Source organism: Pseudomonas sp. AFG_SD02_1510_Pfu_092 (assembly GCF_003331055.1).
Lineage (GTDB): Bacteria > Pseudomonadota > Gammaproteobacteria > Pseudomonadales > Pseudomonadaceae > Aquipseudomonas.
Window position 1 is genome coordinate 1 of the sequence record NZ_PUQD01000027.1, and the last position, 56,660, is coordinate 56,660.

General features: G+C 61.8%; 45 protein-coding genes and 4 tRNA genes (1 of these 49 running past the window's edge). 23 read left to right on the top strand and 26 right to left on the bottom strand.

Features of this window, described 5'->3' with window-relative positions:
- Positions 1 to 106: 106 nt before the first annotated feature.
- Positions 107 to 907 (bottom strand): c-type cytochrome, encoded by an 801-nt coding sequence (locus C6A77_RS13425; protein WP_114169900.1) that lies wholly within the window; start codon positions 905 to 907, stop codon positions 107 to 109.
- A gap of 527 nt (positions 908 to 1,434) precedes the next feature.
- On the opposite strand from C6A77_RS13425, the gene C6A77_RS13430 reads away from it, so the two are divergent.
- Positions 1,435 to 2,166, top strand: coding sequence for an amidotransferase (locus C6A77_RS13430; protein WP_114169901.1), 732 nt, complete (start codon positions 1,435 to 1,437; stop codon positions 2,164 to 2,166).
- 107 nt (positions 2,167 to 2,273) lie between these two features.
- Here C6A77_RS13430 and C6A77_RS13435 read toward each other — a convergent pair whose 3' ends face one another.
- The 3 genes from C6A77_RS13435 to C6A77_RS13445 all read right to left on the bottom strand — a co-directional run bounded on the left by C6A77_RS13435 (position 2,274) and on the right by C6A77_RS13445 (position 4,881).
- Positions 2,274 to 3,245 (bottom strand): magnesium and cobalt transport protein CorA, encoded by a 972-nt coding sequence (locus C6A77_RS13435; protein ID WP_114169902.1) that lies wholly within the window; start codon positions 3,243 to 3,245, stop codon positions 2,274 to 2,276.
- Positions 3,246 to 3,309: 64 nt separating this feature from the next.
- Positions 3,310 to 4,029 (bottom strand): lysophospholipid acyltransferase family protein, encoded by a 720-nt coding sequence (locus C6A77_RS13440; RefSeq protein WP_114169903.1) that lies wholly within the window; start codon positions 4,027 to 4,029, stop codon positions 3,310 to 3,312.
- Positions 4,030 to 4,191: 162 nt separating this feature from the next.
- Complete coding sequence (locus C6A77_RS13445; RefSeq protein ID WP_114169904.1) at positions 4,192 to 4,881, bottom strand: crotonase/enoyl-CoA hydratase family protein; 690 nt, start codon at positions 4,879 to 4,881, stop codon at positions 4,192 to 4,194.
- Positions 4,882 to 5,079: 198 nt separating this feature from the next.
- Here C6A77_RS13445 and C6A77_RS13450 point away from each other — a divergent pair.
- Positions 5,080 to 5,169 (top strand) — tRNA-Ser (locus C6A77_RS13450).
- A gap of 114 nt (positions 5,170 to 5,283) precedes the next feature.
- Here C6A77_RS13450 and C6A77_RS13455 read toward each other — a convergent pair.
- From C6A77_RS13455 to C6A77_RS13475, 4 genes are all read right to left on the bottom strand, one after another.
- Positions 5,284 to 7,416, bottom strand: coding sequence for a TonB-dependent siderophore receptor (locus tag C6A77_RS13455; protein WP_114169905.1), 2,133 nt, complete (start codon positions 7,414 to 7,416; stop codon positions 5,284 to 5,286).
- Positions 7,417 to 7,618: 202 nt separating this feature from the next.
- Positions 7,619 to 7,999, bottom strand: a complete 381-nt coding sequence (locus tag C6A77_RS13460; RefSeq protein WP_114169906.1) for a hypothetical protein — start codon at positions 7,997 to 7,999, stop codon at positions 7,619 to 7,621.
- Positions 8,000 to 8,144: 145 nt separating this feature from the next.
- Positions 8,145 to 9,332, bottom strand: coding sequence for an MFS transporter (locus tag C6A77_RS13470; RefSeq protein WP_114169908.1), 1,188 nt, complete (start codon positions 9,330 to 9,332; stop codon positions 8,145 to 8,147).
- A gap of 134 nt (positions 9,333 to 9,466) precedes the next feature.
- Entirely contained in the window at positions 9,467 to 10,216 is a 750-nt protein-coding gene (locus C6A77_RS13475) for a 3-oxoacyl-ACP reductase family protein (RefSeq protein WP_114169909.1), read from the bottom strand.
- 118 nt (positions 10,217 to 10,334) lie between these two features.
- Here C6A77_RS13475 and C6A77_RS13480 point away from each other — a divergent pair, with 118 nt between their 5' ends.
- A complete protein-coding gene (locus tag C6A77_RS13480; protein ID WP_114169910.1) occupies positions 10,335 to 11,273 on the top strand; it encodes a LysR family transcriptional regulator in 939 nt (312 codons plus the stop codon).
- Between the two features lie 99 nt (positions 11,274 to 11,372).
- Here C6A77_RS13480 and C6A77_RS13485 read toward each other — a convergent pair whose 3' ends face one another.
- Both C6A77_RS13485 and C6A77_RS13490 read right to left on the bottom strand, forming a co-directional pair.
- Complete coding sequence (locus C6A77_RS13485; protein WP_114169948.1) at positions 11,373 to 11,843, bottom strand: GreA/GreB family elongation factor; 471 nt, start codon at positions 11,841 to 11,843, stop codon at positions 11,373 to 11,375.
- A 2-nt stretch (positions 11,844 to 11,845) separates the two neighbouring features.
- Positions 11,846 to 12,244, bottom strand: a complete 399-nt coding sequence (locus C6A77_RS13490; protein ID WP_114169911.1) for a hypothetical protein — start codon at positions 12,242 to 12,244, stop codon at positions 11,846 to 11,848.
- Between the two features lie 130 nt (positions 12,245 to 12,374).
- Between C6A77_RS13490 and earP the strand changes: the two genes are divergently transcribed.
- Together earP and efp are read left to right on the top strand one after the other, a co-directional pair.
- On the top strand, positions 12,375 to 13,508 hold the full coding sequence (gene earP / locus C6A77_RS13495; protein ID WP_114169912.1) for an elongation factor P maturation arginine rhamnosyltransferase EarP: 1,134 nt from the start codon (positions 12,375 to 12,377) through the stop codon (positions 13,506 to 13,508).
- Between the two features lie 48 nt (positions 13,509 to 13,556).
- Positions 13,557 to 14,126, top strand: a complete 570-nt coding sequence (gene efp, locus C6A77_RS13500) for an elongation factor P (protein ID WP_013971530.1) — start codon at positions 13,557 to 13,559, stop codon at positions 14,124 to 14,126.
- Between the two features lie 166 nt (positions 14,127 to 14,292).
- Here efp and C6A77_RS13505 read toward each other — a convergent pair whose 3' ends face one another.
- From C6A77_RS13505 to C6A77_RS13515, 3 genes are all read right to left on the bottom strand, one after another.
- Positions 14,293 to 14,721, bottom strand: a complete 429-nt coding sequence (locus C6A77_RS13505) for an organic hydroperoxide resistance protein (RefSeq protein WP_114169913.1) — start codon at positions 14,719 to 14,721, stop codon at positions 14,293 to 14,295.
- 141 nt (positions 14,722 to 14,862) lie between these two features.
- Positions 14,863 to 15,318, bottom strand: a complete 456-nt coding sequence (locus C6A77_RS13510) for a MarR family transcriptional regulator (protein ID WP_114169914.1) — start codon at positions 15,316 to 15,318, stop codon at positions 14,863 to 14,865.
- A gap of 58 nt (positions 15,319 to 15,376) precedes the next feature.
- Positions 15,377 to 16,330: a LysR family transcriptional regulator gene (locus C6A77_RS13515; RefSeq protein WP_114169915.1), complete on the bottom strand. Its 954-nt coding sequence runs from the start codon at positions 16,328 to 16,330 to the stop codon at positions 15,377 to 15,379.
- A 113-nt stretch (positions 16,331 to 16,443) separates the two neighbouring features.
- Between C6A77_RS13515 and C6A77_RS13520 the strand changes: the two genes are divergently transcribed.
- On the top strand, positions 16,444 to 17,193 hold the full coding sequence (locus C6A77_RS13520) for a sulfite exporter TauE/SafE family protein (RefSeq protein ID WP_114169949.1): 750 nt from the start codon (positions 16,444 to 16,446) through the stop codon (positions 17,191 to 17,193).
- A gap of 318 nt (positions 17,194 to 17,511) precedes the next feature.
- Here C6A77_RS13520 and C6A77_RS13530 read toward each other — a convergent pair whose 3' ends face one another.
- Positions 17,512 to 18,363: a LysR substrate-binding domain-containing protein gene (locus tag C6A77_RS13530; RefSeq protein WP_114169950.1), complete on the bottom strand. Its 852-nt coding sequence runs from the start codon at positions 18,361 to 18,363 to the stop codon at positions 17,512 to 17,514.
- 96 nt (positions 18,364 to 18,459) lie between these two features.
- Here C6A77_RS13530 and C6A77_RS13535 point away from each other — a divergent pair, with 96 nt between their 5' ends.
- On the top strand, positions 18,460 to 18,678 hold the full coding sequence (locus C6A77_RS13535; RefSeq protein WP_114169917.1) for a DUF1127 domain-containing protein: 219 nt from the start codon (positions 18,460 to 18,462) through the stop codon (positions 18,676 to 18,678).
- A 110-nt stretch (positions 18,679 to 18,788) separates the two neighbouring features.
- Here C6A77_RS13535 and C6A77_RS13540 read toward each other — a convergent pair whose 3' ends face one another.
- A complete protein-coding gene (locus C6A77_RS13540) occupies positions 18,789 to 20,135 on the bottom strand; it encodes a 3-deoxy-7-phosphoheptulonate synthase class II (protein ID WP_114169918.1) in 1,347 nt (448 codons plus the stop codon).
- Between the two features lie 117 nt (positions 20,136 to 20,252).
- On the opposite strand from C6A77_RS13540, the gene C6A77_RS13545 reads away from it, so the two are divergent.
- On the top strand, positions 20,253 to 21,008 hold the full coding sequence (locus tag C6A77_RS13545; RefSeq protein ID WP_114169919.1) for a spermidine synthase: 756 nt from the start codon (positions 20,253 to 20,255) through the stop codon (positions 21,006 to 21,008).
- A 430-nt stretch (positions 21,009 to 21,438) separates the two neighbouring features.
- Positions 21,439 to 23,118 carry a DEAD/DEAH box helicase gene (locus C6A77_RS13550; RefSeq protein WP_114169920.1) on the top strand — a complete coding sequence of 560 codons (1,680 nt, stop codon included), beginning with the start codon at positions 21,439 to 21,441 and terminating at the stop codon, positions 23,116 to 23,118.
- A gap of 130 nt (positions 23,119 to 23,248) precedes the next feature.
- On the opposite strand, the gene C6A77_RS13555 is transcribed toward C6A77_RS13550, so the two are convergent.
- Complete coding sequence (locus C6A77_RS13555) at positions 23,249 to 24,016, bottom strand: class III extradiol ring-cleavage dioxygenase (RefSeq protein WP_114169921.1); 768 nt, start codon at positions 24,014 to 24,016, stop codon at positions 23,249 to 23,251.
- 101 nt (positions 24,017 to 24,117) lie between these two features.
- On the opposite strand from C6A77_RS13555, the gene C6A77_RS13560 reads away from it, so the two are divergent.
- Positions 24,118 to 24,768, top strand: a complete 651-nt coding sequence (locus C6A77_RS13560) for a thiopurine S-methyltransferase (RefSeq protein WP_114169922.1) — start codon at positions 24,118 to 24,120, stop codon at positions 24,766 to 24,768.
- Between the two features lie 139 nt (positions 24,769 to 24,907).
- Here C6A77_RS13560 and htpX read toward each other — a convergent pair whose 3' ends face one another.
- Both htpX and C6A77_RS13575 read right to left on the bottom strand, forming a co-directional pair.
- On the bottom strand, positions 24,908 to 25,795 hold the full coding sequence (gene htpX, locus C6A77_RS13565) for a protease HtpX (protein WP_003259721.1): 888 nt from the start codon (positions 25,793 to 25,795) through the stop codon (positions 24,908 to 24,910).
- A 627-nt stretch (positions 25,796 to 26,422) separates the two neighbouring features.
- Positions 26,423 to 27,634: a pyridoxal phosphate-dependent aminotransferase gene (locus C6A77_RS13575; protein WP_114169923.1), complete on the bottom strand. Its 1,212-nt coding sequence runs from the start codon at positions 27,632 to 27,634 to the stop codon at positions 26,423 to 26,425.
- Positions 27,635 to 27,801: 167 nt separating this feature from the next.
- Between C6A77_RS13575 and msrB the strand changes: the two genes are divergently transcribed.
- Positions 27,802 to 28,197: a peptide-methionine (R)-S-oxide reductase MsrB gene (msrB, locus tag C6A77_RS13580; RefSeq protein ID WP_025338187.1), complete on the top strand. Its 396-nt coding sequence runs from the start codon at positions 27,802 to 27,804 to the stop codon at positions 28,195 to 28,197.
- A gap of 13 nt (positions 28,198 to 28,210) precedes the next feature.
- Positions 28,211 to 28,699 (top strand): glutathione peroxidase, encoded by a 489-nt coding sequence (locus C6A77_RS13585; protein WP_114169924.1) that lies wholly within the window; start codon positions 28,211 to 28,213, stop codon positions 28,697 to 28,699.
- On the opposite strand, the gene C6A77_RS13590 is transcribed toward C6A77_RS13585, so the two are convergent.
- Positions 28,689 to 31,046, bottom strand: coding sequence for a response regulator (locus C6A77_RS13590; RefSeq protein ID WP_114169925.1), 2,358 nt, complete (start codon positions 31,044 to 31,046; stop codon positions 28,689 to 28,691). The two genes, C6A77_RS13585 and C6A77_RS13590, sit on opposite strands and share 11 nt — an antisense overlap.
- Positions 31,047 to 31,250: 204 nt before the next feature.
- Here C6A77_RS13590 and C6A77_RS13595 point away from each other — a divergent pair, with 204 nt between their 5' ends.
- Together C6A77_RS13595 and C6A77_RS13600 are read left to right on the top strand one after the other, a co-directional pair.
- Positions 31,251 to 32,141, top strand: coding sequence for an ATP-binding protein (locus C6A77_RS13595; RefSeq protein WP_114169926.1), 891 nt, complete (start codon positions 31,251 to 31,253; stop codon positions 32,139 to 32,141).
- Entirely contained in the window at positions 32,138 to 32,620 is a 483-nt protein-coding gene (locus C6A77_RS13600) for a GAF domain-containing protein (protein ID WP_114169927.1), read from the top strand. Before C6A77_RS13595 ends, C6A77_RS13600 begins: the two co-directional genes overlap by 4 nt.
- Before the next feature lie 129 nt (positions 32,621 to 32,749).
- Here the strand turns inward: C6A77_RS13600 and C6A77_RS13605 are convergent, their stop codons facing one another.
- Positions 32,750 to 33,517, bottom strand: a complete 768-nt coding sequence (locus C6A77_RS13605) for a hypothetical protein (protein ID WP_114169928.1) — start codon at positions 33,515 to 33,517, stop codon at positions 32,750 to 32,752.
- Positions 33,518 to 33,896: 379 nt separating this feature from the next.
- Here C6A77_RS13605 and C6A77_RS13610 point away from each other — a divergent pair.
- The 3 genes from C6A77_RS13610 to C6A77_RS13620 all read left to right on the top strand — a co-directional run bounded on the left by C6A77_RS13610 (position 33,897) and on the right by C6A77_RS13620 (position 34,212).
- Positions 33,897 to 33,972 (top strand) — tRNA-Glu (locus tag C6A77_RS13610).
- Between the two features lie 3 nt (positions 33,973 to 33,975).
- A tRNA-Gly gene (locus C6A77_RS13615) sits at positions 33,976 to 34,051 on the top strand.
- Positions 34,052 to 34,136: 85 nt separating this feature from the next.
- Positions 34,137 to 34,212: transfer RNA gene (locus tag C6A77_RS13620), tRNA-Gly, on the top strand.
- 102 nt (positions 34,213 to 34,314) lie between these two features.
- Here the strand turns inward: C6A77_RS13620 and C6A77_RS13625 are convergent.
- The 3 genes from C6A77_RS13625 to C6A77_RS13635 all read right to left on the bottom strand — a co-directional run bounded on the left by C6A77_RS13625 (position 34,315) and on the right by C6A77_RS13635 (position 42,371).
- Entirely contained in the window at positions 34,315 to 35,385 is a 1,071-nt protein-coding gene (locus C6A77_RS13625) for a fimbrial protein (RefSeq protein WP_114169929.1), read from the bottom strand.
- Positions 35,382 to 37,937 carry a fimbria/pilus outer membrane usher protein gene (locus tag C6A77_RS13630; protein WP_114169930.1) on the bottom strand — a complete coding sequence of 852 codons (2,556 nt, stop codon included), beginning with the start codon at positions 37,935 to 37,937 and terminating at the stop codon, positions 35,382 to 35,384. The genes C6A77_RS13625 and C6A77_RS13630 overlap by 4 nt, the downstream gene beginning before the upstream one ends.
- 282 nt (positions 37,938 to 38,219) lie before the next feature.
- A complete protein-coding gene (locus tag C6A77_RS13635) occupies positions 38,220 to 42,371 on the bottom strand; it encodes an RHS repeat-associated core domain-containing protein (protein ID WP_114169931.1) in 4,152 nt (1,383 codons plus the stop codon).
- A gap of 83 nt (positions 42,372 to 42,454) precedes the next feature.
- Between C6A77_RS13635 and C6A77_RS13640 the strand changes: the two genes are divergently transcribed.
- From C6A77_RS13640 to C6A77_RS13670, 6 genes are all read left to right on the top strand, one after another.
- Positions 42,455 to 43,402, top strand: coding sequence for a hypothetical protein (locus tag C6A77_RS13640; protein ID WP_114169932.1), 948 nt, complete (start codon positions 42,455 to 42,457; stop codon positions 43,400 to 43,402).
- A 90-nt stretch (positions 43,403 to 43,492) separates the two neighbouring features.
- Positions 43,493 to 45,934 carry a hypothetical protein gene (locus C6A77_RS13645; protein ID WP_114169933.1) on the top strand — a complete coding sequence of 814 codons (2,442 nt, stop codon included), beginning with the start codon at positions 43,493 to 43,495 and terminating at the stop codon, positions 45,932 to 45,934.
- Positions 45,931 to 48,750 carry a hypothetical protein gene (locus C6A77_RS13650; RefSeq protein WP_114169934.1) on the top strand — a complete coding sequence of 940 codons (2,820 nt, stop codon included), beginning with the start codon at positions 45,931 to 45,933 and terminating at the stop codon, positions 48,748 to 48,750. Before C6A77_RS13645 ends, C6A77_RS13650 begins: the two co-directional genes overlap by 4 nt.
- Positions 48,751 to 49,014: 264 nt before the next feature.
- On the top strand, positions 49,015 to 51,033 hold the full coding sequence (locus C6A77_RS13655) for a hypothetical protein (RefSeq protein WP_133295886.1): 2,019 nt from the start codon (positions 49,015 to 49,017) through the stop codon (positions 51,031 to 51,033).
- Between the two features lie 189 nt (positions 51,034 to 51,222).
- Positions 51,223 to 53,412, top strand: coding sequence for an autotransporter outer membrane beta-barrel domain-containing protein (locus C6A77_RS13660; protein ID WP_114169936.1), 2,190 nt, complete (start codon positions 51,223 to 51,225; stop codon positions 53,410 to 53,412).
- 50 nt (positions 53,413 to 53,462) lie between these two features.
- Entirely contained in the window at positions 53,463 to 54,923 is a 1,461-nt protein-coding gene (locus C6A77_RS13670; protein WP_133295887.1) for a hypothetical protein, read from the top strand.
- 2 nt (positions 54,924 to 54,925) lie between these two features.
- Here the strand turns inward: C6A77_RS13670 and C6A77_RS13675 are convergent, their stop codons facing one another.
- From C6A77_RS13675 to C6A77_RS13685, 3 genes are all read right to left on the bottom strand, one after another.
- On the bottom strand, positions 54,926 to 55,654 hold the full coding sequence (locus C6A77_RS13675) for a molecular chaperone (protein ID WP_114169939.1): 729 nt from the start codon (positions 55,652 to 55,654) through the stop codon (positions 54,926 to 54,928).
- Between the two features lie 63 nt (positions 55,655 to 55,717).
- Positions 55,718 to 56,257, bottom strand: coding sequence for a fimbrial protein (locus C6A77_RS13680; RefSeq protein ID WP_114169940.1), 540 nt, complete (start codon positions 56,255 to 56,257; stop codon positions 55,718 to 55,720).
- A gap of 169 nt (positions 56,258 to 56,426) precedes the next feature.
- Positions 56,427 to 56,660 carry the 3' portion of a PA2817 family protein gene (locus C6A77_RS13685; RefSeq protein ID WP_114169941.1) on the bottom strand. It continues 171 nt past the right edge of the window, so 234 of the gene's 405 nt are visible here — the last part of the coding sequence; the start codon falls outside the window, past its right edge; the stop codon is at positions 56,427 to 56,429.

Sequence of the window (56,660 nt, forward strand, 5' to 3'; positions counted from 1 at the left end):
CCCCCCCCCCCCCCCCCCCCCCCCCCCCAACCCCCCCCCCCCCCCCCCCCCCCCCGTGGCCCCCCGGGGGGGGGGGCCCCCCCCCGCGAAGATGCACACCTGGTCCTCAAGGCCTGCGCCCCGCCATATGCCCCAGATAAGCCAGTAACGCATCCAGCTCCTGCTCACTCAACACACTTTGCGCAAACCCCGGCATCTTCGCCTGCGGCCACTGCCGCAGGCTCTGCGGGTCACGTATCAGCTTGCGCAGATACGCCGGTTGAAAGTACTCGGTCGGGTTATGCGGCATGTTCAGGTCCGGCCCCACTTGCGCATCCCCCGCGCCATTCAGCCGATGGCAGGCCAGGCAGTTCTGCTGAAACAAGGCAAAGCCCTGGCGTACCGGGCTGTCGGCCGGCAGCTGCGGGTCGGGCAGCAGCGCCGGAAAACGCGCCTCGACGGCGGCCAGCTTGCGAATCGTGGAAATCTGGAACGGCCACTGCTCCGGGCGAATGCCGCCGGCCTGCGCGGCGGTCCACACCAGGTAGAACGGCCCGGCACTCGGTTTGTCCTGGCCCAGTGCCGGCCAGGGTTTGCCCGGGTCTTCCACCGCCAGCCAGGCCTGTGCCGGGCCATGCTGCAGCAGCGCTGCGGCGGGCATTTCGGCGGCGAAGCCGTCCAGCGCCACCGCTTGCAGGTGGTCACTGGCGGTTACGCCTTGCAGCAAAACGGCCAGCGGCACTGCCCGATAGTGCATGGGCCGTTTGTAGGACACGTCCTGGTCGATGCGGATGTCGCGGGCCTGCGGGTGGTCGAGCAGTTCGGCACTGCTCCACTGGCGCGTCGTGGCGCCCAGGTCCAGGTGCAGTTGCGCCGCCGACAGCGGCAGGCTCAGGAGCAACACTAACAGGGCAAGGCAGTGGCGCATGGGTAGTCTCCGACCATCATGGCCAGCAGATTACCTGTGCGTTGCCTGTTGGCGCCACAGCGGCCGTCAGCCGAACAAACGTGTCAGGTTCGGCAGGATCAGCAGCAAAGTCGTGGCGAAGAGAATGAGCCCAGCTTGGCGAATTTTCGATTGTCTGAACATGGCGGACCGCCTTCTTGTTGTTATTCCTGAATACCCGTTGGCTTCCCTGTCGCGCTTCGGGTCGATCGCAGTGGCGTTGCGTGACGCCTGAACTGCTTGCCTCTTGAAAGTGGATATACAACCAACAGTAGGGTGTGTGTCATCCATGTTTGAGAACCCTTTGTTCTAATTGACTGGTCCGCTGATTTCTTCCGGCTATGAGGCCATGTGCCATCTGGCTGGCATCCTCTCGCTAGACGGTGGCGCAAGTGCTGGCCGGGCCCCGACGAAATGTGACCGTTCGTCAGTGTGGCCTACTTGCTTGTACGTGCCTTTCGCGGCAGTCTCTATAGCTGATTTCAACCATGTCGTTCAGGACTATCCCTATGTCGTTACGCATCTGCATCCTTGAAACCGATGTCCTGCGACCGGAGTTGACGGCGCAATACCAGGGCTACGGCAGGATGTTCGAGCAGCTGTTCTCGCGGCAGCCGATTGCCGCCGAATTTCGCGTGTACAACGTGATGAACGGCGATTACCCCGCCGACACCGAAGTGTTCGATGCCTATCTGGTGACCGGCAGCAAGGCCGACTCGTTCGGAACCGACCCGTGGATCCAGACCCTCAAGGCCTACCTGCTGAAGCTGTACGAGCGTGGCGAGAAGCTGCTGGGCGTGTGTTTCGGTCACCAGTTGCTGGCGTTGACCCTGGGTGGCAAGGCCGAGCGTGCCGAGCAGGGCTGGGGCGTCGGTATCCATCGCTATACGCTGGCTGCCCATGCCCCGTGGATGGACCCGGAAGTGGCGGAGCTGACGCTGCTGATCAGCCACCAGGACCAGGTGACCGCGTTGCCAGAAGGCGCCACGGTGATCGCCTCCAGCGATTTCTGCCCGAACGCGGCGTACCACATTGGTGACCAGGTGTTGTGTTTCCAGGGCCACCCGGAGTTCGTCCACGACTATTCCCGCGCGCTGCTGGATGCGCGTCAGCAATACCTGGGGGATGAGGTGTACCACAAGGCCGTGGCCAGCCTGGCCAGCGAGCATCAGGGCGACCTGGTGGGGGAATGGATGTTGCGCTTCATCCAGCACCCGATCAGCAAGCACGACGCGGCGTGATGGCCGGGGGCTGCTTTGCAGCCCAATCACCGGCAAGCTGGAGGTCGATGCGCTTGGTGTGGGAGCTGGCTTGCCGGCGAAAGGGCCGCAAAGCGGCCCCAAAGAACTCAAAGCCAGCCAGACTTCTTGAAGCTGGCATACAACCCGCTGCAACCCAGCCCGATCACCCCCAGCACCGCAAAGTACCCATAGTGCCAGCCCAGCTCCGGCATGTTCTGGAAGTTCATCCCGTAAATCCCGGCAATCGCCGTGGGGAACGCCAGGATCGCCGCCCAGGCGGCGAACTTGCGTTGCACGATGCTCTGCCGTGACGACTCCAGCAGCATGCCGATCTCGATGGTCTGGCTGGCGATGTCGCGGATGCCGGCCAAGTCTTCCATCTGCCGCGTCACGTGGATCTGCACATCGCGGAAGTACGGGCGCATGTTCTTGTCGATGAACGGGAAACTCAGGCGCTGCAGCTCTTCGCTCACCTCGACCATCGGCGCCACGTAGCGGCGCAGGCGCAGGATGTCGCGGCGCAGGCTGTGCAGGCGGCGGATATCCTCTTCCTGTAGCGAACCACCGAGCACGCTCTGCTCCAGCTCTTCGATTTCGCCATGAATGGCCTCGCTGACCGGCTGGTAGTTCTCGGTGACGAAGTCGAGCAGGGCGTACAGCACGAAATCTTCACCATGCTCCAGCAGCAATGGCCGGGCCTCGCAGCGCTGGCGCACCAGGGCGTAGGATTTCGAATGGCCGTTGCGGCAGGTGATGATGTAGCCATTGCCGGCGAAGATATGGGTTTCGATGAATTCCAGCTTGCCTTCGTGGCGTACTGGCGAGTAGGTGACGATGAACAGGGCGTCGCCGAAGGTTTCCAGCTTGGGCCGGCTGTGCTTTTCCAGGGCGTCTTCGATAGCCAGTTCGTGCAGGTTGAACTGGCACTGCAGGTTGGCCAGCTCCTCGGCGTTCGGCTCTTCCAGGCCGATCCAGACGAAGTGCCCCGGCTTGCGGGCCCACTCGCTGCCTTCATCGATGCTGATGTTGGTGACTTTTCTGCCGGCGCTGTACACCGCCGATGCCACGACTCGACCCATGGTTGTTCGCTTATTCCGGTTGAACACGGGATACAGCTTGGGCCGTAGCGGGCGCGAGGGCAACCTAGCCTTTGCCCAGTTCCCCTTCCATGCGGTCGATGCATTGCTGCATCTGCGCCCGGCACTGTTCGACCAGCGCCGGCAGGTCCTGCACGGTCATGCCGGCGGTGGCGATCGGTGGCAGCGAACGCACGATCACGCTGCGCTGGCGCCAGCTGTTCAGGCCCAGGCGCCTGGCATAACGGCTGACACACACCGGCACGATCGGCACACCGGCCTCGATGGCCATGTGAAACGCACCTTTCTTGAAGGGCAGCAGTTGCTCGCCAGCATTGCGCGTGCCTTCGGGGAAAATCCAGATCGAGGTGTTGTCCTGCAGCACCCGGGTCGTCTTGTGCATGGCCTTGCGCGCCTGGTAGGCATTCTTGCGGTCGACCAGCACGTTGCCACCCAGCCAGAACAGCTGGCCGAACAGCGGGATCCAGCCCAGGCTCTTCTTGCCGATGGCCACGGTACGTTGCGGCACCACCTGGCCCAGCACGAACAGGTCGAAATTGGATTGGTGGTTGGCGATGATCACGCAGCCGGGCGGCTGGTCCCACAGCGGGCCGACTTCGGCCTTGACCCGCAGGCGCAGCAGCCAGGTTGCCGGGAGGCTGTAGAGGCGGGCGAAGAGGCGGCTGTTGTCGCGGTTGAAAGGGCGGCACAGGCCGATCACCAGGCCCAGGGCGCCAGCCACCAGAAAATGCAGCGCCAGCAGGAACATGCGCAATGAATAAAGCATGGTACGACTCACACCAGACAGTCGCCGGGCAGTGTACGGATGTGCACTGGTTGGGGCAAACCCTGGTGCGAGCCTGTTGCGGCCTGTTCGCGGGCTTGCCCGCTCCCACAGGTACTGCACTTCCCTGTGGGAGCGGGCGAGCCCGCGAAGCGGCCGGTGCGGCTAGCCCATATGCTGCTGGTCCAGCTCGATCGCCTTGTCCAGCGCCTCCAGCAGCCCCTTGCGCACCTTCAGCTTGGTGTTCTTGTGCGCCAGCATGTTCAGCTTCTTCAGCTCTCGCGCCGCCGCCAGTGCGGCATCTTGCAGCTGTTCGGCCGGCACCACCTTGTCGAGGAAGCCGGCATCCACCGCACCCTGGGGGTCGAACACCTCGGCATTGATCACCGCGCGGTGGAAGGCCGAGCGGCGCAGGCGGTCACGGGCCAGTTCGATGCCGGCATGGTGCATGGTCATGCCGATCTGCACTTCGTTCAGGCACACCTTGTACGGCCCCTCGACGCCAATGCGGTAATCGCCCGACAGCAGCAGGAACGCGCCCTTGGCCACGGCATTGCCCGGGCAGGCGACCACCACCGGGAACGGGTGCGACAACAGGCGGCGGGCGAGGGTGGAGCCGGCGGTGACCAGGCTGATCGCCTCCTTGGGGCCGCTGGTCATCACTTTCAGGTCGTAGCCGCCCGACAGAATGCCTGGCTGCCCGGTGATGATCACTACCGCGCGCGCTTCGGTAGCGCGGTCGAGCGCGGCGTTGAAGGCGGCGATGACCTCGGGCGAGATCGCGTTGACCTTGCCGTTGTTCAGGGTCAGGGTGACGATGCCGTCTTCGGCGTGGTAGGTAATCAGCTCGCTCATGGCAGAGTCCTTTTGTTGGCGTGGCGACGACGTTACCCAGCGCCAGGAGCGAGGTAAAGCAGTAAGGCTGACTGGTCGGTCAGCGTTCACCGGGGCTCAAGTGCAAATACATGAAAAAATTGAAAAAAATGCTTGCCAAAGGGAAGGTCTTTCACTAAATTAGCGCACCTCGACAGGCTGCAAGGCTTGAAGAGAAACGGTGAAGTGTCCGAGTGGTCGAAGGAGCACGCCTGGAAAGTGTGTATACGAGAAATCGTATCAAGGGTTCAAATCCCTTCTTCACCGCCACATTCTACGAAGAGCCCCCGCGCTGAAAAGCGCGGGGGCTTTTTGTTTCCCGGTGCTTTTTGTTCCGGTGCTTTTTGTTTCCGGTGGTTGGGGCCGCTTGGCGGCCCGCACATTCTAGAAGCTGACCGAAGCCGACAGCCGAGCGGTACGCGGTGCCCCCTGGAACAGGTAGTTGTCCCCCAGGTAATCCCCCACATCCCGCCAGTAACGCTTGTCGAACACGTTGTCCACCGTCAGCCGCAGCACCGTGTCATAGCCACCGATGCGCGTGCGGTAGCGGCTACCCACATCGAACACCGTGTAGCCACCGACCTCGACATTCCCCGCCTGGCTCGCATACTTGCTGGCGCTGTACCGCGCCCCACCCAGCAGTGCCAACCCTGGCACCGGCAGGCTGTATTGCGCCTGTAGCGCGGCGCGGAAATTGGGCACGTTGAGGGCCTGGTGGCCCTCGTAGGCATCGGTGCCGCTGTTCTGCACCCGCGCCCGAATGGCCGCAGCGCTGGCCTGTACCTGCAGGTTCGAGGTCACCCAGCCGCTGGCGCCCAGTTCCAGGCCGGTGTTCTTCTGCTGGCCCTGCTGCACGTAGGTGGATTTGCCGGCGCCGTCCGGGCGCGCGTACTGGTACGCCTGGCGGATTTGAAACAGGGCGGCGCTGAAGCTCAGGCCCTGCCAGTCGTGCTTGAGGCCCAGCTCCAGCTGATGCGAGGTGGTGGGCGCAAGAATTTCGGAACTGTTCTCGGCGAACCAAGGGGCGGTGCCGCCCGCTGACAGGCCCTTGGAGTAGCTGGCATAGAGCGTGGTATCCGGCTGCGGCTTGTAGATGAGCGCAGCATTGGGCAGCAACTGGTACTGCCGGGTATGGCGGCCGGCAACGCCATCTTCATTCCAGGTTTTCTCGTCCAGGCGTACTTCCCGGGCACCCAGCACGGTCTGCCATTGCTCGTTGAAACTGATACGGTCGCTCACGAACAGCCCGTACTGGCGGCTGTCCAGGCGACGCTCGCTGGCCCTGACGGGCTTGTCGGACGGCTCGTAGGCCGGCGCACCGCCATCGATGTTGCCGGGGCCGAGCCATTCCATGTAGCTGGGGCGCTGATCCAGCGTGCGCCGCTGCGCACTGGTGCCCACGGTTAGCTCATGGCCTACGCCCAGCGCAGCGAAACGCCCGTTGAGCATGGCCTGCGCTTCATCGGTGCGGCGGGTGTCGTCGGGGCTGCGGAAATCATAGATGTCGTAGTCGCCATTGCTGCCGAAGAACGCGCCTTCACTCGAGCCCCAGGCAAACGAGCTGTAATCGTCGATCACCACCTGGCTGCGCGAGGCACTCAAGGCAGCGGTCCAGGCCCCGTTGAAGCGGTACGCGAAGCGCCCGCCCAGGTTCAGCGAGTCGTTCTGCACCGGCTTGGCCCAGTGCTGGTAGGCCAGGCGCTCGTCCGGGTCGATGCCGTGCGGCACTTGGCTGCCGCCGAGCAGTTGGTAACCCGGTACCGAACGCTGTTCGCGGTGCTGGTATTCGGCATCCAGCTGCAGGGTGGCGTCCGGGCTGATCTGCCAGTCGAACGCCAGCGAGGCGAAGTCGCGCTTGCCGTCGGCGTGGTCGACATACGAGCGGATATCTTCGTGGGCCAGGTTGGCGCGCAGGCCGAACTGCCGCTCGCTGCCGAACCAGCCGCCCAGGTCGGTGGCCAGATAGCGTTCGCCCTGTTCGTTGGTCGACACGGTGACGCTGCGCACGTCTTCGGCACGCTTGGTCACGTAATTGACCAGGCCGCCCGGCTCGGACACGCCGCTCTGCAACCCGGACAGGCCCTTGAGCAGCTCGACCTGCTGCTTGTTCTCCAGGGCTACGTTCTGCTCGCCGGCAATGGTCTGGCCGTTGATGCGGTAGCTGCTGGCGGCGTTCAGTTCGAAGCCGCGTACGTTGAAGTTTTCGTAATAACCGACCGGGGCATAGCTTTCGCCGACCGAGGCGTCGCTCTGCAGCACTTCGCTGAGCTGGCGCACCTGGCGGTCTTCCAGCAGTTGCTGGTTGAACACGCTGATCGAGGCCGGGGTGTCGAGCAACGGTGCCGGCTGGAAGCCGCCGACCGCAGCCTCACGGGCCTGATAACCATCGTTGGCGTAGCTGTCGGACACCTCCAGCGGGGCCAGCAACACGCTGTCTTCGGCCAGCACCTGCGGGCAATGCAGGGCCAGGCCCAGGCTGAGCAGGCTCAGGGGCAGGCGGGGTTGACGCGGGGGCATGCGGTGGGGCTCCTGGATGCGCTGTGCCTGTGCTGGCCTCTTCGCGGGCGTGCCCGCTCCTACAGAAAAATCACTTTTTTCAGCTGCAGTGATATCCCTGTGGGAGCGGGCAAGCCCGCGAAGAGGCCGGTACAGACCATGAAAAAGGCGGCATCTTACCGCCGCCTTGCCCATAAAACGATCCGGGTATTGCGATCATCAGTCAGCCTTTGTTGGCGGGCCGCCGATGCTGTCGCCAGTTGTCGTCGATCTTCGACCAGGTTTTGCCATCGGTAATGGCCATGAGCTTGCGGCCATCCTTGAAGGTAGCCAGGAAGGTGGCTTCTTGCTCCTTGCCGCCCAGCCACAGCCCGGCCAGCAACCCCACCGGCCCGGCTACCAGGGCGCCGGCCACGCCCCAGCCCAGGGTGCCGCCCAGGCTACGGCTGGACTCCAGGCTGGCCAGGCGCAGGTCGCTGATGCGTGCCAGGGAAATCCGCTCACCCGGGGAGGGGCTGCGCGGGGTCTTGAGTGTGAGCGATCCGTTGCGATACTCGCCGTCACCTTGCAAGAAATCGCCGGATTGCACCGTGAGTCTTGTCATGAAGTCGTCCTGTCAGGGAGTGGGCATTGACCAACGCCTATCGAGCGCTGCCCGTGCCGGCAAGTCAACGGCCATACGACGGAGGGTAGTGCGGTGCTTTGTCGCCATGGCTGAGAGCCGCCCGCGAAAATCCGCCAACACTCCGTCAGGCCACCTGCAACGCGCTCTTGCGCTTGCGCTCGGCCAGGCCCCACGCCAGCAATGCCAGCGCGCCAATCACCAGCCCGGCGAGCACGATGCCCATCCAGCCCTGGCGCTGGAACAGCTGCGTGCCCAACAATGACCCCAGCGCGCCACCAATGAAGTAGCAGGTGATATACCCGGCATTCAGCCGCGTACGCGCCTCGGGCCGCAGGGCAATCACCGCATTCTGGTTGCTTACATGCACCAGCTGCACCGCCAGGTCGAGCATCAGTACCCCGGCCAGCAACGCCAGCAGCGAGTGCTCGGCAAACCCCAGCGGTACCCATGACAGCAGCAACACCACCAGCCCCACGCTGGTGCCCAGCGAACCCTTGCCACGGTCGGCCAGGCGCCCGGCCCAGTTGGCCGACAGCGCGCCCGCCGCACCGGCCAGGCCGAACAGGCCGATCACCGCATCGGAATAGTGATAGGGGCCGTTCGCCAGCAGAAACGCCAGCGGTGTCCAGAACAGGGCGAACAGGCTGAACGCCAGCAGGCCGAGCAGCGAGCGCAGGCGCAGCACCGGTTCTTCGACGAACAGGCGGAACACCGAGCCGATCAGCGCCGGGTATTTCAGCCCGGCATGGCTGTGGTGTTGCGGCAGGCTGCGGTACAGCGCCACGGCGGTGATCGCCATCAGCACCGCAGCCAGCACGTAAATGCTGCGCCAGCCGCCCAGCTCGGCCATGAAACCGGCAGCGGTACGCGCCAGCAGAATGCCCAGCAGCAGGCCGCTCATCAAAGTGCCAACCGCGCGCCCGCGCTGGTTTGGCTCGCTGAGGGTCGCGGCCATGGGCACGAGGATCTGCGCCACCACCGAGAACAGCCCGGTCAGCGCCGTGCCGAGGATCAGCCAGGGCAGGCTCGGTGCGCAGGCGCTGATGACCAGGCCCAGGGTGGCGATGGCGGTCATCACGGTGATCAGCCGGCGCTGCTCGAACAGGTCGCCCAGCGGCGCCAGCAGCAACAGCCCGGCGCCGTAGCTGAGCTGCGCGGCAATGACGATGCTGCCGGCGCTGGCGGTGCTCAGGCCGAACTGTTGGGCGATGCTGTGCAGAAGGGGTTGTGCGTAGTAGTTGCTGGCTACGGCCAGGCCGGTGGCGGTGGCCATCAGCAGGATCAGGGCTCGGCTCAGGGTGGGGTTGTGCATGCGCTTCTCGTGACAGGTGGATAAGGGGGTGGCCTGTGCTGGCCTCTTCGCGGGTAAACCACAGTACTCGAAAGCCGTGGTATTCCTGTGGGAGCGGGTTTACCCGCGAAAAGGCCGGCACAGACAACCCTGATTCAGGCAGCGAACCCGCCATCGACAGTCAGGCTGGCCCCGGTAATGTACCCCGCCTCAGGCCCCGCCAGATAAGCCACGAAGCTGGCAATTTCATCCACCTCGCCGTACCGCCCGATGGCCATCAGCGGAATCAGGCTCTCGGCAAACTCGCCACTGGCCGGGTTCATGTCGGTGTCCACCGGCCCCGGCTGCACATTGTTCACGGTAATGCCTTGCGGCCCCAGGTCGCGCGCCATGCCGCGGGTCAGGCCGACCAGCGCCGACTTGCTCATGGCATACGGCGCGCCACCGGCGAACGGCATGCGCTCGGCGTTGGTGCTGCCGATGTTGATGATGCGCCCGCCCTGGCCCATGTAGCGCGCCGCCGCCTGGCTGGCGACGAACACGCTGCGTACGTTCACCGCCAGCATGCGGTCGAAGTCGGCCAGGTCGAATTCGCTCACCGGGGCTACCGTCAGCACGCCGGCGTTGTTGACCAGGATATCCAGCTGGCCGAAGGCCTTGACGGTGTCGTCCACGGCCAGTTGCACGGCTGCCGCATCAGCGCTGTCGGCCCGCAGTGCCAAGGCACGGCCGCCGTTTTCGACAATTTCCCGGGCCAGCTCTTCGGCCGGGCCGGCGGAGCTCACATAGGTGAAGGCTACCTGTGCGCCTTCGCGGGCCAGGCGCCGTACGATGGCCGCGCCGATACCGCGGGAGCCGCCCTGGACCAGGGCCACTTTGCCTTCGAGGGTATGTTGCTTGGACATGCTGTTCTCCTGCTGGAAGCCAGGCTGAAATGCCTTGGATGAGCGCAGTATCCGCGCTCGATTACCTGCTGATAAGATGGCAATCACTATCAGCAGAGTAAACCTTTGGTTGCCAATCATGGCCCTTGAATCGTTCAACGCCCTGGAATGCTTCATCCGCAGTGCCGAGGTCGGCAGCTTTGCCGAAGCCGCCCGGCGCCTGCACATCACCCCGGCTGCCGTGGGCAAGCATGTGGCCCAGCTGGAGGCGCGCCTGGGCGTGCGGTTGTTCCAGCGTAGTACGCGCAAGCTGACCCTGACCGAAGCGGGGCAGCGGTTTCTCGGCGAAGTCAGCGACAGCTTCCGCACCATCCAGTACGCCGTGGCCAACCTGGCCAGCGCCGAGGGCCAGCCGGCCGGGTTGTTGCGGGTGAGCATGGGCACGGTGTTCGGGCGCTTGTACGTGTTGCCTTTGCTGGGTGAGTTCCTGCGACGCTACCCGGGCATCACCCCGGACTGGCATTTCGACAACCGCCAGGTCGACCTGATCGGCCAGGGCTTCGATGCGGCGATTGGTGGAGGCTTCGAACTGCCGCCGGGGGTGGTGGCGCGCAAGTTGACCCCGGCGCACCGGGTGCTGGTGGCGGCACCGGCGTACCTGGCCCGGCATGCGCCGATCGACGACCCACAGGCACTGCAACGGCACGACGGTATTCTGATTCGCTCGCCGCAGACCGGGCGGGTGCGCTCATGGCCGTTGACCAGCCGTTGGCAGGTGCAGCAGCCGCTGCAATTGCGCCAGGCAATGACCATGAGCGATTCGGATGCGGCCTGCGCGGTGGCCGAGCAGGGCTTGGGGATTGCCCTGGTGAGCCTGCCGTTTGCGGTGCCATACCTGCAGGGCAGGCGGCTGCAGCGGGTGTTGCCCGACTGGTATGTGGACGATGGGCATATCAGCCTGTATTTCGCCGAGCACAAGCTGTTGCCGGGCAAGACCCGGGCGTTTGTCGATTTTGTCGTGGAGCAGTTCGCGGAGCAGGGGCTGGCGGGGCGGTTCGATGCGTTGCAAAGTTTGTAGATGTGCATCGCCTGTACTGGCCTCTTCGCGGGTGAACCCGCTCCCACAGGGTTGCACCCGGCTTGAGAGCAGTGCAGTACTGGTGCGGGCAAGGCCGGTTCAGACAACCTCGACAATGAACAAGGCCTGCGTCCCCAGGTTCACTTCTTCATCCACCTTCTTGCCAAGCAGCTGCTGCCCCAGCGGCGAGCGCGGGGTGATCACCGTCACCAGCTCATCCCCTTGGCCAATCTTCAAGCCCGCCGCCTCGGGCCCGAGGAACAGCCGGCGTTGCCCGCCATCCTCGTCTTCCAGGGTGACGAGGTTGCTCAGCTGCACCCCGCGCGCGGGGTCGTAATCGCGCAGCAGCAATTGCTGGTAGGTCAGCAGCGCCTGGCGAATCTCGGCGCTGCGGCGGGCCTGGCCGGTGGCCAGGTACGAGGCTTCCAGGCCGAGGGTGTCGTATTTGTTCTCGGCGATGTTCTCTTCAGCAGTGGCCGCTTCATACGCGGTTTGCGCCGCGCGGGTCAGCACATCCGAGTCGTGCTCGAGGGTGGCGACGATCTGCGCCAGCAGCCGGGGTTTGTTCAGGGTCAATAACAGAACTCCAGTACGTTGGCCTGGCTTTTGTCAGTCGGCGCGGTGCGGTTCTGCTGCAGCCAGAACTGGCATTTGGGGCTGTTGAGATTGCGCGGGTTGCCCTCGGCAGCCTCGGCGGCCTGTTGCACTTGCTGCTGGTGCAGGATGTCCTTGTAGCGCTCGAACATCTCGGCCTGGGCATCCGCCGCAGGGGCCGGCGCTGCTGGCGCGGCAGGCCGGAATGCACCGGGGGCGACGGCCTGGGCCAGGGGTTGCGCCTGCTGTGGCCACAGTTGCAGGGCCAGCCACAGGCTGGCGGCAATGGCCACGGCGCCCAGCCACAGGCCAAAGGCAACGCAGGCGATCAACGGCAGCGGCTTGAGGGTGATCTTCAGTTCACGGTGGCGGGGCATGCTTGCCTCCTGGCAGGGTGGGTCGGGGTGCATTGTCGCATGCGCCTGGGTATTTTTCCGCGCAGGTGCTTTTGTCGACGACAATTTATGCGCAGAATTCGCGGTTTTTGTACCGGTACGGGAGAGGCGCATGAAAGCCACCTGGGACATCTTCTGCAGCGTCGTCGACAATTATGGCGATATTGGCGTGACCTGGCGCCTGGCCCGGCAGCTGGTGGCCGAGCACGGCCTGGCGGTGCGCCTGTGGGTGGACGACCTCGCCGCCTTCACACCCATGTGCCCCGGCGCCGACGCCACTGCCGCGCAGCAATGGCAGCACGGCGTCGAGGTGCGCCAGTGGCCGGCGCTGTGGTTGCCGCAAGCCCCGGGCGATGTGGTGATCGGTGCGTTTGCCTGCCAGTTGCCTGCAGCGTATGTCGAGGCCATGCGTGCCTGCCCACGGCCGCCGCTGTGGCTGAACCTCGAGTACCTCAGTGCCGAGGACTGGGTAGAAGGCTGCCATGGCCTGCCTTCGCCGCAGCCCAATGGCCTGCGCAAGGTGTTTTTCTTCCCCGGCTTTAGCGAAAACACCGGTGGCCTGCTGCGGGAGGCTTCGCTACTGGCCCGGCGTGACGCGTTCCAGCAGTCGGCCGCTGCGCGCCAGGCGTTCCTGCACGGGCTTGGCGTTAACCCTGAGCCGGGCGCGTTGCTGGCCTCGCTGTTCGCCTACGAAAACCCGCAGTTGAGCAACTGGCTGGAGGCCCTGGCCACGGGCGCGCAAGCCTGCCACCTGCTGGTGCCGCAAGGGCGCATCGTCGCCGGGCTCAGCCAGTGGTTTGGCGAGGCAGCGCTGGCAGTGGGGGATGTGCGCATGCGCGGTGCGCTGACCGTGCAGGTGCTGCCGTTCGTCAGCCAGGACGACTTCGACCGGCTGCTGTGGTGCTGCGACTTCAACGCCGTGCGTGGTGAAGACTCGTTCGTGCGCGCGCAGTGGGCGGGGCAGCCGATGCTGTGGCACATCTACGTGCAGGACGAGAACGCCCACTGGGAAAAACTCGAAGCGTTTCTCGCGCACTATCGACGCGGGTTGTCAGACGAAGCCGATGCTGCGCTGCTTGCTCTGTGGCGCGCCTGGAACATGGATTGCGACATGGCCCAGGCCTGGCAGGCGGCCCGTCAGCATTGGCCGGAACTGCAGGCGCATGCCCGGCGGTGGGCCGCGCGGCAGGCCACTCAGCCGGACCTTGCCATGACGCTGGTACAGTTTTACCGAAATTGGCTATGATATGCGGCCTCGATTTTTATAAATCCATCCAGATTCGGATACTTCGTAATGAAAACTGGTAAAGAACTGAAACCCGGTACCGTACTGCGGATCGACAACGACCCGTGGCTGGTTCAAAAAGCTGAGTTCACCAAGTCGGGCCGTAACAGCGCGATCATGAAGACCAAGCTGAAGAACCTGCTGACCGGCTACAAGACCGAAACCGTCTACGGTGCAGACGACAAGCTGGACGACGTGATCCTGGATCGCAAAGAAGCGACCCTGTCGTTCATCAACGGTGACGAATACACCTTCATGGACACCACCGACTACACCATGTACGAACTGAACGCCGAGGACATCGAAGCCGTTCTGCCGTACATCGAAGAAGGCATGGAAGACGTCTGCGAAGCCGTGTTCTTCGAAGGCCGCCTGGTATCGGTCGAACTGCCGACCACCATCAGCCGTCAGGTTGTCTACACCGAGAACGCTGCTCGCGGCGACACCTCGGGCAAGGTCATGAAGCCTGCCAAGCTGAAGAACGGCACCGAAATCTCGGTCGCCGACTTCATCCAGATCGACGAGTGGATCGACATCGACACTCGCGACAATAGCTTCAAGGGCCGTTCCAAGAAGTAAGCCTTCTTGTGAAACGCAAAAACCCGGCCTCGGCCGGGTTTTTTTGTGCGTGGGAGTGGCCTTGTGTCGCGAAAGGGCCGCAAGGCGGCCCCGGCGATATCAAGGTGTACCCGAGATTCTGGGGCCGCTTCGCGCCCCATCGCGACGCAAGGCCGCTCCCACAGCCTTAGACGGTCACATGCAACCGCACATCCACATTGCCACGGGTAGCGTTGGAGTACGGGCACACCTGGTGCGCCTTTTCCACCAGCCCTTCGGCATCGGCCTGGGCCAGGCCCGGCAGGTTGATGTGCAGGTCGATGTCCAGGCCGAAACCACCCGGAATCTGGCCGATGCCCACCTTCGCGGTGATCGAGGCATCTGCCGGCAGGGCCTTTTTCTCTTGCCCGGCGACGAACTTCAGGGCGCCGATGAAGCACGCCGAGTAGCCGGCGGCGAACAGCTGCTCGGGGTTGCTGCCGTTACCGCCTGCGCCACCCAGTTCCTTGGGGGTACTCAGGCTGACCTCCAGCTTGCCGTCGCTGGAACGGGATTTGCCGTCGCGCCCACCGGTGGAGGTAGCTTCTGCGATGTACAGCGGAGTGACCTTTTGCATCTTGAGCCTCGCTAATGTGCTGTGCGCTACCTGTCTGCAGGAGGGCGCGGGTTGGTGTGGGATTTAAATTAGCGCGCAATTAGTTAGTGCGCAAGATAAATCGTCACCGCTCGTCGGAACGGCCATCGCACAGCATAGTCGTCAGAGGCTTTTCTGCAGGTTCTCGCGCAGCAGCAGCAGCTCTGCCTGCAACTGTTGCAGCTGTTCCAGGCTATGCCCGCTGGCCTTGAGGATGCACTGCGGCACTTCCTTGGCCCGCTGTTGCAGGGCACGGCCCTTGTCGGTCAGTTGCACCAGCACCACCCGTTCGTCCTCGCGGCTGCGGTTGCGCTGCAGCAGGCCTTCGCTTTCCAGGCGCTTGAGCAGCGGCGTCAGCGAGCCGGGGTCGGTGAGCAGGTGCTGGCTGATTTCGCCTACGGTCAGGCCGTCGTGCTCCCACAGCACGAGCATGGCCAGGTACTGCGGGTAGGTCAGGCCCAGGGCCTGCAGCAGGGGTTTGTAGACCTTGGTCATCAGCAACGAGGTGGAGTGCAGGGCGAAACAGACCTGGTTGTCCAGCAGCAGCTCGTCACAGGAGGCTTGGGTGTCGGCGTTCATGCAGGTCCTTGAAAGTAATCAATAGGGCAGTCTGGCACGCGGGTGACTGATGCGCGCATTACTCGCGCAATTCACTGCGCAACGCCAGGTCCCAGGGTGGAATCGGGCTGAAGCGGCTCTTGAGGAATTCGAGCAGCAAACGGCTGCGAGAGTTCGTTTCATGTTCCAGGCGTAGCGCGTAGATACCGCTGGTTTCCGCTTCGGGCAAGCCGCCGTCGCAAAACAACGCTACCAGCTCGCCGCGCAGCAGGTAGTCGCTGATCAGCCAGGTCGGCAGATGGGCGATGCCCAGGCCGGCGAGGGCGCCGAACAGCAGGGTCTCGGCGTTATTGGCGGCCATGCGCATGCGTGAGGGCCGGAACAGGCGGGTTTGCCCGGCCACGCTGAAGCGCCAGGCGAAGGGTGGCGCCAGGCCGTCCCAGTCCAGGCCGTCGTGTTCGGGCAGTTCGCTGGGGCAGGTGGGCATGCCGCGGCTGGCCAGGTAAGCCGGGCTGGCACAGGCGATGCGCACCATGTAGGCCAGCGGCGTGGCGACCAGCCGGGTGTCGGCAAGCGGGCCGGCGCGCAGCACCAGGTCGACCTCGCCCAGGTGGCTGCCGTGCAGGTCGACGAAGCTGTCGATCAGCCGCAGCTGCACATCCAGGCCCGGGTAGGCCACGAGGAAATCGGCAATCGCCGGGGCCAGGTGGCGACGGCCGAAGGCGGCGGGGGCGTCGATGCGGATCAGGCCCTCAGGGGCATTGCTCAGCGACACCGCTTCGGCGCGAGCCAGGCGCAGTTCCTCGATGATACGCCTGGCCCGTTCGGCAAAGGCATTGCCGGCGGGCGTGGCGCGCACGGCGTGGGTGCTGCGGGTGAACAGGCGGCTGCCGACGGCGCTTTCCAGGTTGTCGATGCGCCGCGCCACGGCCGACGGGGTCAGCGGATGGCGCCGGGCGGCGGCAGAAAAGCTGCCGGTTTCCAGCACATCGAGGAACAGGCTCAGTTGGTCGGTGAGGGTATCGGGGCTCATGGTTGCCTTGCTTTTGCGAAAAACGCACAGCCATTGTGCGCTGCTGTGCGTTTCCCCGCCAGCCTGCAGTCGTTAGCATGCTCGCATTCTCTGTACAGGCGGACGAGGCCCTGATGATCGAATGGTTGTTGTATATCGCGCTGGGCGCTGCCCTGGGGACCATGGGTGGCCTGTTCGGCATTGGCGGCGGGCTGATCGCCATCCCTGCGCTGGGCGTGCTGTTCGGCCTGGACCAGCAGTTGGCGCAGGGCACGGCGCTGGTGATGGTGGTACCGAACGTGCTGTTGGCGCTGTGGCGTTATCACCAGCGTAACCGCATCGAATTGCGCCATGCCGTGCCGCTGTCGCTGTGCAGCTTCGTGTTCGCCTGGCTCGGGTCGATCTGGGCGGTGGGGCTGGATGCGCATTCCATGCGCCTGGGCTTTGTCGGCTTTCTGGTGGCGCTGGCAGTGTGGAACGTGGCGCGGATGTTCATGAAGGTGACGCCGCCCAGCGCCGAATTGCGCCATGCCTGGCCGTGGCTGGGCGTGCTGGGCAGCTTTGCCGGGACCATGGGTGGCTTGTTCGGGGTGGGCGGGGCGGTGGTGGCCACGCCGATCCTGACCAGCGTGTTCGGCACGACCCAGGTGGTGGCGCAGGGGCTGTCGCTGGCGCTGGCGGCGCCGAGCACCTTGGTCACCCTGGTGACCTACGGCGTGCACCACAGCGTCGACTGGGGCGTTGGGCTGCCGTTGGCGATGGGTGGCTTGCTCAGCATCAGCTGGGGGGTGAAGCTGGCCCATGCATTGCCGGAGAAGGCCTTACGGGCAATGTTCTGTGTGTTCCTGGTGGTGTGTGCGGTGCTGCTCGGGTTTGAGCTTTGAGCCGTGAGCGCATGGGGCCGCTTTGCGGCCCATCGCCGGCAAGCCAGCTCCCACAGGTTTCAGCGTAAGCCCGAGGCATACGCAGCCCCACGTGGGAGCGGGCAAGCCCGCGAAGCAGGCCGCGCGGTGGATGGCACCGGCTGCGCCGGTGTTCGCGGCCACGGCCGCTCCCACAGGGATCGCGCCAGCTTTTGGAAATTGACCACGACAGTTGCTCCCACCTCGACCGCATGCTGCTCAAGAGATCACAGGACGTAAGGCTGATGCGGTCGGGGTGGGTGCTGGCTTGCCGGCGATGGGCTGCGCAGCAGCCCCGGGTCAGTTGAACCCTTCGATGATGTAGTCGGCCATGCAGTCGGTAATCGGTGATGGGTTCTGGGTACTGCGCACCAGCATCACATTGGCCACTGGCAGCTGCGGCAACCCTTCGCTCTCGCCGAGTATGCGCAGGTTCCCGCCAATCAGGCTCTGCAACTGCGCCGTCACCGCCAGCCCGGCGGTGACGATGGCGAAGATCGCTGCCAGGCTCGGGCTGGTGTAGGCGATGCGGTAATCGATGCCTTGGGCCTCCAGCGCATTGCAGGTCCAGGCCCGGCAGAAGCAGTCACTGTTGAACAACGCCAGCGGAATGGGCCGTTGCTCCTGCGGGCAGAAGCCTTCGGCGGCGGCCCACACCAGGCGTTCCTGGCGCAGCAGCTGGCCAATCTCGTTGCCCGGTTCGCGGGTGACGATGGTCAGGTCAAGGTCCTGGCGTAGCATCAGTTGCTTGGACGATTCGCAATGCACCTCCACCTGCACCAGCGGGTAGGCCTGGGCAAAGCTCGACAGGATGGTCGGCAGAAAGCGCATGGCGTAGTCGTCCGGCGTGCCGATGCGCACCACCCCGACCATGTGCGGCATGCGCAGGGTGTTGAACACTTCGCCATGCAGCTTGAGGATGCGCCGCGCATAGCCCAGCAGCACCTGGCCTTCGGCGGTCAGCCGCACCTGGCGGCCTTCACGCTCGAACAGCTGGCGCTGCAGGATGTCTTCTTCCAGGCGTTTCATCTGCATGCTCACCGCCGACTGGGTGCGGTTGACCACTTCGCCGGCGCGGGTGAAACCGCCTTGTTCGGCGATGGCGACGAAGGTGCGCAGGACATCGGAATCGAGACTCTGGTAGTGGGACATTGCATCAATCTCCGAGATGCAAGGCATCAGAAACATTCGTTGGATTGATCTTAAGCCTGACGCGAGACTGGAGCCATCAACACGGAGGGCTTCACGATGAAAGGTCATGTCAGCAGCATTCAGCAACCTGCCTTTTCCCTGACCCACCTGTGGCACGCGGCGTTAGAGCGCCCGGCGCGCTGGCTGGAGCTGTATCGCCAGCGCCAGCAGCTGGCCAGCCTCAGTGACGCGACTTTGCACGACCTGGGTTTGAGCCGGGCGGACATCCAGCAAGAGGCCGAGCGGCATTTCTGGGATGATCCGCTGAGGAAGTGATGCGTGGCAGTAACTCTTGCTCTTGCTCCTGCTCGTTTCGGCTTTTGCTTCTAAGCGCACGATAGTTCAGGCGCTTAGAAGCAAGATCAAAAGCGAAAAGCGAAAAGCGCTCAGCGCCGCACCTGCTTGAGGGTTTCGGCAATCAGGAACGCCAGCTCCAGGGACTGGTCGGCATTCATGCGCGGGTCGCAGTGGGTGTGATAACGGTCAGACAGCGCATCCTCGGTAATCGGCCGGGCGCCGCCGATGCATTCGGTGACGTTTTGCCCGGTCATCTCGATATGGATGCCGCCAGCGTGGCTGCCTTCGGCCTGGTGCACCTGGAAGAACTGCTTGACCTCGTCCAGGATCTGCGCGAAATCGCGGGTCTTGTAGCCGCTGCTGGCCTTGATGGTATTGCCGTGCATCGGGTCGGAACTCCACAGCACCTTGCGCCCTTCGCGCTCGACGGTGCGGATCAGCCCCGGCAGGTGGTCGCCGACCTTGCCGGCGCCCATCCGCACGATCAGGTTCAGGCGGCCCGGGTCATTGGCCGGGTTCAGCGTGTCGATCAGGCGGATCAGCTCTTCAGGGTTCATGCTCGGGCCAACCTTGACCCCGATCGGGTTGTGCACGCCGCGCAGGAACTCGACATGGGCGCCATCGAGCTGGCGGGTGCGGTCGCCGATCCACAGCATATGCGCCGAGCAGTCGTAGTAGTCACCGGTCAGGCTGTCCTGGCGCACGAAGGCTTCTTCATAGTTCAGCAACAGCGCTTCGTGGGCGGTGAAGAAGCTGGTTTCACGCAGCTGCGGTGCGCTGTCCAGGCCGCAGGCGCGCATGAACGCCAGGGTTTCGTCGATGCGGTTGGCCAGCTGGTGGTACTTATCGGCCAGCGCCGAGTTGGCGATGAAGTCGAGGTTCCACTTGTGCACTTGATGCAGGTCGGCAAACCCGCCCTGGGCGAAGGCCCGCAGCAGGTTGAGGCTGGCGGTGGCCTGGTGGTAGGCCTGCAGCAGGCGCTCCGGGTCGGGGATGCGGCTCTTGGCGTCGAAGCCGATGCCGTTGACGATGTCGCCACGGTAGGCGGGCAGGGTGATGTCGCCGATGGTTTCATCGCCGGCAGAGCGCGGCTTGGCGAACTGCCCGGCCATGCGCCCGACCTTGACCACCGGGCAGCCGGCGGCAAAGGTCATGACGATGGCCATCTGCAGCAGCACCTTGAAGGTGTCGCGGATTTTTGCCGCCGAGAACTCGGCGAAGCTCTCGGCGCAGTCGCCACCCTGCAACAGGAAGGCGCGGCCTTCGGTGACCTCGGCGAACTGCCGGCGCAGCTCGCGCGCCTCACCGGCGAACACCAGCGGCGGGTAGCTGGCCAGGGTCTGTTCGACCTTCAGCAGGTGCGCGGCATCGGGGTAGGTCGGTTGCTGCTGGATCGGCAGGGCGCGCCAGCTGTCAGGGCTCCACGGTTGGTTCATCTCGGGCTCGGTCTTGTCAGTTGTAGGCTGTGGGCCATGGTAACAGTTGGCGCCGTGCTTGTTGCATCAGGGGCGTTGGCGGACAATGCGCGTTTTTGCGCGGGCAGGGTGGTGAGCATGGCGGCGGAACGGGAAGAGCGGCTGTTGGCACGGGTGGAGGATGCCTTTGGCGTCATCAGCGTGTACGAAGTCGACGATTACCGCTTTCTCGAATTCGGCGATGCAATCGAGCAGAGCTGCGTGTTCACTGCTGACCCCAGCTGGCTGGAGTACGACTACACCCGCGCGATGCTGGTCGGGGCGCTGTGCCACGAGCAGCCGGAAAGCGCGCTGTTTCTCGGCCTGGGCGCCGGCACGCTGACCCAGGCGTGCATGAAGTTCCTGCCGCTGGACGACATCGAGGCGATCGAGCTGCGTGCCGATGTGCCGCGCCTGGCCATGCAGTACCTTGGCCTGGACGACGACCCGCGGCTGTACGTGCGCATCGGGGATGCCCTGGAGCTGTTGCCCACGGCGGAAAAGGCCGACCTGCTGTTCGTCGACCTGTATACCGACCATGGGCCGGGGGTGGGCCACCTGGCGTGGAAATTCCTGGAAAACTGCCAGCAGCAACTGAACCCGGGCGGCTGGCTGGTGATCAACCAGTGGGCCAACGATGACGGCAAGCCGCTGGGGGCGGCGTTGCTGCGCGGGTTGTACCACCGGCATTACTGGGAGCTGCCGGTGAAGGAGGGCAATGTGATCCTGCTGGTGCCTGCGGACCTGGAGCAGAGCCTGGACATGGCGGGCTTGAGAGCCCGGGCCGAGGCACTGGCGCCGCGGCTGGGGTATAGCCTTGAAGGGCTGATCCGCGAGATTCGTCCGGCGACCTGAAGACCGCGTCGCCTACTTCGCGGGTAAACCCGCTCCCACAGGGATGTCATGGACCTGAGGGCAACGCTTTACCTGTGGGAGCGGGTTCACCCGCGAAGAAGACAACGCGGTAGCGCAGGCGGGAATCGTTTCAGCCGCTCATCGCTGTTGGCTCCCATACTGACCCTGCACCCTGAAAATTTTCCTCACGCCCCGTACTATTTCGGGTATAGTACGCGCCGGTCTTTTAGCGGACCGCAAAATCAGGTGGTGCAAATCCTCCGAATCCAGCTTCGGCTGCACGTCCGCTAGGCGGACTTTCCCACGTTTTCTTTTTCAATCGTTTTCGCAAATCCCCGCCGACAAAGCTGCCTGGGTGACCGTTCCGGTCTTTCAAGGCATGTGCAGCTTTGCAGCATGGGTCTTTGCGGATGCACTTAGAGGCAGACCCATGACCCAGGAAACCGGCGGCTTCGCCGCTCTCGATCTCAACCCGAACATTGTTGCTGCCGTACTGGCTACCGGCTACGAAGAGCCGTCCGCCATTCAGCAACAATCGATCCCGATCATCCTCGCCGGTCACGACATGATCGGCCAGGCGCAGACTGGCACCGGCAAGACCGCTGCCTTCGCCCTGCCGATCCTCAACAAGATCGATGTGAGCAAGCGCGAACCGCAAGCCCTGATCCTGGCGCCGACCCGTGAGTTGGCGCTGCAAGTTGCTACCGCTTTCGAAACCTACGCCAAGCAGATGCCAGGCGTGAACGTGGTCGCCGTGTACGGTGGTGCCCCGATGGGCCCACAGCTGCGTGCGATCCGCAACGGCGCGCAGATCGTCGTCGCCACCCCGGGCCGTCTGTGCGACCACCTGCGTCGTGACGAAAAGGTCCTGTCGACCGTGCAATACCTGGTACTGGACGAAGCCGACGAGATGCTCAAGCTGGGCTTCATGGATGACCTCGAAGTGATCTTCGACGCAATCCCGGCTACCCGTCAGACCGTTCTGTTCTCCGCAACCCTGCCGTCGTCGATCCGTTCGATCGCCGAGCGTCACCTGCGCGAACCCAAGCACGTCAAGATCCAGAGCAAGACCCAGACCGTTACCGCGATCGACCAGGCCCACCTGATGGTCCACGCCGACCAGAAGATCCCGGCTGTACTGCGTCTGCTGGAAGTGGAAGAGTTCGACGCCCTTATCGCCTTCGTGCGCACCAAGCAAGCCACCCTGGACCTGGCCGCCGCGCTGGAAGCCAAGGGCTACAAGGCTGCCGCACTGAACGGCGACATCGCCCAGAACCAGCGTGAGCGCGTGATCGACTCGCTCAAGGATGGCCGCCTGGACATCGTCGTCGCGACCGACGTCGCTGCCCGTGGTCTGGACGTACCGCGCATCACTCACGTGTTCAACGTGGACATGCCGTACGACCCGGAGTCCTACGTTCACCGTATCGGCCGTACCGGCCGTGCCGGTCGCGATGGCCGTGCACTGCTGCTGGTCACCCCGCGTGAGCGCCGCATGCTGCAGGTGATCGAGCGCGTTACCGGGCAGAAGGTGGCCGAAGCGCGCCTGCCGAATGCCCAGGCCGTGCTGGATGCCCGCATCAAGAAGCTGACCAACAGCCTGGCGCCGCTGGTGGCCGAAGCCGAAGCCAGCCATGGCGAGCTGTTCGACCGCCTGACCAACGACCTGGGTTGCAGCGCCCGCGCCCTGGCTTCGGCCCTGCTGCGCAAGGCCACCAATGGCCAGGCGCTGGACCTGGCGGCGGTAGAGCGTGAGCAGCCGCTGGTGCCAAGCTTCGCCCCGCGTGGCGAGCGTACCGAACGTAGTGAGCGTGGCGAGCGCCCTGACCGTGGTGACCGCGAGCGCCGTGCGCCGCTGCCACTGGCCGAAGGTCGCGTGCGTTGCCGTACTGCCCTGGGTGCCCGTGACGGCATCGCCGCCAAGAACCTGCTGGGCGCGATCCTCAACGAGGGTGGCCTGGCGCGTGACGCCATCGGCCGCATCCAGGTGCGCGACAGCTTCAGCCTGGTCGAGCTGCCGGAAGACGGCCTGGAAAAGCTGCTGTCCAAGCTCAAGGACACCCGCGTGGCTGGCAAGCAGCTGAAGCTGCGTCGCTACCGCGAGGATTGATCCTGGCGCAATGAAAAATCCCCGGCTTTGGTCGGGGATTTTTTTTGCCTGTGCCGGCCCCTTCGCGGGCTTGCCCGCTCCCACAGATGTCCAGGACCTGTGGGAGCGGGCGAGCCCGCGAACAGGCCCGTCAGCCAAACCGATAAATGTCCATCCCCAACGCCCCCAAGGTGAACCCCTGGTGCACCACCCCGAATTCGCCCCCCGCCCCAAGGGCAAAGAACAGCGGCAACAGGTGCTCATCACTGGGGTGGTTACGCACCGCAAACGGCGCCTGCTGTCGGTAATCCAGCAACGCCGCCTGGTCGTCTGCCTGCAGCTTTTCCACCACCCAGTCCCTGAACGCCAGCGCCCAGGGCTCGATCACTTCCGGCCCGGCATGCCAGTCCAGTTCGCCCAGGTTGTGGGTAATACTGCCCGAACCTATCAGCAGTACGCCTTCGTCGCGTAGCCCAGCCAGCGCCTGGCCCACCTCGATCTGCAGCGCCGGCCCCAGGTGGCTGGGCAGTGACACCTGCACCACCGGAATGCTCGCCTCCGGGTACATCAGCGACAGCGGCACCCAGGCCCCATGATCGAACGGCCGCTGCGCGTCCAGCCGCGCGGACAGCCCCGCCGTCTGCAGCAATCCACTGACCTGGCCAGCCAGGGCAGGGTTACCGGGCGCCGGGTACTGCACGGCGTACAGGGCCGGTGGGAAACCATGGAAGTCATGCCAGGTCTCGGGGCGTTCAGCGCCGGTCACCAGCAGTTCGCGGCTTTCCCAGTGCGCCGACACCACCACGATCGCCTTCGGACGCGGCAGGGCATTGCCCAGCCCGGCCAGCGCTGGCCCGCTGGCACCGGGTTGCAGGGCAAGCATGGGGGAGCCGTGGGAAATGAACAGGCTGGGCAGCATGGCGAGGTCCTGAAGGTTAAGATGCACTCATCTTCGACCAACTACAGATCGAAATCCAAACCAAGTTTTACCGACAAACTATCTAAAAACCGGGAGTGATCATGGAGCCAGCGTTCTGGCAGAAGCGGTGGGCCGACAACCAGATCGGCTTTCATCAGGCGCAGGTGAACCCCTATCTGCAACAGTTTTGGCCACGGTTGCAGTTGGCGCCGGGCAGTCGGGTACTGGTGCCGCTGTGCGGCAAGAGCCTGGACCTGGCCTGGTTGGCGGGGCAGGGGCACCACGTGGTGGGCGTGGAGCTGTCGCGGCGGGCAGTGGAGAATTTTTTCGACGAGCATGGGCTTGCGGCCGAGGTACGCCAGCAGGGCGGTTTCGAGGTATGGCGCAGTGGAGGCGTAGAGTTGTGGTGTGGTGACTTCTTTGCCTTGCAGCCGGAGGATATTGGCGACTGCACAGGGTTGTATGACCGGGCGGCAGTAATCGCCTTGCCACCGCAGATGCGCGCGCGATACCTGCAACGCTTGTCGGTTTTGCTGCCGGCAAGTTGCCAAGGGTTGGTGGTGACGCTGGATTATGACCAGGCGCTGCTGGGCGGGCCGCCGTTCTCGGTGGGGGATGAAGAGCTGCGCCAGGGCTTTGCCGGCTGGCAGGTGGAAGAGCTGGAAGTGCGGCAGGTGATTGGCGAGAGCCCGAAGTTTGTGCAGGCCGGAGTGCCCAGCCTGTTGGAGCGGGTGTACCGGGTTCGCCGTTGATGGGGTAGTTGGCCTGTGCCGGCCTCTTCGCGGGCTCGCCCGCTCCCACAGGTTCCCCGCAGCTTTCAAGGTCTGCGCAAACCCTGTGGGAGCGGGTTTACCCGCGAAGAGGCCGGTACAGGCTATTCACCACTGTGAATCAACCGCGACGGCGCAGGGCCTCGATACGGTCTTCCAGCGGTGGGTGGCTCATCAGCAGCCCGGCCAGGCCGTGCTTCAGGCCGCCATTGATGCCGAAGGCCTTCATGGTATCGGGCATGTGCACCGGCAGGCCTTGCTCCACGCGCAGGCGCTGCAGGGCACCGATCATCGCTGCGGTCCCGGCCAGCTGCGCACCGGCCTCGTCGGCGCGGTATTCGCGGCGGCGCGAGAACCACATCACGATCATGCTGGCCAGAATACCCAGGATCAGCTCGGCTACGATGGTCGCCACATAGTAGGCAATACCCTGGCCTTCCTCGTTCTTGAAGATGACCTTGTCGACGAAGTTGCCGATGATGCGGGCGAAGAACATCACGAAGGTGTTCACCACGCCCTGCACCAGCGCCAGGGTGACCATGTCGCCGTTGGCCACGTGGCCGATCTCGTGGGCCAGCACCGCACGCACTTCATCAGGCGAGAAGCGCTCGAGCAGGCCCTGGGACACCGCGACCAGCGCGTCGTTGCGGTTCCAGCCGGTGGCGAAGGCATTGGCCTCGTACGCGGGGAAGATACCCACCTCGGGCATCTTGATGCCCGCTTCACGGGACAGCTCTTCGACCGTCTGCAACAGCCACTGCTCGTGGCGGGTGCGCGGCTGGCTGATGATCTGGGTGCCAGTGGTCATCTTCGCCATCCACTTGGAGATGAACAGCGAGACGAGGGAGCCGGCAAAGCCGAACACGGCGCAGAACACCAGCAGGCTGCTGAGGTTCAGGTCGACCCCGTTGGCGGCCATGAACCCGTTGAAACCGAACAGGCTCAGGGTAATGCTTGCAACCAGCACCACCGCAAGGTTGGTGGCTACAAACAAAAGAATGCGCATCATGGTTGTTACGTTCTCCTGACGGATGAGTTGTCGCTTACTGCGGGGTATATAAGGCGCCGGCCGTGCCGATTCAATCGGGCGACTATTTCAAACTGTGTACGGCGGAGTATGGCAGAGGATGACGCGCGGGCTGTGGGATAGAGCGTTGCAGGATGTAAGAAACATCCTGTGGGATTTCGCGGCTGCTTTGCAGCCCATCGCCGGCAAGCCAGCGCCCACAGGTGCCCCACAATCTTCAGGCCTGTGGTGGTCCTGTGGGAGCCAGCTCCAACAGGGCCCCCACAACCTTCAGGCCTATGGAAATCCTGTGGGAGCAACTGTCTTGATCAATTTCCAAAAACTGGCGCGATCCCTGTGGGAGCGGCCGTGGCCGCGAACACCGGCGCAGCCGGTGCCATCCCTCGCGTCGCCTGCTTCGCGGGTGAACCCGCTCCCACATGGGGCTGCGTATGCCTCGGGCTTACGCTGAAACCTGTGGGAGCGGCTTTAGCCGCGAACACCGGCGCAGCCGGTGCCATCCACCACATCGTCTGCTTCGCGGGCTTGCCCGCTCCCACATGGGCTGCGTATGCCTCGGGCTTGCGCTGAAACCTGTGGGAGCTGGCTTGCCGGCGATGAGGCCGGTACTTACTGCGAATAAGTCCGCAGGAAGTTGCCGATCCGGCCGATCGCCGCTTCCAGGTCATCCACCCGCGGCAAGGTCACCACGCGGAAGTGGTCCGGCCATGGCCAGTTGAATGCCGTCCCCTGAACGATCAGCAGCTTCTCCGCCAGCAGCAGGTCGAGGGCGAACTTCTCGTCGTTGAGGATCGGGCATACCTTTGGGTCGATCCGCGGAAACGCATACAGCGCCCCCATCGGCTTCACGCAGCTCACGCCCGGGATGTCGTTGAGCAGCTCGTAGGTGCGGTTGCGCTGTTCCAGCAGGCGGCCCGGCGGCAGGACCAGGTCGTTGATGCTCTGGTAGCCGCCCAGCGCGGTCTGGATCGCATGCTGGGCCGGCACGTTGGCGCACAGGCGCATGTTGGCCAGCATGTCGATGCCTTCGATGTAGCTCTGCGCGTGGTGCTTGGGCCCGGAGATGATCAGCCAGCCGGAACGGAAGCCCGCCACCCGGTACGACTTGGACAGGCCGTTGAAGGTCAGGCACAGCAGGTCGGGCGCCAGCGAGGCGGTGCTGATGTGCACGGCTTCGTCGTACAGGATCTTGTCGTAGATCTCGTCGGAGAACACCACCAGGTTGTGCTGGCGGGCCAGTTCCAGCATGCCCAGCAGCAGTTCCCGGGAGTACACCGCGCCGGTCGGGTTGTTCGGGTTGATGATCACCAGCGCCTTGGTGTTCGGGGTGATCTTGGCCTTGATGTCGTCAAGGTCGGGGAACCAGTCGGCCTGCTCGTCGCACAGGTAGTGCACCGGCTTGCCGCCGGCCAGGCTGACTGCGGCGGTCCACAGCGGGTAGTCGGGCGCCGGGATCAGCACTTCGTCGCCGTTGTTGAGCAGCGCCTGCATCGACATGACGATCAGCTCGGACACACCATTGCCCAGGTAGATGTCTTCGATGGTGACGCCTTCGATTTCCTTCTGCTGGCAGTACTGCATCACCGCCTTGCGCGCACTGAACAGGCCCTTGGAGTCGCTGTAACCCTGGGCGGTGGGCAGGTTGCGGATCACATCCTGGAGAATTTCGTCAGGCGCCTCGAAGCCAAACGGCGCCGGGTTGCCGATGTTCAGCTTGAGGATGCGATGGCCTTCCTCTTCCAGGCGTTTGGCGTGCTTGAGCACTGGGCCGCGAATGTCGTAGCAGACATTGGCGAGCTTGTTCGATTTGCTGAACTGCATGATGGGATCCCGATTGAGAAAACGCGCTGCGCCCCGCCGAAAGGTTTGAAAGGGCAGGAAGCGGGTGCCAGACTGAACGCCTGGCACACGAAGCCAACTAATATACGTGCCACCCGCGCCCCGGAAAAGACGGTGCGCGGTGAAATTCAGCCTGTCGAGGTTTCTACATGCAAAAGATCGAGAAAACCCTGGAACAGTGGCGGTCGATGCTTGACCCCGAGCAGTACCAGGTATGCCGCCTCAAGGGCACCGAGCGGCCGTTCAGTGGCAAGTACAACAGCGAGCGCCGCGACGGCATCTACCATTGCATCTGCTGCGGCCTGGCGCTGTTCGATGCGCAGACCAAGTTCGATTCCGGTTGCGGCTGGCCGAGCTTCTACGCGCCCATCGAGGACAGCGCGATGATCGAGATCCGCGACACTTCCCACGGCATGATCCGCACCGAGGTCACTTGTGCCCGCTGCGATGCGCACCTGGGCCATGTGTTCCCCGACGGCCCGCCACCGACCGGCCTGCGCTACTGCATCAATTCGGTGTGCATCGACCTGCGCCCGCGCGACTGACCGGAGCCTGACCATGGCTGGATCGATGCTGGACATTCCCTGCGTGACCCTGGGCGGCGAGCACAAGAAGCTCGGCGACTTCCCGGGCAAGGCGCTGCTGGTGGTCAATACCGCCAGCCAGTGTGGCTTTACCCCGCAGTACAAGGGCCTGGAGCAATTGTGGCAGGCCTACCGCGCGCGTGGCCTGGTGGTGCTGGGTTTCCCCTGCAACCAGTTCGGCAAGCAGGAGCCGGGTGATGCGCGGGAGATTGCGCACTTCTGCGAGCGCAATTTCGGCGTGAGCTTTCCGCTGTTCCGCAAGGTCGAGGTCAACGGCCCCGGCAGCCACCCGCTGTTCGTCGAACTCAAGCAGCGTGCCCCGGGCATTCTGGGCAGCCAGAAGATCAAGTGGAACTTCACCAAGTTCCTGATCGACCCGGCCAGCGGCCAGGTGACGCGCTACGCCCCCACCACCAAGCCGCAGGCGCTGGAAGCGGACATTGAGCGCCTGCTCAGCCGTTGACCGGCACCCAGTGCTCGACCAGCGCCAGCAGTTCTTCGCGGCGGAACGGCTTGGCCAGGTAGTCGTTCATGCCCGCAGCCCGGCAGCGCTCGCGCTCTTCGGGCATGGCGTTGGCGGTGAGCGCGACGATCGGCAGGTTCGGCCAGCGGCCGCTCTGGCGGATGCGTCGGCTGGCCTCGTAGCCGTCCATCACCGGCATGTTGCAGTCCATCAGCACCAGGTCGAATTCTTGCTGTTCCAGTAGCTCCAGGGCCTCGGCGCCCTGGGTGGCCAGCTGCACCTGGCAGCCGAGCTTGGCCAGCATGCCTTTGGCCACCAGCTGGTTCACCGGGTTGTCTTCCACCAGCAAAATGCGCGCGCGGCCTGCCTCCAGGGTCAGGGCCGGGCTGGCCAGCGGGTGTTCCGGCTCGTGGCCCTGCAGGGTGCGGCGCAGGGTCTGGTACAGGGCGTTGCGCGCCAGCGGCCGGGCCAGCTGGTGCAGGGGGGCGAGGGCGACCGACTGCTCGCTCGGCAGGAAGTTGCCGTAGGCGGTCACCAGCAGGATCGGTGTTTTCAGCACCGGTCGCAGTGCGAACAGCTGCTCGAGGTTATCGGTGATCAGCAGGTCGATGGCGGCAGCATCCAGCGTGGCGCCGCTGTCATGCCGCTGGTAGCTCAGGCCCCACGCTGGCAACAGGTCCTGCAACAGTTCGTCGAGGCCGCTGCCGCTCGCGCTCAGCGCTGCCACGCGCCCGTGCAGCGGCGCCGGCGGGATCGCTTCGGTGTGCACCGCCAGCGGCAGTTCGGCGCTGAAGCGGCTGCCAAAGCCCGGTTCCGACTTGATATGCAGGCGCCCCTGCATGGCCTTGCACAGGTTGTGCGTCAGCGTCAGGCCGAGGCCGGTGCCGCCATACTGGCGGGTGATGCCGGCCCCGGCCTGGGTGAACGGCTGGAAAATCCGCGCCTGGGCGTCTTCGGGGATGCCGATGCCGGTATCGCGCACCTCCAGGCGTACACCGCCGACGATGGTCGTCAGGCGCACATCGACGCGGCCGAAGCGGGTGAATTTGAGGGCGTTGGACAGCAGGTTGCTGACGATCTGCCGTACCCGCGTGGGGTCGCCGAGCACACTGCTGGGGAAATCGCGGGCGATCAGGCAGGTCAGCTCCACGCTTTGCGCGGTGTTCTGCGACAGCAGGTTGGCGGTGTCCTCGACCATCGAGCCCATGTCGAACGGAATGCGTTCCAGCTCCAGCTGGCCGGCATCGAACTTGGACAGGTCGAGAATATCGTTGAGCAGTTCCACCAGCACCTTGCCCGAGTCGTGGGCGATCGCCAGCTGCTGGCGCTGCTCGCTGGGCAGCGGGCTGTCCAGGGCCAGGGCGATCATGCCGAGCATGCCGTTGAGCGGGGTACGGATTTCGTGGCTCATGTTGGCGAGGAAGGCGGCGCGCGCCTGGGCCATGTCCAGCGCGCGGCGGCGGGCCTGTTCCAGTTCCTGGTTGGACAGGCTCAGGCTGTTGTTGCTGGCCTTGAGCTCGTTGGTGCGCGCCGAGACGATGTCTTCCAGCTCGTTGAGGTATTGGGTGAGGCGGTTTTCCGCCGTGCGCCGTTGCTCGATTTCGGTGGCCATGCTGACGAACTGCTGGTTGGCGACTTTCACCAGCACGCCGATCTCGTCATGTTCGTGGCCATGCGGGCAGGTGACGCGGGTTTGCCGCGGCTTGCGCGGGTCGCTGCCGCTGAGCGCGCCGATCACCGTCACCAGCGGCTTGGTCAGCATCATGTAGAACAACGCCAGGAGGATGCCGGTCAGTACCAGGCTGCGGGCGAAGCCGTTGAGCAGGGTGATGCCGGCGCGGTCGAGGAAGCGGCTGCCGAAGGCGAAGGTGTCCACCTCCAGGTACAGGGTGCCGAGGTCTTCATCGGGCATGTGGGTCAGGTACAGGCGTTCCTTGAACTGACGTTGCTCGCCGAACAGGAAGTCGCTCAGTGGCCGGTAGGGGTCTTGCTCGCGTGGGCGCTCGACGTCGGCCAGTACGGTCTGGTTGTTGTCGACCAGCCGCGCGCGGAACACCGCCGGCGACTCCAGCAAGCCGCGGGTCAGCTCCAGGGCCAGCTCCGAGTCGATGTTGTAGGCGATGCGCGAGGCCGGGTTGTGGCTGATTTGCAGCAAGGCGCGCACTTCACGGTTGATGGACGCGTCTTCGCTGGCATAATCGATGCCGATCTGGATGAGACTGAGCAATGTTCCCAGGATGAAGCCGACCAGGACTGTCAACCGGGCTTGCTTGTATGACAGGCGATTGGTGAACTTGATATCCATGTGTCCCGAGCCGGTTTCACGTTCCTTGCGCTGCGCAAGCATAGCCGATCAACCCCGGCTACTGGTGGGTCTGTCTGTTCATTTCAGTTGATCGTCAAGCGGGGGCCGCTTTGTGGCCCTTCGCGGGCTCGCCCGCTCCCACAGGTTTATCACCGCCTGGGGGCTGGCGGTGTACCTGTGGGAGCGGGCAAGCCCGCGAAGGGGCGCTAAGCGCCCCCCAAAAAACTGAAATTCGTAGGAGTTGTCATGGACACCCGCTTGATCGCTTTTCTCGACCGCGCCGAATCGGTACTGGCGCGTCTCGAACCCCTGTTGCCGGCCCAACGCCCGGACATCGACTGGGGCACCACCCTGGCCGCGCGCTGGCAGCGCGACGGCCGCAGCGGCTACCTGCTGCCGCTGCAGGTCAGCCTGGACATCCGCCTCAGCGACCTGATCGGCGTCGACCAGCAGCGTGACCAGCTGGGCCGCAACACCCACCAGTTCATCAACGGCCTGCCCGCGAACCACGCCTTGCTGTGGGGCTCGCGCGGTACCGGCAAGTCGTCGCTGGTGCGCGCCCTGCTGGCCGAGCATGCCGCTGCCGGCCTGCGCCTGATCGAAATCGAACGCGACCACCTGGCCGACCTGCCACGGGTGGTCGAACAGCTGCAGAAGCTGCCGCAACGCTTCATCCTGTTCTGCGACGACCTCTCGTTCGAAGCCGGGGAGGGCGACTACCGGGTGCTCAAGAGCGTGCTCGACGGCTCGCTGGAGCAGGCCCCGGACAACGTGCTGCTGTACGCCACCTCCAACCGCCGCCACCTGGTGCCGGAAAAACAGAGCGACAACGAAAACTGGAAGATGGTCGACGGCGAGCTGCACCCCAACGAGGCGGTCGAAGACAAGATTGCCTTGTCCGACCGTTTTGGCCTGTGGCTGTCGTTCTACCCGTTCAGCCAGGAACACTTCCTCAATGTGGTCGAGCACTGGATCGGCCAGCTGGCACGCCCGGCCGGCCTGCGCTGGCAGCGTGACGAAGCCCTGGACATCCTCGCCGTGCGCTGGGCCACCGGCCGCGGTAACCGTAATGGCCGCTGTGCCTATCAGTTCGCCCGCTACTGGGTCGGGCTGCAATTGCTGGAGCAAAGTAAATGATCGACCTCAATGCCAGTGGCGCAGGCCTCGACGGCTACAACCTGCTGGCCGCGCAAGTGCAGGCGCTGTTTGCCGACGAGCGCGACTTCATCGCCAATGCCGCACAGTTTTCGGCGTTTCTGTACAACCAGGTGGACGACCTGAACTGGGCGGGGTTCTACCTCAACCGCAACGAACAGCTGGTGCTCGGCCCGTTCCAGGGCCAGGTGGCGTGCGTACGCATTCCGTTCGGCAAGGGCGTGTGCGGGGCGGCGGCGGCCACGCGGCAGACCCAGCGGGTGGAGGATGTGCATGCGTTCCCGGGGCACATCGCCTGTGACAGCGCGTCCAACAGCGAGCTGGTGATCCCGCTGGTGAAGGAGGGCAGGTTGATTGGCGTGCTGGACCTGGACAGCCCGAAGCTCGGGCGTTTCAGTGAGGCGGACCAGGCGGGGCTGGAGCGGTTGGCGGCGATCTTCCTGGAACTGACTGACTGCTGATTGTTTGTGTTGCCTGCACTGGCCTCTTCGCGACTAAAGCCGCTCCCACAGGGAATGCATCAGACTTAAGGGCAATGCGGCCCTGTGGGAGCGGGCAAGCCCGCGAAGAGGCCGGCACAGGTTAAAGCATCAGTCGTACATCACCTTCTTCTTCCAGGTCTCTTCTTCGTCGGTCTTGAGCCCCTGGGTCAGTTCGTTCTGCTCGTCCTCCGCCGGCGTCATGCGGTCCATTACCTGGGCGTTGGCACGGGCCAGCAGTTTTTCCAGGTAGGTCAGCTGTTCTTCATACTGCTTCGGCTCCGGCTGCTTGCGCAGGTACTGCACGCCGCGCTCGAAGGCCAGGCGCGCCTGGCCCGGCTGGTTCTTCTGCAGGGCCTGCTGGCCGAGGTTGTTGAAGAACTCGATATGCAACAGCACCAGAATATGGCGGATTTCCTTGACCCAGTGCTTGGCCTCGGGGGTGGGCAGGAAGCCTTCCTGGGCAGCGCGGGTCACCTGATTGTGCAGCGCCTCCAGCAGAAAACGCACATCCTTGGCCTTGATCTCGGTCTGGATCGGGTTGGGCGGGTTGTTCACCGGAATCTGCCCGCCCAGGGCAATCAGCCGTTCCAGCTCGGCAATGCGCGTCCTGACCTCGGCATTGTGCTTGTCCAGTGCCAGCTGGCGCTGGTTGAGGTTGAGCTCCAGGCGCGTCAGCAGCAGCTTCAGGCCCGGCGTCATGAACTGGCCGGGGAAGGTCTCGGTGATTTCGCCACAGCGGCGCAGGCGGTCGGCCAGCTCGACCTTCATCCGGGCACGCTCGAGCTTGCCGTTCTCGACCACATTGTTGAGGTAGCCGATCACGATCAGCAACGCGATACCCGCCACGATGAGCAGGGTGATCAGAAGTGGTGTCACCGTTAATGCCTCATTGAAGAAGAATTACAGCCTTGAGTGTAGTGAGTTTGCCAGGGGGCGAACAGCGGCTATATACCTGTGCTGGCTCTTTCGCGGCTAAAGCCGCTCCCACGGTTACTGCACCGCTCTGAGGCCTTGTACTATCCCTGTGGGAGCGGCTTTAGCCGCGAAGAGGCCAGCACAGCCACCCTCATTCATATATATCGGCAACCCGGCCCGCAACTGCACCCCCATCTGCCCGGAAGTCATTGATTTAAATAAATTTCTACAAAGGGGTTGACGCCTGTACCAAGCATCCATAGAATGCGCGCCACTTGCAGCGTAAAGCACACAGCGAAACGCGGCAGGGAGTGAAAGCAGGCAGCAATGCCAGCAGCGTGTCCCCTTCGTCTAGTGGCCTAGGACACCGCCCTTTCACGGCGGTAACAGGGGTTCGAGTCCCCTAGGGGACGCCAAATGCGGGAATAGCTCAGTTGGTAGAGCACGACCTTGCCAAGGTCGGGGTCGCGAGTTCGAGTCTCGTTTCCCGCTCCAGTTTAATACTGTGGCGTCTATGCGGTGCAGTGGTGGTGAAGGTCTTCATGGCGCTTCACGCCGATAGTGGTAAATGTTTCACAATGCGGGAATAGCTCAGTTGGTAGAGCACGACCTTGCCAAGGTCGGGGTCGCGAGTTCGAGTCTCGTTTCCCGCTCCAAATATGTAACGCAAAAGGGGACCTTCGGGTCCCTTTTTGCGTTTTCGTCTTTCTGAAATAGGTGTCCATCGAGGCGCCTGTTGCAAGGCGCCGATGGTGTGCTCAGCGGTAGCTGATGGTGAATTTCAAGGCGGCCTTGGCAAGGCCATCTTTCACCGTACGGTCGAGCTGATAGTAGCGTGCCTTGAAGTCCAGCTGGGTCACGCCAACGTTCAGGCGCTTGACCGATACGGCTTCCTGCAGCGGCAATTCCCGCCCGTCACCGTGCAGGATCTGAATTCCGAAACCTGCCGCCGTGGAGCCTGTGCCCAGGCTGAAGATGCCTCGCTTGGCGTCGACGGCCGATGAGCCGTTGGTGCCGTCCAGTTCGATATGGGCGTAGGCGGTGGGCGCCGCACTGTCGTCTTCGCAATCACTGAGCTTGATGTGGAAATCGACTTCAGTGCCGACTGGCCCGGGGTCGGTAAAGTCGGCCAGCGTGTGGTCTGCGAACTTCACTGGGTCTGCGCTGACAGGGTTGCCCAGCAGCGTGCATTGCGCTTGTTTGACCAGGCCCTTCAGCGTGAAGTCCATGACCTTGCCTAGGTCATTGGTGATCCCGTGGAACATTTCTTTATCGATGACATGTTCGCCAGGGGCAATCGGGCCGGTCTTGACCAATTTGACCCTACCGTAGAAATAGCCCAGCTGGGCATTGAAAGCGGTAGGCGTGCGCATGGTGCCGCTGTACGGAATCGTCTGGCTGCCGTCGTCGGAGCTGAAGGTATTATTGCCGCTGCCATCGTAAGGATACGCTACGGTAATGACGGCACCGATACCGTCGATGTTGGTGCGCAGCACACTGTCGGCGAAGCGCAGGCCCCGCACCGGTACAGCCGTGGCAATGGCCGTTGAAGTGGGCATGCTGATCGTGGTGGGGGGCGAGGCTTCGTAGAAGCAACGCAGTTGGGCACCGTCGCGGTTGTTGATGGCTACGGGGAGGTCGGCTATCTCGCGCCCTACCTCTGCATCGCGAGGCACCCAGAGGGTGCCGGTGTCGTATTGGAAGGTCAGGAAGGAAGCGCCTGCTTCCCACGTGCATCTGGCCTGTGCCTCGTTGCCGAGCAGCCCTAATGCCAGGGCGCAGGCTAGCGAAGCGACGCGGCGCGGCGCTGTGCATTCGAATGTGCTCATGAGGTGTGTTCCTGGTGATTCATGTTCGTTTCAGATAGCGGTTCGTCATGGGGCTGGCACACCAGGGTTTGCATGCGGTAGCCGTTGACGTTGGGTATGGCGGCAGCGGCAAGCGTGACGTGGCATTCACGGGTGCTCTGGTCTACCCATTGCGCACGCAGCCGCTGGGGCCCTGGCACATCGCTGGCTACCAGTGCCTGGCCGGCTTGACCGACCACGGCCAGGGCGTTGCCTTGGGCATCGGTGATTTGTGCGCCGAATGGCAGTGGCCGCCCGTCAGCCAGCTGCAGGGTCAGGACCATGCGCATGACTTGCCGGCTGGGGAAGCTGGCTTTGACGATCGCGCCCCGACGTGGCACAACCTGCTGCGTGGCGTTGTCGATAATGATTTCCGGTGAGAGGTCGTCGGTGTGCAGTACTAGCGAATTCAGCCTGTAGGGGCGCAGGTTCGGCGCCAGCAGATAGCCCTGTCGGTTGGCTTGGCTGGACGGTGAATGTTCCAGCGTGATACCGGCAACGTCAGGCACGTGCACCAGGGCGCTGGTTTCGCCCATATAGGGGCCCAGAACAATGCCCGAACCATGGGCCAGCAAGGCGCCGCTGGCATTTAGCGAAACGCTGCGGTAGTCGGGGCCCTGGGTGTAACCGGCCCCGTAGCTGGCGTTGGTCCCTTGGTAGGCCAGGGACAGCGCACCGCTGGTGTTGTTCTGTTGGTCGTTGCTTACCGATACCTGGTAGCCGACCTGGTTGTCCATCAGCCCGCCATTGAGGCTGGCGCGTTGACTGTATTGGCCGTTGTAACGTTGCAGGTCGAAGCGGGTGTTGTGGCGGCGGCCGAAGTCCAGTGGCAGGGACAGGCTCAGGCCGAACAGTCGGTTTTCGCCAGCGTGGTCGGTCAGGTCCTGGGAGGCGAACAGGTTGATACTGAGGTCCCGCCAGCGCGTGTTGTATTGCACTTGATATTGGCGGCGTTGAGCGGCGTTGTTCCAGTAGTCATCCTGGGAAAACGTCAGGCTCAGCGAATGCTGGCCAAAATGCTGGTAGACCGAGGCTTCAAGGCGACTGCGGCGGTTACCCAGATAATGCTGCGAATGGTTGCGCTCCCTGACGGCTTCGTCAAAGTCGCGGTAGCCTTCGGTCGAGTAGCGGTAGCCGGCAAAGCGCAAGTTGGTGCCGGTCTGGAAGCTCTTACCGTAGCGTACGGCGTAGCTGTGCCCTTGCACCTGGCCCGTCAGGCCGTCGAGGTCGGTGCGCGCCTGGGTGACATCGAACGACAGCGCGCCCAGGCCGGCAAAGTCGCGGGCGATGCCCAATGCGCCAGCGCGATAGTAATCGCTGGCGAGTACACCGCCATACAGGGTGCTGTCCCATATCCCGCCGCGGGCCAGCGTGCCTTCCCAGAACATGGGCCGCTCCAGGTCTTCGGCGCCGTTGTAGCGGCCCACCGTTGCGCTGTAGCGCCATACGCCCTCGCGCAGCAGGTTACCCAGCGACGAGTACGGCTGGATGAAGCGGCGCACCTGGCCATCAGCTTCTGTTAGTACCACCTCCAGTTCGCCGTGGCTGCCGCCAACACTGAGGTCATCGATAGCGTATGGCCCCGGTGCCACGTAGGTGGAGTAGATCGGGTAGCCGTTGTGCAGCACCTCCAGCTTGGCGCGTGTCTGGGCCACCCCACGGACCACCGGGGCGTACTGTTGCTCGGTGTCGGAGTACATGTCCAGGTCAGAGGCCAGCTGTGCGCCGACAAAGGGCATGCTGCGGAACACGTCGCCGCCGGTAAAGGTTTCGCCCAGCGTGATGTTGGCCCGCATCCCCGGAACGTCGCGTTGTGCATAGGTTTCGCTGCGGCTCCAGTCGAACTGGCCGTCGACGTTGTCGCGCAGCGCCTGCGTGCTGCGCAGGCGCCAGCCGGCGAAGTTGATGCCGCTGTTGAGGTACAGGTCGTGGCTGTTACGGCTACCGCCGGTATCACTGTTGTATTGCTGCGCGGACACTTGGTAATTGACGAAAGCCGCGTCGATACCGGCATCCCAGCGCGCTTCGGGCACCGAGCCTGCGGCTTGCCGGCGCAGGGCGATGTGCGGGATGGACAATGCCAGCTGCAGGCGGTGCGGGTCGAAGTCGGCGCGGGCCTGGGGTACCAGGGTGGCCAGGTCCAGGCAGCGGTCGTCGCTGGGCAGGGGTGTTTCGAGGGCTTCTTCGCGCAGATCGAAGTCGCGCAGCAGCGTGCCTGTCAGGCAGGCTTGCAGGCCATGCCCGTCGTTATTGTGGATATCGATTTCGCGGGTGTAGGGCGTGGTGTTGTTGACCACCACCTGCACGCGATAGCGCCCGGCTACCAAGGGTGTTTGCTCGGCCAGCGCCTGCAGGGCCAGGGCGCCGGCTTCGCTGGCCTGGTCTGGAGCCTGGTGCATGAACTCGGCCTGAAAGCGCGCAGTGGCGGCAAAGGTCGGCGAGACCAGAAGCAGGAATAGGGAGCTGCCCAGCAGCGCTGAATGGGCGGGGCGCGGGCGTAGCAAGGCAGGCCTGCGGCAATGAAGCTTAGGCATGGAAGGTCCTGAAGGCACCGTGACTCCGGGCCTGAGGCAGGAGCTGGGGCTGATTTGTATGCTGAGGGCGGCGTGCGTCAGGCGCGTGTGGCTGACGGGGCCGGGTTCGGGATAGGTAGGGTAGGGAGGGAGGGCAACGGGGGATGTAGGAAGAGTCTTGTGCGCTGGTGCGAGATATGGACTGGGGTTAAAAGTAGGCGGTGACTCCCGGGCGAATATCGCTGGCGGGAGTACCGTCTGGTTTTAGAAGCGTATGACAGTCAGAGCGTAGGAAAGATAACCTTATTGGCGCTGTTCACGTGAGCGAGTACTTACTTGACCGGTGGTGCTGCGAGTAAAAACTACATACTCTCTATTTTCTGAAATTGAAATGTTATCATTTTCGGGTTTAAGCACGGAAGGTGCCGTAGTTTTACTGAGCACATTTTCCGGGTTGGATCGATGGACAGAAGATGCTGGGCTAGTGGTCGGTGCTGTAGTATTCGTATATCTGATGCGTCTTGGGAATAAAGCTTCTAAGCCCAATGGTTCATAACCCGATGCGTCAGAACTCATCGAGTCAGAGCGAATCATTGGATCTCGAGGTAGAGTTCGAGGGTATGAGTACCTGTGGTCATTTAGATAATTGATGACGTCACGTTCCCTCTGTTTTTCAACATACTTCATTCGACCTAATCCAAAAATAGACAAGCCTATTAGGCTAATCGCTCCACCTGCAATAGATAAGTCATTTGAAGTTTTGCGATTTTTCATGTCAAGATTCGTCACTCCCCCCGCGATCTGCAAGCCAACGCCGACAACCTGTAAAGCAGTGCCGACCCGTGTTAGGCCAACCGCAAGCGTCAAAGGTGCACGCCATGGCGTCAATATCACTGATGCGACGAGCAGAACGGCAGATATCAATGCTCCAAACCACTTGCCGATGGTAATTAACCCGTTGGCGACACCTGCCTTGCTGTCAGGCGGCTCGTCGCCGTTGATCTGGCTGACTTTATGCCCGGTAGGGTCACGCCATCTGACGGGGTTACCCAAGGCGTACAGGTAGGGGTTCAGCCCGGCTTCTTCCGGTGCCAGCGAGTCGGGGCTGTGGAAGCGCATCAGCACTGGGTTGTAGGCTCGGTAGCCGCTGCCCAGCAGGTACCAGCCCAGGGCCTCTTCGCGCACCTCGCCATTGAACGCCAGCAGGCAGCGCATGCCATTGTCGTCAGGGCGTTCGCCATAGGCGCTGTAGCTGGCATGGCGGGTGCCTTCGCGGTCGGTTTCGGTGACGACGCTGCCGGCATTGTCGGTCAGCAGCAGTAACGGATCAGCGGGCTTGTCCGAGCGCTGTTCCGCCAGGGCATGCGTGCCCCCCAGCAGGTACTGGGTCAGCAGGCTGCCTTCCTGAGTGGTGTCCAGGCGATGGTCCTGGTAGCGCCGCTGCACCTGGCGGGTGCCGCCGTGCACGCTGGCCAGCAACTGGTCATGGCCATCGAACTGGTACTTGAGCCGTTCGCTGCCGTCCGCTTCCAGCACCCGCTCCAGGCGCCCGCGCACATCGTATTCCAGCGTGCGCCCCTGCTCGTCGTTGAGCATGTTGCCGCGCACGTCGTAGCTGAAACCCTGCGTTGCCTGGTAGTCCTCGAGCAGGGTATGGGTCACTTTGCTCAGCTGGAAGCTGTCATCTTCTGCGTAGGTGAAGCGTGCGGTGTCCTCTTTGCCATCGGCAAATTTCGTCTTGCATTGCATGAGGTTGTCCACGGCATCGAAAGCGAAGGTTTCCGAGATGATCGAGCGGCCCTTGGCATTGCGCGGCAAGGCTTGCCAGCGTTCACCCATCTCCTCTTCATTGCCCCAGTCACCCAGGTAGTCGTGGATGACCAAGCGGTTGAGTTGGTCATATTCGAACACTTCCTTGCGCAGGAAGGCGTTCTCATCTTCATCGCTGTCGTTGTAGAGGGTGCGTGACTGCAGGGTATCGTGGTCCAGCCATTTCAGTACCAGCACCTGCTGCTGGCCATCGGCCTCGAGCGTGCGTCGATATTCCCGGCCCTGGTCATCGTAGGTCTGGGTGCTGCGCACATAGCGCGCCGGTTCGCGGGTGTCGCGGGTGGTAGTGGTTTCCAGCCGGCCTGCACTGTCGTAGGTCAGCTGGGCCTGCAGGTGGCCCTGGGTAACAGTTGCTACCCGCCCCAGCGTGTCATGCGCGTACAGGCAGGCGACACCGTCACTGTGCTTGCGATAGCGCAGGCGCCCTTGCAGGGAGTGCTGGTTGTGGATGTTGTACTGTTCCTTACCGGCTACTTTCCAGTATTCCCGCGCCAGGTAGCCCTGGTCGGTGTAGCTGTAGACGCGGCCGCCGTTGGCGTTGTCGGTGCTGACCACTTCAGCGCTGGTGCGGCGATAGCCGAACTTGGCGTTGTCGGGGGCCTTTGGCTTACGCGTGCCTTCGTCGGTTTCGTTGGCAGCCTTCGGCGCTGGCTCTTCGAGTGCGCTGATACTGGTGGGCTGACGGGTTAACGCCGGTGTGTACTGGTAGCGCTCGACGTGTTTGACCTTGAGGTGCTCATTCTTTCCTGGGGCGATGTTGCTGATGGTGCGTGACTCCATCAGGTCGAGCTGGCCTTGGTACTGGTAAGTTTCCAGGCGCGGACCCACGGCCATGCTGGTCAGGCGTTCGAGCCCGTCGAAACTGCGTTTGCACACGGGGCGTGGCGGTGCGCCGCTACGGTCGCGTACTTCCAGCAGGGTGGTCAGCTCCGCCGTGCTGCGTTCGTCGAAGTGGCGGGTCAGCACGCAGCCATCGGCGCGCACGGTTTCGAACAGGCGTGTCCAGTGGTCGTATTGGTACTCGGTGACGCGTGGCTTGAGGTTGTGCTCGGGTGCGAAGCTGAGCGTTTCCTTCACGGCCTGGCCGAGGCCGTCGTAGAGGTAATCGGTGCGGTCGGTTTCAACCGGTTTGCTCGCACCGGCGGGCAGGTGCAGCCGGTACTCGTAGACCGGTTTGTCGAAGCGGTTGTATTGCACCACGCTGTGTTGCTGTTTGACGCCTGGCAGGTCCCGGCTCTCCTGCCACTGCTCGATGTGGTTGCCGTCGACACCGAAGGGCGAGAACTGGGTGAAGCGTTTGACCCCATCCGGTTGCAGCACCTGGCTGCGTTGCCCCCAGGCATCGTAGCTGAAGTGCGAGGTCAGCTCGATAACCTGCTCTTCGGCGCTGCCGCTGCCGGGCGGGGCGGGCAGGTAGTCGAACTGGGTTTCGCTGACGACACGGCCGAGGGTGTCGTAGGTGTTTTTCCACACCTGGCGGGTGATCGTGGCGGTGGACTCCGGGTCCTCCAGCGCGAGCAGGGTGCGTTCTTCACGCAGCGGGCGGTTGAGCCCGTCATGGTAGGTGCGGGTGACGACGTTGTTGACGTCGGTCGTTTCGGCGTACCACAGCGTGCGGTTGTTTTCCGTGGCCTTGCCATAGCGATAGGCGCGTGTGGCGGTGTACTCGGGCTGGTCCGGCGCCACGGTCTCGGCGCTCGGCCGGTTGACCGCATCGTAGCCATAGCGGGTGATGACGCCGTTGCTGTCCTGCGCTTCGATGAGCTGGTTGCGCAAGGCGCTGTGCAGACTGCGGGTGGTACGTTCGAGCGTGCCGCCATGGGGCTTGAAGGTGGTGGTGATGCCCAGGTAGGTCAGCTTGCCGGTGTCATCCTGGCGCTGCTCATAGTGCCATTCGGTGCGCGACTGGGTCTTGCCCAGGGCGGTCGTCTTGAAGTCGGTACGCCCATGCAGGAACACGTTATCGGGCATGTTCAGGTGGCTGATCTGCTCGCGGCGCAGCGGTGTTTCGCGGGTGCCGACGACCTCGAATTCTTCGACGCTATCGGCCACCAGCCAGGTCCCGGTCTGCTGGCGTGCACGTGCAGTGCTCAGTACCGGCAGCGCGCGGTAGGTGTAGCGCGAGCGCAACACCTTGGCCGGGGCCGCGCCTTCGGCCGGGAGAACGGTGAGGCTCTTGAGGTTGCGCTTGAAACCGTCCGGGTCGGGCGGGCAGTTTTCGCCGTCGCCTGCGGCGGGGTAGAACTCGCGGACCATGGCCATGCCGTTGGCGAACTGTTCGCGCACCAGGTTGCCGTCGGTGTCGTATTCGGTGAGCACCGCTTCATCGCGGCGCAGCTGGGTGCCGGTCTGTGTCCAGGTCTTGGTAATCTTGCTGGGCAACTGCACGCGCACATCCTGGTCCTCGAAGCGGCCCGGCTGGTCGTGGTACTGAGTGGTGACGGTCAGGACGCTGCCGGCTTCGTCGGTGACCTGCTCGGTCATCAGGTGGAAGCGGTTGAACGTGTGCTTGACGGTGCGCAACACCTGGCCATCGAGGTAGTGGCTGACCTCGGTGTGGTAGTTGTATTCACTGCCCTCGAACTTGTAGAGCTGGTCCTGGTTGTAGTGCTCGTCCCAGACCACGCCGGCGGCGCCGTAACCGAGGAAGTTCTCGGCACTGTAGCGGTAGAAACGGCTTTACGGTCAGGGTGGCGGGTTACCCTGATATGGCGATTTCGGATCGTGTCACCTTGCGCTGGCGTAGCCCCGTTCGCGACTTTTTGCAGACTATTCGTGTCGATGCCAGTACGCAAACGGTAGGGGAGGTGGCCTTTCACGTCCCCGTTGACTACCTGCTCGAAAATCAGGGTTTGCAGGTCAGTCTCTACTACCTGTTTGGCCGTGAAGGTGCCGGACAGCGCTCGCTCGAGTTGCCCGTGGACATAGCAACCCTGCGCGAACTCTCTGCGCCGCAGGTCAGCGCAGCAATCCCTGATGCCGCAACAGACAGCGGCACATTGGCTGCCAAGGATGCGCTAGGCGGGGTATGGGTGCAGGTGCCTGGTGTGCTCCTGCCCGGTGAACGGGCGGAGGTGGAATGGCGCGGTTGGCCTGGCTATGGCGAGTACACTGCCAGCACACCGGAAGCAGACGACCCGCTTCGTTTTTACATCCCGCCCCAATACGTGCCCGCAAACATGGGTAGAGGTGCAGTGGATGAAACCCGTCGATTCGATGTGGTGTATCGGGTATTCAATGAGACTGATCAGAGCGAATCGGCCCCCTATCATTTACGCATCAAGCCAGTCCCTGGCAATGAGTATCCGCCCATTGTGTGCAAACAGGTGGCGTCGGGCAAGTTGTCTTTGGCAAATGTGCCCAGCGATGGCGCAGACCTGGAACTGGGTTCCTGGTATTACGGTAGCGCAGGGAATCTTATTGAGCTCTCAATCAGTGGCATTACTGCACTCGGCGTTTTGAATGAAACCCTTCGCGATGCGTCGCAACCCGTGACTGAAAGTGAAGCAGAACACGGCATCAAGGCGAAGTTGAATAAGGCGATACTCCAACAGTTACTGCTGGACGAACCCTTTACGCTGCAGGCGCGACTGAGTTTTGATGGCGGGGCGCTTTATAGAACGCTTTCCACTCTTTCACCCACGCTTGAGCGGTAGACCCGTTGCTGATGAGCCGATGGTCAATACCGAAAGCATTGATTATGCGCCTGAACTTGGCGTTTTCTGGAATTATTGAGGAGTTGTGTTATGCCTAGGCCAACACTGGATCAGTATAAACTTTACATGAAGGGTGGGCCGCGGACTTATGGCTGGGGGGTATTGTTGGTTTATGATCGTTTCAAAACCAACCGGCTGCTGGCTCAGGAACATATCGAGAATCTGGACCTCGGGCAGTGGATACCACCCGTCAATTTTGTTGAAGAGGTCGATGGGCTGACGACGACGGTGAGCAACCTTCAGTTGGACAGGCCGCGACTGTCCTTCGCGAATTCCAGCCTGGGCGCTTCCCGAGCCCGCTTGAGTATGAATGTTATTGGCGGCCTCATTACACAAGTGCGCCGACAGCCCGGCAGCGATCAGGATGAGCTCGTGAGCTACTCGCAGCTCGACCTGCTAACTGCACCAACGGTGCGCATGGATGTATTCCTCAACGAAAGCAACCAAGGTAATGTCAGCGAAGAAGGACGTGTGACATTTGACCTTGCCAAGGGGGCAAGTTACACGTTCGAAGTTTCATCGTGGAACGGTTTGAATGAAAAGCTGGGTGAGGCGATTTCAAAGCAGTTTCAGGGCTGGGCTGAAGAAGACAGGGTGTGGGAGCTCAATGTTCTAAAGCCGATAGATGGGCAGTTGAATCCCACTGCCTTTGAAGTGCGCACCCATTCCTTTGCCAAGGCGCAACAGATTACCAATGCCACTCAGGATGAAAACGAAGAGGGGGCCGTTATCGTAGGGGTTGCGTTCGATGGAAAGATCGGTGGGGGCTTTCCTGGGCAGGATTCAGCCATGCCGTATCTGTTGCCAAGTCCCGCTAATGAGGGTGAGCAACAGTACTCGATGAACCTTATTTATAGTAATGAGGTTTGGTTAAAAGACGTATTGTTTGCGTTGATTGGGAAGTTCACAGGGCTGCAGAATCTGAAGATAGAACGTAACCATTACGGATTCTATGGGGAGGTGACGGCGACTTTTGAGGTGTTTGTCAAGGGGGATACGGATACCACCGTTCGGCATTATTGGTTGTTCAATATTCATGAATTTAAATGGCCCGACTTGACGCTTTATGGTGAGCTCAGGGTACAGCATCAAGGGGATTCGCTAACGATCGAACTGTCGGCTCGAACCGATGAAAAAGGTTATGTGGTTAAATTTTTGGAATGGGATGGAATTACAGTGATGCGTCCAAAGGGTCTCATCACGGCAAAGATGGAAGGTGGCTTACAGTTCAAATTGGCTACAGACGCCTCCAGGCTGGGAGAGATAGATGTTGTCGCAGATCCCGTCACGGCGAGCTACACCACTGAGTTTTGGGGGTCGGAATGGGATAAATATAACGGCTACACAAAAGAGGCAGCTGAAGATTACGTGATGGTGCGGGTTCGAGAGGCGACGGACAAACTTTTACGCCAGTTCGATTCGCTTGCCGAAACGAAAATCCCATTCAATTTGCTGCGTCTTAATGGCTTGCTGTTTCGTGGTGCGAATGTCGCCACGCCACGAACCCTGTTGTTACCCGGCGATCTTTCGCTATTGGGCGATCTGTCGCCGAAATTGACCACGTTTGCCATCGAGCCGCTGGAGAGTGTTGTCAGTACCGGCCAGGATAGTACGGTAACACTCAAGCTCAACCCTGCCCCGAGTGGGGCGGTGGACTGGCAGGTCAAGACGCTGGAAGGCGAAACAGTCGGAGCAGGTACTATCGTTAATGGTGTCTATACCCCGCCTGCTGCCGAATCAATTAGCGGTACCTACAAACGTGTAATTGCTACGGCTACTGCTTCGGGAAGCACGAGCAGCGCACTTATTACCGTTGTGCCGAACAGCGTTTCTATATACCCCTACTTCTTGATCGCCCAGTTTAAAAGCCCCGACAAACCCGCCCCACGCTATGTGTTGGTGGGCGGTGATATCAAGAATGAATTGGTCTGGTCCATGGACAGTGGCAGCAAGGGCAGTCAACGTCTACCTGTGGACGATGACAGCGACCTGGATATTCCAACGGACAAGAATGTTCGAATTTATGTCTCTCCGGAAAAAGAGCCGGGGCAAGCCGGTGAAGTGGAGGCGCTTGTTCATCTCGACAGGGTACAAGTTTCGGCAGGTGGGTTGACTCAGTGGATAGATGTCATCATTCCCTGGACGACCGCCAGCGCAAGAGTCAAATCTACAACGACATCGAACGGCGGCTTGCAGTTGGCGATCGTGTATGACAACGCGGAAACCGGAGAAGAAGAACAACTCAAGCCTGAAGAGACCAAGTGGAAAGTACTTTTGGGCAAAAGCACTGTCGATCCACAAACCGGGATTTATCAACCCGCTGCTGACGAGGGGCCTTATATCATCGTGGCAGGTCGCGAGACGCCTGCGGAGCGTATCGCAATTTGGGGATACAAGGTTCTGGTGCTGTCCGCAGATCCAAAGCGCGCTATTGCGCTTGCCCCCAACTCCGCCAAGGAGATCCAGCTATGAATGTCAACACAAAAGCGATGTTACTCGAAGCACTAGGTAAAGGGTCAGCCGTTTATGACTGGGGCGCAATCATGGCACTTGGGCGTGATACGGTCAACGCGCTGCTTCAGGCCAAATTTCTTGAACGCTTGAGCCAGACGGATTTTATTCAACCCATCACTGAAACCTACTTCGTAGATGAGTCCAGAACTGAGCGGGTGGCATTCGATGAGCTGGTGTTTGGTCCGCCCTCCCTGTCATTCGAGCACGCCTCAGGCCATTCCGCCAGGGTACGTGTGCATATGGAGCTGATTGCCGGGCGTTGCACGAGCTGGTCGATGTTCCCCGGTGAGCCACATTACTTGCGTAGAAGCCATCAGCTTGCACCAGGGCTTGGCAACCAGCTTGAGTTCATGGTCGATTTGATCGTGATGCCTGCCGAAGGGGCGGCAAGCAGGCAATTGCAGTTGGCGCTTGATCTGCGCAATGCAACAGCGCCTACCTGCGCCCTTGGTCAGGGATCGGCAGAGCGTATGGGGCAGTTCATGCTGGAGCAGTTGCTGAGTCGGCCGGCTTTCGCTCAGCCTTTTTACTTCATGACCATTGCTCCGATTGGCAGCGAAGCCTTAACCGCGATAGATGTCACCCTTATTTCTCAGCGCGCGCCGGACGGCGCTGGCACTGGCAGTGTGCCTGAAGCTGATGGTGCCGTACTGCTGTTCATGCAATTGGCCGGTAGTGGCAACGCTGGATTTATCCCGGGGGCGATGCCCTACCTATTGCCACGCAAGGTTGACAGCATTGCTGAGAATACCGGTGCAGCCCTGTTGATTGGCAGGTTGAGAGCGCAGATTCGGGCAGAGCCCGCTCGCAGCCTATTGCCGCAACTGGTTATGCCTGGTGGCGCCACCATCGCCATCGACGACGAGCATCAACCTCACGACCTGATCTGTTTTGGGGAACTCGAGGCAAGTGCCAGCATGGCTTGGCTTTCCCCTGGCATCAGTAGTATTGCCGCAGGTGAGAGTGTTGCGTTTTCTTCCAATGGGGCCCGGGTGTATGACTGGCAGGCTCGGGGTGTCAACAGCCCCCGATCAGCAGGCAGCATTTCCGAGCAAGGAAGCTACCACGCCAGGTCGATTGAAGCGTCTGGCAGCGCACAGCGCGTCACTGTGGTGACGGCAAAGGCGTCGCAGGCCGCTGATGCGCAATTGCGTGCAGCATTGGTAATCGAATCTGCGGAGCCGCTGACAGTATCGCCGCGTGTGGTTACCTGGTTTCGAGGCTATGCCGACGTTGCCCTGCGCGCATCGGGTAGCAGCGCGCTTACGTGGAAGCTGCTGGGTGAGCGCATGGGGGACATCAGGCCTGATCCAGAAGACCCTCGTCGGGCGACGTTTACCCCTACGCCTCAGAATACCCCTTTCGTCCGGTTGCAGCGGATCGAAGTGAGTGATGGTAACAAGACTGGTCATGCCACCATCGTGTTGTTTGGGGTGGGCCCCAATTTGCAGGTCGAACCGTTCCCGCCTCCACGCCTGTCACCAGGCGCTTCCCAGCAGTTCAACCTGACGAATGGAGAACAGGCTGTCTGGGAAGTATTTGGCCCCGGCGCGATTGATTCTGCAACGGGAATGTACACAGCGCCGGCACAAACCAACGAAGAAGTCAGTGTCGTTGTGGCACGTGCTGAGCGCTTTGCCGGGGCGGTGGTCGTCGAGCACCATACCCCTGCGCCTGCGGCGGCCATGGCGCAGGAGGAACGGTGGAAAACCCTCAAGGAATTCAGCTTGAAGCGAAATAACCAGGCGCGAAATCAGGTGTTTGCCAATGGATTTCAGCAGGTCGGCGTAGACATCGTGATTGCCACCCATAGCTTCAAGGATTCGAACGGTGAAGAGGTGTGGGACCCGGTCAGTGATCTTGAACTGAGTACCTTGGTGCTCACTGACGAGATAAACAATCCCGTTCCTTATTTGACAGGGGACGAGTTAGGTATTCCGGAAGGTAGCGAACATACCTGGATGGTCAGCAAGCGGCGCCACGCTATGTTTGACTATTACCCCACCGGCCAAACCGCAGAAGCGGAGCCCTTGTCCAGTGAGGCGGATGGCAAACGTACAGTCACTGTCTATGTGCACTCACGGGAAGCGGAAATAGCGAATTTCAGAGCCATGTTCCAAGACCATAATCGAGGCTGGCATAGTTCGGTGGATGATGACGACGTCAAAGGTGAAATCCAGCTGGAAGGTGTGCAACTGCCGCTGAAAAGCCTGGATTATTTCAAATGGCCGGAACAGGGCAAGCGCGTAGCGAATCAAGGCGGTGAGGATTACGAGGGCGATCGCTACAACTATTGGCACTCGACCACCGATTACTGGGAGTTGTCCGGTAACGGTATCAGTTTCGCTGATGTGGTGTTCGACTCCATGTCGATGGTCATGTGGGAGTCCGAGCAACTTGATGAGACCTTTGCCAGCTATACCGGGCTCGCCTTCAAACCTCGTCGGCCCGAGGAGGCGACGGAGATACCGCCAGGCGTGAACTATCAAGCGGAACTGCAACTGTTGGCCCAAGAGGATAGCGTGAATTATTCCGAGCTTGACTATGCCTTTAAAGGCCAGGAGGAGGTAACCGCCGGGGCGGTACTGGTGACATTGGACCGCACCTCAAAGCTTCCCTTCTGGGACGATCATGGAACGACCAAATACCGTGAGGTACTGAATAGCTCCGTTAAATTCACCGTGACTGACAACTACGGCAACAAGCACCCGTTGAGGCTGTTGTTTTCCGGTCTGGTAGACGCGCGCAACTACCTGGAACTCAAACTGCAATAGCTTTTGCCAACCGCCCCGGCGTGGGTGTGCGGCGGCTGGACCGCCTTGGATATGCAATTGCGACGATGATGGTGAGCCAGGCCATACAGCGCCACGTGTTTGAAAAAAAAGTGACAAGGGGCTGCATTGCAGCCCCTTTTTTCATGGCGGCATGCAGGATTTCAGTCCCTTCGCACCTGATAAAAATGCCAGTTGTCATGGATTGGCGTAGCGCTTTAAATCTTGCTGAACAGTTTTCCGTCCGCTGAATTAAGAGGGAACATCATGAGTCGCCCCAGTCTGGAAAAAACTGCATCTGAACGTGTTCGTCAAGCTTATCGGCGCTTGGTCACGGCCTGGCAGATGCATCGTTCGCGCAACGCTAATTCAGGTTTGGCAGACTTGCAAATAGACGCGGCTCTCCTGGCAGATACAGCGAGGGGGCTGGTGTTCAGCAAGTACTTGAAAAGCGATGGGCCCGATTTCATTTTGAGTGTGCCGTCATGGCTATTCTCTGAAAGGGACAAGCTGCGTATTGAGCACTCGCGTGATGGTGTGGTCTGGACAGTGCTTCATGAAGAAATTGTAGCGTTCTATGATACTCCCATTCCTACGCCTTACCCCATTACGCTCGATAAGAACAAGGATCAGATGAAGTTGGAGGGGGCCAACTATTTCAGAACCTGGATCGAGAACGACGTTGAAGATGTTTCGACCTCTGCTCCGCTGCCTCTGATTTTTGATCGTACACCGCCTTACGATCACGCCCCTCCTACTAAGTTATCGGACATCGCGGCGGTGACCGATGCGTCCTTGGCTGCCGCCGGTGACAAAGCCACTCTGACGTTACCAGGCTATTCGAACTGGGAGGCGGGGGATAGCGTTTTTGTGTACTGGATGAATAAACTTCCCGACGATTTTGGCGACTTGGACCCACCGGTCACGACAGTGGCGACCACCGGAAATGATCAGCCAGTGGAAGTTCCCGGAGATGCTATTCGTGCGGTGGGTGACGGCGGCGTGTTCGTCATCTACGTACTGGTTGACAAGGCAGGCAATGTCAGTGAGATGTCTGTATATACGAGCGTTGCCGTGGCGCTTGGCACGCTTCCCACTGTTTTCGACGATCCTGTCGTGCCGCTTGCCACGGCAGGAGACGGGTACCTGATCGACCAGGCTGACGCCTACGCAGGTGTTGAGGTCTGGGTCCCTCTCTATGACGGCATGAAAGCAAGCGATTGGGTCGTCGTGCAATGGGGTAACTCGCCTTTATCACCCGAAATGGTCGGCTCCGCTCCGGGTGATTACATCCGGGTTCGAGTGCCCAATGAGGTAATGCTGGCAGAGTATGGCAACGGCCCAGGCGCGGTGGAAACCGATGTCTCTTATACCTTGCGGCGCGGGACCCATCCGATGGGCGGAGCGGATACGACTATCAAAGTCGATTTTGAAACGCTGGATCCTGCCGGTCCTGACCCTACCTGGCCGCTGCCTATTCATCCTGGTTTGAAAGCGGCCGTTATCACCGGCCGGGTGAGCGGCAAAACCAATGAGCTGGATGGCACTGATGCAAATTCGCCTGCGGATCTGACGTTTGAGCTGTACAGTTTTGCCGAGGAGGGTGATGAACTGACCTTCTATTGGGCAGGTAAAGAAGCGGTAAATTACACCGTAGACAATACCGATAAACCAGGTGATGAAATTGGCCTGGAAGTACCTTGGGGCATTATCCACGAAGCCGGCAACGCCCCGGCTGTGCCTGTGGACTATGAGGCCAGGCGGGCTGGCGTGCACAACCCGGTGCGATCTGCCATCACCTCGGTCAACGTTGACGCCATTACCATTACTCCGGTAGAAGCAACGTTTGCTCACCTGGTCAATGGTTTCGTCACCTGTGCCAGTATTCGGGCAACAGCAGCGCATCCGGATGGGCCCGCAGTCGAGGTGCTGATTCCAGACCTTACTGAATATCAGCAATACAGTACGTTCAGCGAAGTTGTTATCCGGTGGTGGGTATATCGCGGGCGTAGTGATGATCAAGGTTTCGACATCATTGAAGAAGTAACGCTTGAAGAAACGATCACGCTGGACAGTGAGCATCCTGTTACCGGTTTTACCTGGCGTGTGCCTTATGAAGATAATGTTCTTCCCACTTACGATGGCAGCGACGATCCGCTTTACACGCGCTCCAGAGCAAACGTCAAGTACACACTTAAGACGGCGAAGGGGGATGTAGCCTCCGATGACGGCAAGGTTACGCTTGCTTTCATTCCGGCGTCAGGCGTATGCGATCCCAACGGCTGAGGAATATTTTCGATAGTCGACTCTGTGATAGAGAGTCAGGCGCAGTGTCAGGATATTCGCGGATATTTGTAGGATTAATCCTACATAAGGGTAGCTTTTTTCCTTGTAGCTTGCTCGCTACGGGTACGCGCTTGCGTGATTAGCCTTCACCAAGGCGGCGCCTGACCTTGTATTAGATGAGAGCTTAATATGAAGACCACGTTATTTCAGCGTAAGTTTTGCCGTGGCCTGGTGTATTGCGTAACGACCTTGCCCTTGGGGGTTTACGGCGGCGATCTTTTGGCCGCTCAACAAATTATCGAGCGAGACACGGTCATTGATGGTTCCAATCCACTGGTCAGCTACCAGGTTGTGGGTAGCGCAACACTGACCGCTAATGGTGCGGCTACTCAGCAGATTCATTTGCGCGAGGGAGGCGCGCTTGAATTCAACGGCAGTTCGATCGTTGCGGCTGACGATGGGGTGCTGATGGAGGGCAGTGCGAAAGCCATTATCAACGGCAGCACCATTACCAGCGACGATCGCGGCATCGTCCTGGCCCGGAGCAGTGCAGGCGGTTCGGCAGCCTGGCTCAGCGGCAGTACAGTGACCGGCAAGAATGGCGGCGCTACCGTTGCAAGCACTTCTGAGTTACACCTGCGTGGCAGCACGGTGCAGGGTACCGGCCCGGGCAGTGCCGGTGTGCGTATGTTCAATGGTTTGCTCGAAGCACAAGGCAGCCAGATCATCGGTGCGCAAGAGGGGATTCTGGTCAATGCCGATGGCACTGCGGGCCAGGCTCGGATCGAACTGGACGGTTCGCAGGTGGTCGGCCAGGACGGCGCTGCCATTGTGGTAGCAGGCGGCCGGCCAGGCGCGGCAGCGGCAACGATCACGGTCAGCAACGGAGCGCAACTGAGTGGCAGCAACGGCAACCTGCTTGAAGTGCGCAATGCGTCAACTGCCGAACTGATCGTCGAGAACAGCCATCTGGAGGGCAACATCTGGGCTGAGCAGGGCTCCAACGCCGCCGTTACGCTCGACAAGCAAGCCACGCTTATCGGGCAACTGGACAATGTCGGCAAGTTGACCATCGGTAATCAATCGCGCTGGACCATGGTCGGTGATGCCAGCGTGGGTGATTTGACCCTCGATGGCGGCACGGTGCAGTTTGGCGAGCCCACGGCCTACCATCGCCTGACGCTGGACAGCTTGTCGGGTAACGGTACCTTCGTCATGGATGCCGATTTCGCCACCGGGCAAACCGATTTTCTCGATATCACCGGCAAAGCCAGCGGCAACCACGGTTTGTTGATTGGCAGTAGCGGGGCGGAGCCAAATCAGGAAGGCCAGCTTCACGTGGTGCATACCGGAGGTGGGGACGCCTCGTTCTCGCTGGTAAACGGGCCGGTGGACCTTGGGGCGTTTTCCTACGAGCTGATGCAGCGTGGCAACGACTGGTACCTGGATGGCTCACGCAAGATCATCAGCCCTGGTACACGCTCTGTATTGGCATTGTTCAATGCAGCACCCACCGTCTGGTATGGCGAACTGACTTCGCTGCGCAGCCGTATGGGGGAACTGCGTCTGGATGACGGCAAGGCCGGTGGCTGGATGCGGACATACGGCAATAAGTATGACGTGGCCGCCAGTTCCGGAGTTGCCTACAAGCAAACCCAGCAGGGGTTTTCCCTGGGGGCGGACGCGCCGCTGCCGGTGGGGGATGGCCAGTGGTTGCTGGGTGTGCTGGCCGGTCATAGTCGCTCGGACCTGGACCTGAGCGGCGGCACCAGTGGCGAAGTCGACAGCTACTACCTGGGGCTTTACACGACCTGGCTCGATCGTGCCAGCGGCTACTACTTCGATGGGGTTGTGAAGTTCAACCGCTTCGACAGCGATTCAAAGGTTGCGCTGAGTGATGATACTCGGGCCAAAGGGCACTACGACAACCATGGCATCGGCCTGTCGGCCGAATTCGGCCGGCATATTCAGCTGGAGCAAGGGTACTTCGTCGAGCCATTCACCCAGTGGTCTACTGCATACATTCAGGGCAAGGATTATCACTTGGATAACAGCCTGCAGGCCGAGGGGGACGCGGTGCGCTCTGTGATGGGCAAGGCAGGGGCAACGTTCGGCCGTAACTTCGAAGTGCAGAACGGACGTGTCATCCAGCCCTATCTGCGCGCAGCCTATGTTCACGAGTTCATCAACAACAACGATGTAAAGGTCAACCAGAATCGTTTTTCCAATGACCTTTCGGGCTCGCGGCTGGAGCTTGGTGCGGGCCTTGCGGTGGCGGTGGCAGAGCGCCTGCAAATGCACCTCGACCTCGATCACAGCCGTGGCGAGCACGTTGACCAACCCTGGGGTGTGAACCTGGGCGTGCGCTATAGCTGGTAAACGCTATGCGTGGAGGCTGCTAAAGCCTCCATTGCCGGAGAGTGAAAACTATGAGTCGCAAACGTGCGGGCCGTAGCGTGTTGCTGGATGCCGTGAAGGTGCCTGCGCTACTGGATGACATTCCAGGCGGCGACAAGAACCTTGTGCCGGCCAGTGCAGTCGAGCAACCCCTGGATGTAGTGGTACCCATGTGGCCTGTTTCCGATCCTCGACCCGGCGAGCCGGAGTACCTCAAACTTTTCTGGGATGATGCCCTTGTAGCCGATATTGCTTGGGAAGCTCCGGTTCTGCCCAAGGATCTGCAACTGAGCGTTGCAGTGGATAAACTCCTGGACGGGCCCCATGCACTCCGTTACCAAGTGATCAACTCAGTTGGCGATCCGAGCGAGTCCGAGCTGTTGCCATTGTTGATTGACCTTTCACCGCCCTCGTTGGGTGGGGCACAGGGCATGCTGACAGTAGTGGAGGACCCGGATGAAATCGAGCGTGACGGCCTGACCGAGCGCTATCTCAGAAACCATGACCAGCGCCTGCGAACCGAGGTGCCAAGCTATACGAAGCCAGTGGCGGGTGACACGATCGTTTACTACTGGGATGCCGAGCCGTTTGCCGAGACGTGGGCCGGGGAGTACGAGATTGCTTTCGCTGACATTGGTGGCCCGTTCTACATCGATTTTGACAGCGAACTGATTCTGCAGCGCGGCGACGGCGACCGCTATGTGTACTATGCAATCAGGGATCGGGCAGGGAACCTAAGCGCGTTTTCAAAACCCTTGAAGGTGGCGGTATCGGCTGGAGTGCGAACCTTCCCGATGCCGAGCATCCCTCAGGCTACCGGAGCGGACGGGCAGCTGCGCCTTGCGCTGAATGACCTGCGCTTGCCGTTGCTGGTTGAGGTGCCGGATGAGGCTGTGATCTATCCGGACGAAGCATTGCGGGTGGAGTGGGGGGACCCCGGCGACCCTGGCTATTTCTCTGCCACGACTGGCTATCAAGGGCGCGAACGGGAATTCGAGATTCCGGAGAAATATATCGCAGCCCAGGGGGCAACCACCCTTAAGGTGAACTTCGTGGCATCGGGTGACAAGCGTCATGATTACCCATCGCCAGCAGTTGAACTGTTCATTTCGCAGCTGAGCAAGGGCTTGCCCACGGTCAACTTGGTCGGGGTCGCCAGCGGCAAGCTGCGGCTGTCCCAGGCGCCAGAACGTGTTCCTGTAACGCTGGGGACCTGGCCTTTGATGGCTGAAGGGCAGCTGGTCGACATCTGGGTGACTGGCGTTTTGCCGAGTGGCCAGGATTCAGCGCCCTTTCAGGTGCTGAAAGATTATGAGATCAAGCCCGGCCATCTGGCTGAAGGCATCGTTGTGGTCAATGACGTCGTAGTGCTCAAATCTTTTCTGGCGACGCTTAAACTCGACACTCCATTTACCCTGCATGTTCAGGTCAGGTTTGCCGCGCAGGCGGCTCCTGTGAACTTCCCGCGCTTGAGCCCGACCTTGACTTCTTGAGTTCACGTGCCAGAAACCGGCGCCGTCATTTCTCTCGTCGTGCCACCGTAATCGTTGATTGTCGTGAAATACACCTGCAGGCCGGGGGCTGATGCCGGCGTTGGCAAGTCGTAGGCCATCGTACTTTGCGGGGCAACCATCTCGTTGGCTTGGATGCTTTTACGCCCTTTGAGGTGGCCCACCTGAACGCGCTTGAAGATGTAGTGGTAGGGCGAGGGGTTGTGTACGACCAGTTGTGCCTTGCCGTCGGCGTGGCGCACAGACCATTGCAGGGTTTTCAAGCCGTCCTCGGTAGTGCCTTGCAACTCGGCAGGGCGGTAGAACAGCTTGATCCGGGTACGCAATGCAATGGTCAAGGCGTTCGCTTGCTCGTCCTGCGCTTGAGGTATTTCCTGCACATTGAAGTAGAACAACGATTCCCTGTCCTTTGGCAGGTCATTGGGGAGGCGATTGATCTGTACCGTCTGTTGGTTACCAGGGTCAAGCCTGAACAAGGCGGGTGTGGCGATCAGTGGCACAGCGGTGGTGCTGTCATCGCTGTCGGTGTTGACCCAGCTCTGAGCGGCAAAAGCCTGCGTGCTGGGGTTGGCGACGATGATCGAACTGCTTTGCTTGTCGCTACTCTGGATGATGCGGGTGGTGCTGATGGTGAGGGCGGCCTGGGCGGTAGGCATGAGGCCGCTGGTAGCGGCAGCAACCAGCAGCAGGTTGCGCAGTAATGAGGTGGGCATAAGTGGGTGATCTGTCAAGGGCATAAAACAAGCGCAGCGAACTGCGCTTGTAAGGTGGCGGTTTTATGGAATGGCAACCAGGAAGTTCACGCTGGTGGCGATCTGGCCTTCAGTCACTTTGGAATCTGTAGTGTGCAACTGCGTGGTGAAGTTCATGTCGGTCGGCAGTGAGTCGCTCAGGTCGTATTCGACAGATGCTGCATCAGGGTCGAGCTGAGTGTTGCTCTTGTCGAAGATGGCCAGTGCGAAGCCTTCGCTGTAGCCGACGCCGCTTTGCAGTGCATACAGTTTACCGGAAGGGTCGTTGCCATAGTTGGCGCTGAACTTGACGGTAGCCTTGTCGCCAGCGGCGATGGTGCAGGTGGTGGGGTCAACACGCAGGGCAAAACTTTCCATCGGGGTTTTTTGGCCGATGGCGGTGAAGTCCTGAGTCCTGAAATCACCCAGGTAGATTTTGTGCATGCCTGGGCCGCCTGGCTTGACGAGTTCAATCGGGCAGGTGCCGCCGGCACTAACGGTGCCTTCGAAGTTGATGATGCCAGTGTTGGCCATGGCTGAACTGCAGCCGAGGCTCAAGGCGAACAGTGCAAGGGTACGTTTCATTGTGCGATCCAGATAGGGAATTGACTTGTTGGTGTATGTCGAGCCGGCGTCCAGTGTGGTGGGCGCCGGGGCGGCATTGCGCAAGCCTATCGGTGAACGCAGAAGGGTATCTGTAAGGGAAGTCGTTTTAGTCTGTTGAGAACGCGATGCTGGGTGGGTACTACCGCAATCAGTGGGGCTGGCCCGAGGCAGCCATCAACTGCTTGTGCATATTCCAGTCGAAGGGTTCGCCGTTCTGTTCTGCTTCATAGCGGCGCTCTTCCAACTGTTGATACAGGTTCAGTTCCTCATCGGGCATGAAGTGCAGGCAATCGCCGCCAAAGAACCAGAGTAGATCGCGCGGCACCAGATGAGCGATTTGTGGGTAGCGCTGGATCACCTGGCACATCAAATCCTGCCCCAG

Excerpts from the sequence above, each read along its gene's own strand:
- C6A77_RS13425 (WP_114169900.1), bottom strand. The coding sequence starts at position 907 with ATGCGCCACTGCCTTGCCCTGTTAGTGTTGCTCCTGAGCCTGCCGCTG.
- C6A77_RS13430 (WP_114169901.1), top strand. The coding sequence starts at position 1,435 with ATGTCGTTACGCATCTGCATCCTTGAAACCGATGTCCTGCGACCGGAG.
- C6A77_RS13435 (WP_114169902.1), bottom strand. The coding sequence starts at position 3,245 with ATGGGTCGAGTCGTGGCATCGGCGGTGTACAGCGCCGGCAGAAAAGTC.
- C6A77_RS13440 (WP_114169903.1), bottom strand. The coding sequence starts at position 4,029 with ATGCTTTATTCATTGCGCATGTTCCTGCTGGCGCTGCATTTTCTGGTG.
- C6A77_RS13445 (WP_114169904.1), bottom strand. The coding sequence starts at position 4,881 with ATGAGCGAGCTGATTACCTACCACGCCGAAGACGGCATCGTCACCCTG.
- C6A77_RS13455 (WP_114169905.1), bottom strand. The coding sequence starts at position 7,416 with ATGCCCCCGCGTCAACCCCGCCTGCCCCTGAGCCTGCTCAGCCTGGGC.
- C6A77_RS13460 (WP_114169906.1), bottom strand. The coding sequence starts at position 7,999 with ATGACAAGACTCACGGTGCAATCCGGCGATTTCTTGCAAGGTGACGGC.
- C6A77_RS13470 (WP_114169908.1), bottom strand. The coding sequence starts at position 9,332 with ATGCACAACCCCACCCTGAGCCGAGCCCTGATCCTGCTGATGGCCACC.
- C6A77_RS13475 (WP_114169909.1), bottom strand. The coding sequence starts at position 10,216 with ATGTCCAAGCAACATACCCTCGAAGGCAAAGTGGCCCTGGTCCAGGGC.
- C6A77_RS13480 (WP_114169910.1), top strand. The coding sequence starts at position 10,335 with ATGGCCCTTGAATCGTTCAACGCCCTGGAATGCTTCATCCGCAGTGCC.
- C6A77_RS13490 (WP_114169911.1), bottom strand. The coding sequence starts at position 12,244 with ATGCCCCGCCACCGTGAACTGAAGATCACCCTCAAGCCGCTGCCGTTG.
- earP (WP_114169912.1), top strand. The coding sequence starts at position 12,375 with ATGAAAGCCACCTGGGACATCTTCTGCAGCGTCGTCGACAATTATGGC.
- efp (WP_013971530.1), top strand. The coding sequence starts at position 13,557 with ATGAAAACTGGTAAAGAACTGAAACCCGGTACCGTACTGCGGATCGAC.
- C6A77_RS13505 (WP_114169913.1), bottom strand. The coding sequence starts at position 14,721 with ATGCAAAAGGTCACTCCGCTGTACATCGCAGAAGCTACCTCCACCGGT.
- C6A77_RS13510 (WP_114169914.1), bottom strand. The coding sequence starts at position 15,318 with ATGAACGCCGACACCCAAGCCTCCTGTGACGAGCTGCTGCTGGACAAC.
- C6A77_RS13515 (WP_114169915.1), bottom strand. The coding sequence starts at position 16,330 with ATGAGCCCCGATACCCTCACCGACCAACTGAGCCTGTTCCTCGATGTG.
- C6A77_RS13520 (WP_114169949.1), top strand. The coding sequence starts at position 16,444 with ATGATCGAATGGTTGTTGTATATCGCGCTGGGCGCTGCCCTGGGGACC.
- C6A77_RS13530 (WP_114169950.1), bottom strand. The coding sequence starts at position 18,363 with ATGTCCCACTACCAGAGTCTCGATTCCGATGTCCTGCGCACCTTCGTC.
- C6A77_RS13535 (WP_114169917.1), top strand. The coding sequence starts at position 18,460 with ATGAAAGGTCATGTCAGCAGCATTCAGCAACCTGCCTTTTCCCTGACC.
- C6A77_RS13540 (WP_114169918.1), bottom strand. The coding sequence starts at position 20,135 with ATGAACCAACCGTGGAGCCCTGACAGCTGGCGCGCCCTGCCGATCCAG.
- C6A77_RS13545 (WP_114169919.1), top strand. The coding sequence starts at position 20,253 with ATGGCGGCGGAACGGGAAGAGCGGCTGTTGGCACGGGTGGAGGATGCC.
- C6A77_RS13550 (WP_114169920.1), top strand. The coding sequence starts at position 21,439 with ATGACCCAGGAAACCGGCGGCTTCGCCGCTCTCGATCTCAACCCGAAC.
- C6A77_RS13555 (WP_114169921.1), bottom strand. The coding sequence starts at position 24,016 with ATGCTGCCCAGCCTGTTCATTTCCCACGGCTCCCCCATGCTTGCCCTG.
- C6A77_RS13560 (WP_114169922.1), top strand. The coding sequence starts at position 24,118 with ATGGAGCCAGCGTTCTGGCAGAAGCGGTGGGCCGACAACCAGATCGGC.
- htpX (WP_003259721.1), bottom strand. The coding sequence starts at position 25,795 with ATGATGCGCATTCTTTTGTTTGTAGCCACCAACCTTGCGGTGGTGCTG.
- C6A77_RS13575 (WP_114169923.1), bottom strand. The coding sequence starts at position 27,634 with ATGCAGTTCAGCAAATCGAACAAGCTCGCCAATGTCTGCTACGACATT.
- msrB (WP_025338187.1), top strand. The coding sequence starts at position 27,802 with ATGCAAAAGATCGAGAAAACCCTGGAACAGTGGCGGTCGATGCTTGAC.
- C6A77_RS13585 (WP_114169924.1), top strand. The coding sequence starts at position 28,211 with ATGGCTGGATCGATGCTGGACATTCCCTGCGTGACCCTGGGCGGCGAG.
- C6A77_RS13590 (WP_114169925.1), bottom strand. The coding sequence starts at position 31,046 with ATGCTTGCGCAGCGCAAGGAACGTGAAACCGGCTCGGGACACATGGAT.
- C6A77_RS13595 (WP_114169926.1), top strand. The coding sequence starts at position 31,251 with ATGGACACCCGCTTGATCGCTTTTCTCGACCGCGCCGAATCGGTACTG.
- C6A77_RS13600 (WP_114169927.1), top strand. The coding sequence starts at position 32,138 with ATGATCGACCTCAATGCCAGTGGCGCAGGCCTCGACGGCTACAACCTG.
- C6A77_RS13625 (WP_114169929.1), bottom strand. The coding sequence starts at position 35,385 with ATGAGCACATTCGAATGCACAGCGCCGCGCCGCGTCGCTTCGCTAGCC.
- C6A77_RS13630 (WP_114169930.1), bottom strand. The coding sequence starts at position 37,937 with ATGCCTAAGCTTCATTGCCGCAGGCCTGCCTTGCTACGCCCGCGCCCC.
- C6A77_RS13640 (WP_114169932.1), top strand. The coding sequence starts at position 42,455 with ATGGCGATTTCGGATCGTGTCACCTTGCGCTGGCGTAGCCCCGTTCGC.
- C6A77_RS13645 (WP_114169933.1), top strand. The coding sequence starts at position 43,493 with ATGCCTAGGCCAACACTGGATCAGTATAAACTTTACATGAAGGGTGGG.
- C6A77_RS13650 (WP_114169934.1), top strand. The coding sequence starts at position 45,931 with ATGAATGTCAACACAAAAGCGATGTTACTCGAAGCACTAGGTAAAGGG.
- C6A77_RS13655 (WP_133295886.1), top strand. The coding sequence starts at position 49,015 with ATGAGTCGCCCCAGTCTGGAAAAAACTGCATCTGAACGTGTTCGTCAA.
- C6A77_RS13660 (WP_114169936.1), top strand. The coding sequence starts at position 51,223 with ATGAAGACCACGTTATTTCAGCGTAAGTTTTGCCGTGGCCTGGTGTAT.
- C6A77_RS13670 (WP_133295887.1), top strand. The coding sequence starts at position 53,463 with ATGAGTCGCAAACGTGCGGGCCGTAGCGTGTTGCTGGATGCCGTGAAG.
- C6A77_RS13675 (WP_114169939.1), bottom strand. The coding sequence starts at position 55,654 with ATGCCCACCTCATTACTGCGCAACCTGCTGCTGGTTGCTGCCGCTACC.
- C6A77_RS13680 (WP_114169940.1), bottom strand. The coding sequence starts at position 56,257 with ATGAAACGTACCCTTGCACTGTTCGCCTTGAGCCTCGGCTGCAGTTCA.